We start from the raw sequence: 56203 nt of genomic DNA, 5'->3' as shown, positions 1-56203 counted from the left end.
AAAGGGTGACAGGCCCAAAGACCGGGTTGCTGGGCCGGACAGATGACCAACCCGCCGGAGCCGCATTCTGCGCAATCCACGAGCGGGTTGCCATGGTGCATGCGCTTGAAATTATGGACATACATCGGCGCAAGGGGCTTGGCGTCTGGATGATGCGGCAAGCTGCACATTGGGCTGCCGCCAACGGCGCTGACTGGATGAGCGTTTTGTGTACCCAGGCAAATGCCGGTGCAACGGGCCTCTATACTTCCCTCGGGATGAAGGTTGTGGGACACTACCATTATCGCATCTTGCCCCAACCTGGCGAACCTGAATGACCAAAGACACCCTTCCCACCGCCCTGAACCTACCAATGGCAGACCCTCTGCCGCCTGAAACACAGACCTATTTTGATCTGTGCCAAGACAAGCTGGGTATGATCCCAAATGTGCTGAAGGCCTATGCGTTCGACGTCGACAAACTCAATGCGTTCACCGCCATGTATAATGACCTGATGCTGGCGGACAGTGGGCTAAGCAAACTAGAGCGCGAGATGATTGCCGTTGTCGTCAGCGCGATCAACAAATGTTTTTACTGCCTCACGGCACATGGTGCCGCTGTGCGTGCGCTGTCCGGCGATCCAAAACTGGGCGAAATGCTTGTCATGAACTGGCGCGTTGCCGATCTTGACCACCGTCACCGCGCGATGCTGGGCTTTGTCGAGAAAGTCACCAAAACCAGTGCAGAGATTGCGGAGTTTGATCGCGAAGCCTTGCGCGATGCGGGATTTTCGGATCGGGATATCTGGGACATTGTGAATGTTACCGGCTTTTTCAACATGACCAACAGAGTGGCCAGCGCCACCGATATGCGACCGAATGATGGCTATCACGCGCAATCGCGCTGATTGGGGCACAGGGCTGCTGAGTGCTGTATGCCTGCTGATTGGCTCTGCGGTTTCTGCACTCGACCTGTCGCTTCCAATCGGCGCGCGCGAAACGGTGGCCGAAACATCGCCTCATGCCACCTATGCCCTGCCGCTTGGGCCTTGGAACGAAGCCACCGGCGTGCCAACCGCGCTGCTTGAGGGCGAAGTGATGCGTAAGGCGTGGCGCATATCGGGGGCCGGCATGACAACCGGACAGGTCATTGGCCCGCTGCGCACCCAATTGGCATCCGGGCAATATGACGTCATCTTTGACTGCACCGCACAAAGCTGTGGCGGTTTCGATTTCCGTTTCGGGATCGAGGTGCTGCCAGCGCCAGACATGTATGTGGACCTGACTGAATTTCATTTCCTGTCTGCCAAAACCTCTGATGCCACCCAGGCGTTAAGCCTCTTGGTCAGTCGCGATGGAGACAGCGTCTTTGTCCAGCTGATCGAAATCGGGCCGCCCGGTCGGTCAGGCCTGTCAGTGTCTGCAACGGCTGTTCCACCCGTCGCGGCAAACACCGGCAACATCGTGTCCCAATTGGAAACCGCCGGTCATGCGGTTCTGTCAGATCTCGACTTTGCCAGCGGGTCTGCATCTTTGGGCACTGGCCCGCTTGCGTCTCTTGATGCGATTGTGGCTTATCTAACGGCAAACCCGACGCGCGAAATTACCTTTGTAGGACATACAGATGCCACCGGGTCTTTGGCGGCAAATGTTGCACTGTCGCGGCGCCGCGCCCAGGCCGTTCAATCCTATATCGTCCAACGCGGCGTTCCGGCAGCACAGGTCGCCGCCGACGGGGTCGGGTATCTGTCGCCACGCGCCAGCAACCTGACGCCCGAAGGCCGAGAGGCAAACCGGCGCGTCGAAGCGGTGTTGATTTCTGTAGAATAACGAATTCGGCAAGGCCCGGTTGCGGCCTTGCCCGTTTTTGCGTGTCGTGGCTTACGACGGCAGCTTTGCTTTGCGCAGATAAGGCAAAACAGTTTCAATCGATCCGTATTTCGCAATTGCGTCACTATCGCTGACGGCGACCGGCACGATGACATCTTCCCCAACCGTCCAGTTGGCCGGTGTGGCCACGTTTTCCTTGGCGGCCGTCTGCAACGCATCCAAAGCGCGCAGAACCTCGGCAAAGTTGCGGCCCACATTCATCGGATAGGTCATCGACAGTTTCAACTGTTTGTCTGGCCCGATGATGAACACCACGCGCACAGTTGCGCTATCCGCCGGGGTCCGCCCATCCGGCAAACTGTATTCGGCCGGCAGCATGTCAAAAGCCTTGGCCACGGTCAGATCTTCGTCCGCGATGATCGGAAACCCGGCCTTGGACCCGGAGGTCGATTCAATATCGCCCTTCCACTTTTTGTGATCCTCCACACCATCGACAGAGATCCCCATCACCTTTGTGCCGCGCTTTTCCCATTCATCGGCAAGCTGGGCCACAGCGCCAAATTCGGTGGTGCAGACCGGTGTGAAATCTTTGGGGTGAGAGAACAGAATTGCCCAGCTGTCACCAATCCAGTCATGCAAGCTTAGTGTGCCCTGATCTGTTTCGACCGTCAGATTCGGAATTTCGTCGTTGATGCGCAGACCCATGATGTGCCGCTCCTTCTTTTGGTATTCACAGGTTTTACTTAGGTAAAGCCGACGGCACTTACACCCCCTTGCCGCTGCAATGCCGGGATGTCACACTTGCAGTGCAAACGCGACCTCGGGGGGCACAGAGATATGTTGGCAAAGCGTCAGTTTTACATCAACGGTGCCTGGGTTGACCCGGTGGATGGCCGGGATCACCACGTCATTGATCCCTCTACAGAAGACCCCTGTGCCGTTATTTCCTTGGGTGGACAGGCCGACACCGACGCGGCCGTCGATGCCGCCAAAGCCGCCTTTCCATCCTGGATGGCGACAAATCCGGCCGAACGGATTGCCGTGCTTGAAAGGCTGCTCAAAATCTACACGCAGCGGCGCGAAGACATGGCGCAGGCGATGAGCCTTGAAATGGGGGCCCCCATCGACCTGTCCCGGTCTGAACAGGTCGGTGCAGGCATATGGCATATTCAGAACTTCATCGACGAAGCGCGCAAATTCAAATTTGAACGCCCGCTTGGAGATCACGCTCCGAATGACCGTATCATTTACGAAGCTGTGGGCGTGTGCGCGCTGATCACGCCCTGGAACTGGCCGATGAACCAGATCACGCTCAAGGTCGGCGCCGCCGCGATTGCCGGATGTACGATGGTTCTCAAGCCGTCAGAAGAAAGCCCGCTGGATGCGCTCTTGTTTGCCGAAATGATGGACGAGGCAGGCTGTCCGCCGGGTGTATTCAACCTGGTGAATGGCGACGGCACCGGTGTCGGCAGCCAGCTTTCCGCACATCCGGACATCGACATGGTCAGCTTCACCGGATCGACCCGTGCCGGAAAACTGATCTCCAAAGCGGCAGCGGACACGCTCAAACGCGTGCATCTGGAACTTGGCGGCAAAGGCGCAAATCTGATCTTTGCCGATGCAGATGACGCCGCTGTGGCGCGCGGGGTGATGCACATGATGGAAAACACGGGCCAGTCCTGCAATGCCCCGTCACGCATGATTGTCGACGCGTCAATCTACGACGCCGTGGTCGATCAGGCCGCAACCATAGCGTCACAGATTGCGGTGGGGCCGGCTTCTGTCGAAGGCGACCATATCGGTCCGGTCGTCAACGCGGCGCAATGGCAAAAGATACAGGACCTGATCCAGAAAGGCATCGAGGAGGGCGCGCGGCTTGTCGTCGGCGGCCCGGGGCGGCCAGAAGGGTTGAACAAAGGCTTTTATATTCGTCCAACCGTTTTTGCCGATGTCACCAATGACATGACAATCGCCCGCGAAGAGATATTTGGACCTGTTCTGTCAATCATGCGTTTTGAGACCGAAGATGAGGCAGTCAAGATTGCCAACGACACGCCATACGGTCTGACCAATTATGTCCAAAGCGCAGATGGCGCGCGGCGGAACCGATTGGCGCGGAAATTGCGCTCTGGAATGGTGGAAATGAATGGTCAAAGCCGGTCCGCAGGCGCGCCGTTTGGGGGTATGAAACAATCGGGAAACGGGCGCGAAGGTGGCGTTTGGGGGATCGAGGATTTCCTGGAGGTCAAATCCATTTCCGGCTGGGCACCCGAATAAGCGCTCTATAAGCACGGCCTGAAAACCCCGGCTTTCCCTCTTCTTTTCAAAAATATGCACATCGGCGCGTAGGGTTGGTCAGACCGTCAAAATGGCGCTTTGACGCGGAATTTCATGCCCTTGCCCCCATCCGGATGCCGCAGTCGCAGTTCTTCTGCATGGAGCATCATGCGCGGGTATGCGTCCGCAGTGTCAGGTGCGTATAACGGATCTCCAAGGATGGGATGACCCAGTGCGCGCATGTGGACCCGCAGCTGATGACTGCGTCCGGTCTGAGGAAAAAGCTGGACCTTGCTCTCCTCATCTGTCGCCTTGAGCACACGCCAATCGGTCACCGCGGGTTTGCCTGCATCGGGATCGACCTTCTGCAAGGGCCGATTTGGCCAATCGACGATTAACGGCAGGTCGACCGTCCCGGTTTTTGGCGTCAGATGCCCGGCCACGCGCGCGACGTAGGTTTTCTTGGTCTGCCGCTTTTCGAATTGCAGCCCAAGATGGCGCTGGGCATGCGGTGTCAGCGCAAAGATCATGACGCCAGAGGTGTCGCGATCCAGCCGATGCACAAGCAGGACTTGCGGATAGGCAACAGCCAGGCGCGCAATGAGGCAATCCGCCAGATCCGGCCCTTTGCCGGGAACGGACAGCAATCCTGCTGGCTTGTTGACGGCGAGGATCTCGTGATCTTCGTGCAGGATATCCAGTGGCACATCCGGGGGAGCATAGTCGGTCATGTGCTCCGTCTACGCAGCTTGTCCGATCGAAACAAGCATCACCCCGTGCAACTATTTATTAGAGAAGGTCTGAAATCTTCTCCGAAGATTTCACGCCTTCGCCCGTTCGGCTGTCGGATCGTAGAATGGCCTGAGCGAAACCTCCGCCGTCACGCGTGTTCCGGCAATGTCGATCTCATAAGACGATGCCAAAATATCCTCTGCGGTTTCTCCGGCGCAAGGCACGTATCCCAAGCCCATCGCCGCGCCCAGATGATGCCCATAGGCCCCTGACGACAGATACCCGACAATCTCTCCATCCCGAAGGACCGGCTCATTGTGGTAAAGCAAAGGCTCCGGGTCGGTCAGCTTGAATTGCACGAGCCGGGTTAAAAGCCCGTCGTCGCGCTTGCGCAGCACCGCATCGCGCCCGATGAAACGAGGCTTGTCGCGTTTCACTGCAAAGCCCAGCCCGGCCTCCAGAACGTGGTCCTGACAGGTGATGTCATGACCAAAATGGCGGAACCCCTTTTCGATGCGGCAGGTGTCCATCATATGCATCCCGCACAGCACGAGCCCAAGATCCTGACCCGCCTCAAACAATGATTCAAACACATGCCCGGCCTGATCGGCGCTGACATAGACCTCCCAGCCAAGCTCTCCGACATAGGTCACGCGATGCACACGGGCGGTGCCCATGCCAATCTCGATCTCCCGCGCCGTGCCAAACGGATTGACCGCGTTCGAGAAGTCGTTGGGCGACACCATTTGCATCAGCTTGCGCGCATTTGGGCCCATGACGGCCAATACGCCTTCGCCAGCGGTTACATCTGTCAGCACGACGCGGAAGTCACCGACATGGCGCTGCATCCATGTCTGATCCGCCGCGCGCGTCGCCGCCGGGGTGACCACCAGATAAGCGGTGTCTGACAGGCGCGTGACAGTCACATCCGCCTCGATCCCACCGCGCGTGTTCAGAAGTTGCGTGTAGACAATCTTGCCCACAGGGACCGAGAAATCACCGCCTCCGACATAGTTCAGGAACGCCTCGGCATCCGGCCCTTCGACGCGGATTTTGCCGAAGGAGGACATATCGTACATGCCGACATTGCTGCGAATGGCGTGGTGCTCTTCGGCGACGTTGCCAAAGAAATTCTGCCGCTTCCATGAGTATTCGTATTCCGGCGTCTGCCCATTGCGTGCAAACCAGTTGGCACGTTCCCAGCCGGCGGTTTCACCCATGACAGCGCCGTGCTGCAGCAGGTGCTGGTGAAACGGCGTCCGCCGCACACCGCGCGCGGTGGTTTTCTGGCGGTAGGGGAAGTGATCCGCATAGAGCAACCCCAGCGTTTCGGTCACGCGTTCTTTCAGGAACCGTTTGTTGCCCTGAAACGGTTGCGCGCGGGCGATGTCGACGTCGCCCAAATCGAATGGCTTTTCGCCGTCTTCCATCCACTGCGCCAGCGCCATGCCCGCGCCACCTGCGGATTGGATGCCAATCGAATTGAACCCGGCAGCGACCCAGACATTGTCCATCTCGCGCGCCTGACCCAAATGATAGGCGTTGTCGGGGGTAAAGCTCTCGGGGCCGTTGAAGAACGTGTGAATACCCGCTTCGGCCAGCATCGGCATGCGGTTCACGGCCGCCTCCAGGATCGGCTCGAAATGGTCGAAATCCTCGGGCAGTTGGTCGAATTCAAAATCCTTGGGGATGCCATCAAGCGCCCAGGGTTTTGACACTGGCTCAAACGCGCCCAGCATCATTTTTCCTGCGTCTTCCTTGTAGTACGCGCATTCATCCGGCACGCGCAGCACCGGCAGGCTTTGAAGGCCCGCAATAGGTTCGGACACGATGTAGAAATGCTCGCAGGCCTGAAGGGGCACGTTCACACCCAACATCTGCCCCACCTCGCGGCCCCACATGCCCGCGCAGTTGACGACATGATCGCAGGTGATCGTGCCGGACGATCCGTCCTCGGCTTCCCAATCGACGCGGGTGATCCGCCGCCGATCGCGCGCCACGCCCGTGGCCTTGGTACGTTCCGCGATGGTCACGCCCTTTTGCCGCGCACCCTTGGCCATGGCCAGCGCGATATTGGCCGGATCGCCCTGACCGTCACTGGGTAGGAACACACCGCCGACAACATCATCTGTGTTGAGGTGCGGATACTTGGCCTTGATCTCGGCGGTGTCGATTTCCTCGACCGGAACGCCAAACGCGCGCGCCATCGAAGCGCTGCGGCGCAGTTCCTCGTGGCGTTCTGTTGTCAGCGCGACAGAAATTGACCCGGTCTTGCGAAATCCAGTGGCGACGCCGGTTTCCCCTTCGATGGTGTCGTACAGGTCAGCGGTGTATTTTGCCAGTTTCGTCATGTTCGACGACGCCCGCAATTGCCCGATCAGGCCAGCCGCGTGCCAGGTTGTGCCGGATGTCAGTTGTTTACGCTCCAGCAGAACCACATCGGTCCAGCCCAGTTTGGCAAGATGGTAGGCGACGGAACAACCGATAACACCACCGCCGATGATGACGGCGCGGGCGTGGGTGGGCAGGGTCATGAGCACTCTCCGGTTTTCGATCGCGTGGCACAGCACGGCGTTTGCATATTTGGGAAAAGAAGAAGCATGGGGTGGGGCGTTAATCTTGCATAAAGCGGCGCGCGATTTCGGCGATGTGCTCTGGCCCGGTTTCGCAACAGCCGCCGATGATCGTTGCACCTTTGTCGCGCCATTTTTCAGCATGGTCGGCATAGGCGACAGGACCAAGGTCGCGGCGCGCGGTCAGAACGTCGACCACGGGTTTGCGCTTCAGGAAATCCTTGGTGATCTGCGTGAACGCGTTGGCATAGGCCCCTGTTGGCTTGCCTGCCGTGCCAAGAATGTCGAGCGCATCCGGCATCGCCTCCGGGGCCGAGCAGTTGGCAAGCATGGCGTCGGCCGATCCGCTGACGGCAACCGCCTCCGCCAACGGTTCGCCTGATCGCAGTTTCGTGCCGTCTTCGTCATCGACGGTGAAGGCGATCCAAACCGGCTTTCCATTGCCAGATGCCCCCTCCAACGCGGCGCGCGCTTGGGCGACAGAGGCGACCGTTTCCAACAACAACAGGTCGCAGTCCGGCACCAGCAATCGCGCGACCTCGGCAAAAAGCGCAACTGCCTTGTCATGGTCCGGCTGCACATCCGCGCGGTAGGATTGCCCCAAGGGGCCAATGCTGCCAGCGATCTGCCCGCCACCATGGGCGTCGCGTGCTTCCAAGGCCATGTCGAGCGCGGTGCGGTACAGTTTTTCGAAATCCGCTTCGAACCCTGTGCCCTCCAGCCGGTCGCGGTGCAGGGCGTAGGTGTTGGTCGTGGCGATCTGCGCGCCGGCGGTAAAGTAATCCGCGTGGATGTCGCGCACCAGATTGGGGGCTGCGATCATCACCTGCGTCGCCCAAAGCGGCGTCGGGTCTGCGCCCGAGCGGCGCAGCAATTCCTGGCCCATGCCGCCATCAAGAAGCGTTATATCTGTCATGCGCGCAGCCTTTCGTTTTTGGAGTCCCAAAGAGGTTCGTCTTTCTGAACAACGGCTTTGCGCATCTCGCCGTAAATCTCGACATCCACTTCGGTGCCGGGGACGACCAGATCGCTGCGCAGCATCCCCAAAGCTATGGATGTGTTCACGCGGTAGCCCCAGCCGCCCGAGGTGGTTTCGCCCACGACCTGCCCATCGTGCCAAAGCGACGACATATAGGGCGCGTCACACTCCCCGGCATCGACCGTCAGCGTCACAAAGCGCTTTTTCACGCCCTGTTGCTTTTCACTCAGCAGCGCGGCTTTGCCGGGGAAGTCTTGCGGTTTGTCCAATTTGACAAAGCGGTCCAGCCCCCCTTCGAGCAGCGAATAATCGGTCGACAGATCGCCCTTCCACGCGCGGTAGCCTTTTTCAAGCCGCAGCGAGTTGAGCGCATACATCCCGATGGGTGTTGCCCCAGCGCCAAGCACAAAGTCATACAGCACCGGAATATCCGCGACCTTGGCATGGATTTCCCAGCCAAGCTCTCCGGCGAAGGATACGCGTGCAAGTGTGCAGGGGATGCCTGCCACCTGACCGGCATGGAAGGTCAGCCATGGCGCGTTCAGGTTGATATCGGTGCCCAACCTGTTGAAAAGCTCCCGCGATTTGGGGCCAGTGACGATGAGCGCGGAATACTCAGTCGTGTGATCGGTCAGGGTGAGACTGCCGTCGGCTGGCAGGGCATCGCGCAGGATCTCGAAATCATGCCATTGCGCAGAGGCGGCGGTGATCAGGGACAGTTCGTCGTCTGAATAGGTGAAGACCGACATTTCGGTCAGGATGCGTCCGCGGCTGTCGGCGAAATAGACCAGCCCAACCCGCCCCGGCGAGGGCAGGCGCGAGGTGGTCAGCCCGTCAAGCCACGCCTTCGCGCCCGGACCTTTGACCGAGTAGCGCGAAAACCCGGGCAGATCGAGGACACCGACGCTGTCGCGCACCGCTTCGGCCTCTTCCTTCACGCGCTGTTCCCACGGGCCTTTGCGCGCCCATGTGTGGGTGCTTTCTTCGGACGTGTCATCGCCCGGCTTGGCAAACCAGTTGGCGCGTTCCCAGCCGTTATAGACCCCCATGACTGCTCCCAGATCGCGCACTTTCCCATCGGCGGGGGACAGCTTCTTGTTTCGCCCGGCGGGCCATTCGTGGAACGGGAAGTGCATGGCATATTCGTGCCCGTAGACCTCCATCGCTTTCTGGTTGCAGTAGTCCTGATCGGTGTAATCGGTGAACCGGCGCGGATCGGTGGCCCACATGTCCCATTCGGTCTGGCCTTCGGTGACCCATTCGGCCAGCACCTTGCCTGCGCCGCCGCCTTGGGTGATGCCAAAGGTGAAGACACAGGCTTCATACGCATTGGGCACGCCGGGCATCGGGCCAATCAGCGGCAGGCCATCGGGTGCGTATGGGATGGGCCCGTTGATGACCCGGCCCACGCCAGACTGGCCAAGGATCGGTACGCGCGCCATCGCGTCTTCGATGTACCATTCGAGCCGTTCAAGATCGTCCGGGTAAAGCTGAAAGCTGAAATCCTCGGGCATCGGATCGTCTGGCATAATCCAGTGCGCCTTGCCGTTCCGTTCGTACGGTCCAAGGTTCAAACCGTACTTTTCCTGCCGCAGGTAGTAGCTGCTGTCCACATCGCGCAGAAGGGGCAGCTTACCATTTTCCTTTGACCATGCCTCCAGTTCAGCCACAGGTTCGGTCAGGAAATACTGATGGCTCATCACGGTCATCGGCACCGTGCGCCCGCCGAAGGGTTTGAACCACTCACCAACGCGCTGGGCGTAATAGCCTGCGGCGTTCACCACCTTTTCGCAGCGGATGTCGCCCTTGTCGGTGTGCACGATCCATTCATCGCCATCACGGCTGACCCCGGTTGCGGGGCAGAACCGTTCGATCCGCGCGCCCATCTGCCGCGCGCCTTTCGCCAACGCCTGTGTCAGCTGCGCCGGGTCAATGTCGCCATCGTCGGGGTCGTACAGACCGCCTGCGAGGTCGTGCGTTTCCATGAAGGGGTAACGGTCTTTCATGTCCGAAAGCGACATCATCTCAAGATCCAGCCCCTGATACCGCCCCATGGCGCGGGCGCGTTCAAACTCCATCATGCGTTCTTTGGAATGGCCCAGACGGATCGACCCGGTGACGTGGTAGTTCATCGGGTAGTCAACCTCATCGGCCAGCGTGCGATACAGTTCCAGCGAATAGCGCTGCATGTTCATCACTGCCCAGGACGTGCTGAAGGACGGACAGTTGCCTGCCGCGTGCCATGTGGACCCGGCGGTCAGTTCGTTCTTTTCCAGTAGCACGCAATCGGTCCATCCCGCCTTGGCCAGATGATACAAGGCAGAGGTGCCGACAACGCCGCCGCCAATGATGACGACGCGGGCTGTGGTGGGAAAATCAGACATGGGGGTCTCCTTCAGTTCCAGGCAAGACGGATCGCAAGCCCGCCAAAGACAATCGCAGAGAGTTTGCCCATCCAGCGAGAGGCACGCTTGATGCGGGTTGCGGCAAACCCGGCGAACGCGCCAAGCACGCAGTAGGTGGCCAGTTCACCAATGGCGAGCAGCGTGCCCAGCAGCAGGATTTGCTGCCAGACCGGCCCGATGGTGGGATCGGCAAACTGCGGCAGGAAGGCGAGCACAAACAGCCCGACCTTTGGATTCAGGATGTTGGTGACAAAACCGCGCCGGAAGGCACGCCATGTGTCGCTCCGGCCTTCGCGACGCTCTGGATCCCTGGTGTCGGTCCAGCTGTGATAGGCCAGCCACAGCAGATAGGCGGCCCCCGCATATCGCAGCGCGTCATAGGCAATCGGATAGGTGAGCAACAAAACCGCAAGACCGCCAGCGGCAAGGATAACATGGCCCATGACGCCAAGCCCGATGCCACCTGCGGCCGCCATGCCCGCACGCGCGCCGCCGCGCATCCCGCTGGCCAGCGTGAACATCATGTCCGCACCGGGGGTCAGATACAGCAGAACAGCCGCCCCCAGAAAGGTCATGTAGGTCAAAAATGGAATTGACAGGGCCAGCTCAAGCATACGCAGCCCCAGACCATACTGTGCTGTTGCCAATCCGCGTGATGTGATTGGATCTGGCACAGGATATCGGCAAAACCGACATACATCCCGTCCCGCCCGCCACGGGCATCAATACACCGGTGGCGCGATCACCCAAATCGCAACGGCTGGTGTGTCATAGGGATTGATCCATTCGTGCGGTTCTTCCTTGATGCGAAAGCTGTCCCCGGTTTCAATCGTAAAGCGTGTGCCGCTGATGATCAGGTCAAGCTTTCCTGACACCAGATACCCGACCTCTTGTGTTGGCCGGGTGATAACCTCGCCTGCGCGGCTGTGTGGCTGGAAGGTGGAATGCACCACTTCAAAATCGTCTGACAGGTCCGGCGACAAAAGCTCTTCGACAAGACCGCTTGAGCCATTGCCAATCGGGCGCCGTGCGCCCGCGCGAACGACAACACCTGCCTCGTCGGCTTTGGCCTCGACCTGACCGAACAGCAAAGACAGCGGAACATCGAGCAGTTTGGCAATACGGCGCAGATCGCTGATCGAAGGTTCTGACAGATCGCGCTCGACTTGACTGACCCATCCCACAGAGCGGTGCAACCGGTCCGCAATATCCTGCAATGTCAGCCCGCGTGCCTTGCGAAGCGCGCGAAGATCCGCACCCAGCGTCTTGTTGTGCAGGATTGTATCGTGCTGCATAGATCGACCGTGAAAAAATTCGATGATTTTTCATGGCATGAGTCGGTGAAAAATCCAAAGACTTTTTCACGCAGCGCCGGATTTTCCTGTTTGGCAAAGCTGCGTTTCAGGGCACTGCGTGGAATGTCCTGGCCAGGATGGACGCCAAACCATCCGCATCTGCTTGTGAAAACGCGGCAGGTTGATTGCTGTCGATATCGAACACCCCCAAAAGACGCCCTGACCCGTTCCAAATCGGCAACACCAGTTCCGACCGGGTCGAGGAGGCGCAGGCGATATGGCCGGGAAAGGCGTCTACATCCGGGACCAGCTGAACCTCTCCGGTCCGGGCCGCGGCTCCGCAGACACCACGCGAAAACGGGATGTGCAGGTACCCGTGCCCGCCTTGATACGGCCCGATCTTGAGCATGTCCGGTCCCGTCACCCGGTAAAACCCGGTCCAGTCAAACCGGTCATCGGCATGATGCACCTCACAGGCGACCGTTGCCATGAGCGAAACGGTATCGGTTTCGCCATTGGTCAGCGATTGGATGGTTTGAGCCAGTGTTGCGTAGTCTGTCATGTCGATCTTTGCGGGGGCCAGCCCCCACACCCCCGGGATATTTTAGGCAAAAAGAAAGTCAGACGCGTTCGATGGCAATGGCCGTGCCCTCGCCACCGCCGATACAGATGGCGGCCACCCCGCGCTTGAGGTTGCGCTTTTCAAGAGCATTGAGCAAGGTCACGATGATCCGGGCGCCCGACGCTCCGATCGGATGACCCAACGCACAGGCCCCGCCATTCACATTCACGATGTCGCGGGACAGACCCATTTCATGCATGAACGCCATCGGGACAACCGCGAAAGCCTCGTTCACTTCCCACAAATCGACATCCGACGGCGACCAGCCTATCCGGGCAAGCAGCTTTTGCGCTGCGGGCACCGGGGCAGTGGTGAAAAGCCCGGGAGCCTGGGCATGGCTGGCATGACCAACGATGCGCGCCCGCGCCGTGTCACCGGCCATGTCAGCAGAGCTGAGCACCAGGGCCGCCGCACCGTCAGAGATCGAAGACGCATTCGCAGCCGTCACTGTGCCATCCTTGCGGAACGCGGGTTTGAGCTGTGGGATTTTTTCGGGGCGCGCATTTGCTGGCTGCTCATCTTCGGACAGGACAGTCTCCCCTTTGCGGCTGATCAGCGTCACAGGGGTTATTTCCCGGTCAAACGCACCCGATGTCTGTGCCTCGATCGCATTGGACAAGGACCGCAACGCATAGTCATCCTGCGCCGCGCGGGTGAATTGAAAGGTCTCGGCACAGTCTTCGGCAAAAGTGCCCATCAGGCGGCCTTTGTCATAGGCATCCTCCAGCCCGTCCAGAAACATATGGTCGATCACCTGCCCATGCCCGATCCGTGCGCCCGCGCGCATTTTCGGCAGCAGGTAGGGCGCGTTCGTCATGCTTTCCATACCACCGGCCACGATGGTCGAGGCCCGCCCAAGCGCGATGGCATCGAACCCCATCATGGCGGCTTTCATTCCGGAGCCGCACATTTTGTTCAGAGTTGTCGCCGGAACGTCATCGCCAAGTCCCGCCGCAAAACCCGCCTGACGGGCCGGTGCCTGCCCTTGGCCCGCAGGCAGGACACAGCCCATAAGCATTTCGTCAATCGCCATGGCACCCGATTGGTCAAGTGCCGCACGGATCGCGGCACCGCCCAGGTCGGGGGCCGTCATATCGGACAGGGCCCCCTGAAACCCACCCATGGGTGTGCGCGACGCCCCTGTGATCAAAACTTCGGCCATGGTTTCACCTCGTCTGTGGATTTCTTTGGTCCTGCATACCGGATGGTAACGAATGGCGTCTAGGGTGCGACAAGATCAAACCTCTGAGGACTTATGGAACTGATTGTCGACGCCACCCCAACTGCAACGGTGATCCGTGTCATGGCGACACGGATTGATGCTCCGACCGCGCTTCAGTTCAAAGAGGACATGCGCGCGATCACGGCTGGTTTTGACGGGCGGATCATTCTTGATCTGGCGAATGTGGAATTTATCGATTCAAGCGGGCTTGGTGCGGTCGTCGCGTCGATGAAGCAATTGCGTCCGGATCAATCCCTCGAACTGGCCGCCTTGCAGCCGATCGTTGAAAAAGTATTCCGGCTGACGCGAATGGACACGATATTCGCAATTCATGCCTCAGCGGATCACGCGTGTGCTGCGGGAAACACCTGACACGGCACAAGGCTGCATCTTTGCAACGTGCCTGCCCTCGGTTCCGGATGTCACGCGAAAGATATTGGCGGATGTCGATACGGCCCTGTCGCGCAACGGGTTAGACGCGCATCGCACCAATGTTCAAATCGCATTGGCAGAAGCGCTGAACAACATCGCCGAGCATGCCTATTGTGGTCTGAATTTTGGCATGGTCGCCCTTCGGATCGTCGATCTGAAAACGCAGCTGCAGATTCACCTGACGGACTGGGGCTCTGCGATGCCGAACGCCGAACCGCCCAAGACTACGGCACCGAACCCGGACCTTCTGGCCGAAGGTGGATATGGGTGGTTTTTGATCAGGACCATCATGTCAGATGTGCGGTATACGCGCCAGCGCCACAGCAATCACCTGACCCTCGTTTTGCAACTGTGAACCGGTCGATTCGACCGCCGGATCAAACCTAAATTAAATCGAATTATCCGATACTTGTGCGCAATAACCGGGTTTCAGGGGCGTCTGTTCCCGCAATTGCGCCTAATGTCCCAGAATGGCCGCAATCGTTCCGAATTTTGGGCGTGGTTGGGCGTCATACAGTAAGGGTAGCTGCTTATAGCTTCACCTCGACGCCGCGCCATTAATAGCCCCCACCCAGTGTGCGGCGTCGAGGATACCACTCTCCCGATTTCCCATAGATATCCGATTGACGTTGCCCTGACGGCTGTCCATCCTGTTGGCTGGTCACAAGGAATTACGACATGCGAGATTTTCAACAGCCGGGCCGCTCGGCCGTGATGGCTTCCAACGGGATATGCGCCACCTCTCATCCGCTTGCCGCGGAAGCCGCCATCGGCATCCTGAAGCGCGGTGGAAACGCGATGGATGCCGCGATTGCGGGCGCGGTCATTCTGGGTCAGGCGGAACCGGCCATGACCGGCATTGGGGGTGATTGTTTTGCCTTGGTTTCGCCAGCAGGCGGCGATGATGTTATCTCTGTCAACGGATCGGGGCGCGCCCCTGCCGCCGCCAATGCCGAGCAGTTGCGCGCGGCCGGTCATCCGGTTGTGCCGGAACACGGGCCAGAAGCGATAACCATCCCCGGCGCGGTAGACGCGTTTTGCACGATGTCCGACTCCTGGGGAAAGCTGGGCATCGCAGACAGCCTCGCACCGGCGATTGCCTATCTTGAAGAGGGTGTGCCGGTTGCCGATCGGGTCGCCTGGGACTGGCAGACAAACGAACATCTGTTGCAGGGTCACGCGCGCACGCATTTCCTGCCGAATGGCGCGGTTCCGAAACGCGGAGATCTGTTCCGGTTCGAGGCACAGGCCGACGCGTTGAAGCGCATTGCAAAAGAGGGGCGCGACGGTTTTTACAAAGGGCCGGTCGCAGAAGACATGCTGGCCACCTTGGGCGCATTGGGCGGCGTCCATACCGAGGCGGATTTTGCCAATGTCGCGACCACGGTCGGAGAGCCAATCAGCGGCACCTACGGGGGCCGGGAACTTCTGGAACATGCGCCGAACGGCCAGGGTGCGACAGCGATTCTCTTGCTCAATATCCTGTCCCAGTTTGATATGGCCGATCTTGACCCGTTCGGCGCGCAGCGCACGCATATCGAAGCGGAAGCCACCAAACTCGCCTATGATGCGCGCAACAGGTTTGTGGCCGACCCGGATCATATGACCAGGCTGGATCACATGCTGTCGATGGAGACGGCCCGGAACCTGGCCGCGTTGATTGACCCCAAAAAAGCCATGGCCGGTCCGGCCGCGCTGAGTGAGGCGGTTCACAAAGATACAATTTACATCACCGTTGTGGATCGGGATCGCATGGCCGTGTCGCTGATCTATTCGATCTTCCACAGTTTCGGCTCGGGCCATGCCTCTGAAAAATATGGAATTTTGTTCCAGAATCGCGGTGCCGGTTTTACGCTCGAACCGGGGCACGCCAATGAATATGGCGGCGGCAAGCGGCCCATGCACACCATCATTCCCGCCATGCTGCGCGATGCGGGCCGCGTGTCCATGCCCTTTGGTGTGATGGGCGGGCAGTATCAGTCCTGTGGTCACGCACGGGCGGTTTCGAACATGACCGACTTTGGCATGGAGCCGCAAGCGGCCCTGGATGCCCCGCGCAGTTTTGCAGAAAACGGCAAGCTGATGGTCGAACGTGGGTACTCTGATGCGGTGCGCCGCGAATTGATGGAGATGGGCCATGACGTTGAAACACCCGAAGTCGCCATCGGCGGCGCACAGGCGATTCTGATCCATGAAAATGGCGTGCTTGAAGGGGCCTCAGATCCCCGCAAAGACGGGTGCGCGATCGGGTATTAAGCAGGCAAAGGTCGGGCAGTGCTGTCCGACCTTCCGCTGATCAATAGCTGTATTCCGAATAGATGCGCGTGATGTCGCCATTCCAGTCGCCATTGTAATGATCAAGGAATTCATCCGCCAGCGTTTGCCCGCTTTCAACGCTTTCCTTCAACGCGTTGAGAAAGTGGGTCTCGTCTGGCACCAGCCCGCCGGCACCGGGGCGGGCGCGGGCCACAAGGCCGGCTTCGGCGATATCCAAAACCTCTTTGGCCAGATCAAGCATTCGGATGCCCCCGACACTGGCCTGCAGCCCATCAACCGATGCCGCAACGCGCAACGCCTCGCGGGTGTCGGCATCCCAGTTTTTGACAAGATCCCACGCCGCATCCAGCGCGGTTTGATCATAGGTCAGTCCCACCCAAAAGGCAGGCAGCGCACATAGCCGGCGCCAGGGACCACCATCCGCCCCGCGCATTTCTATGAACTTCTTGACGCGGGCTTCGGGGAAAATGGTTGTCAGATGATCGGCCCAATCGGACAGGGTTGGGGTCTCGCCCGGCAAAGCAGGCAATTCACCTTTGAGGAAGTCGCGGAACGACTGCCCCAGCGCGTTGTGATACACGCCGTCGCGGTAGACGAAATACATCGGCACATCGAGCGCATATCGCACCCAGGCCTCAAACCCGAATCCGTCCTCGAACACAAAGGGCAACATGCCGGTGCGATCTTCGTCCAAATGCCGCCACACGCGCGACCGCCAGCTTTTGTGGCCGTTGACCTTGCCTTCAAAGAACGGCGATGTGGCAAACAAAGCCGTGGCGACCGGTTGCAACGCCAGCGCAACGCGCATCTTCTGCACCATATCGGCCTCGGACGAGAAATCGAGATTGACCTGAACCGTACAGGTCCGGCGCATCATCGTGGTGCCCGCCGTCCCGACCTTTTGCATATACGTGTCCATCAGCGCGTAGCGCCCCTTCGGCATCAAAGGCATGTCGTCATGGGTCCAGATCGGAGCCGCCCCAAGCCCGATGAACCCCACGCCGATTTCATCAGAAATTGATTTCACATCAACCAGATGCTGGTTCACCTCGTCACAGGTCTGGTGAATCGTCTCAAGCGGCGCGCCAGACAGCTCAAGCTGGCCTCCGGGTTCAAGCGAGATATTCGCACCATCTTTTTCAAGGCCGATAAGGTTGCCCGCTTCAATGATCGGGGCCCAGCCGTGCCTGTCGCGCAATCCGCCCAGAACCGCCAGAATAGAGCGCTCTCCGTCATAGGGCAGGGGCTTGAGCGTATCTTTGCAGTAGCCGAATTTTTCGTGTTCGGTGCCAATGCGCCAGTCTTTTTTGGGCTTACAGCCATCCGCAAGATATGCGGCCAGCTGATCGTGGTGTTCGATGGGCCCGCCGCCCGATTGTGGAATGGACATGGCGTGTCTCCGGTCTTGCTGCTCGACAGTTGCGGGCAGCCTTGGGCCGATTTATCCAGGGTGTCAATGCAGGCGGGCAATGCGTTGCTGAAGATCTGCCCTGCGCCAAAGCACAACAGGATGATCCCCGTCGCGCTGGGCGACCGACGCGATCCGACCGGGGCTGAGGCCGGGAAGCCCTGAAAACACGTCAAACAAAGCATCCGCACCTTCGGCGGTAAGCGGAATATGCAGGGCCGGTCCGTTGTCATGTGTGATTACCCAGGTCGCAGGATGCTGCGTTGGGTCAAAATTCAGCGACGTGATGGCATCAACATCAACCAACCCGCCGGTTAGGGGGCCGAAATATCCGATCCGCCGCTCTATCACCTGAACCACTCCCGGGCCGCCACCGCCATGGCGCGACCGGCCTTTTTGCAGACCCGCCACCCCCAACGCAGCGCCAACAAGAATGGCAAGATACCCGATCCACGACAGCAGCCCCGGAGTGACGCCAAAACTCCAATACAGACCCAGAACAAGGATCGCCGCACCAATAAGCGCCTCGCGCCACCGCATCAGATGGGCCCGTGCTGCAGGGCGCACGAAACTCATGCCCAGTCTCCAAGCGCCATCTGCCACAGGGTCAAAGCCGCAACCGCCGCCGTGTCGGCGCGTAAAATCCGGGGGCCAAGGCTGATCGGATGGGCATGATCCAGATGATGCAGACGATCCCGCTCATCCGGTGAAAAGCCGCCTTCCGGACCGATCAGAATGGCCCACGGCCCCGATTTTGAGGGCAGACGTTCCGCATCTCCGGCCAGTGTTTCGTCACAAAACGCGATATAGCGCGATGTGTCCCAGGTCTTGAGCACCTGATCCAGCTTGGTCAGCGCGGCAACCTCCGGCACAAACGTGGCACCACATTGCTCTGCCGCTTCGACCGCGTGGGCTTGCAGCCGGTCCTGTCGAATGCGGTCCGAATTCGTGAATGCCGTCTGAACGGGCAGAATGCGCCGCACCCCCATCTCGACAGCCTTTTCGACAATAAAATCGGTGCGCGCCTTTTTGATCGGGGCAAACAGCAGCCACAGGTCCGGGGGCAGGCTTTGCGGCTTGGATGGCTGCTCACAGACCAAAACTCCACCGCGCTTGCCCGCCTCGGCCACATGCGCCTGCCACTCGCCGTCGGCACCATTGAACAACGCCACATTTGATCCGACCGACACACGCATCACGCCAAACAGGTAATGCGCCTGCTCCCGCGTCAGAGGGACCGGTTGTGCCACCCCAAGCGGGTGATCTACAAAAAGTCTGATCTTTGCACTCATGGAGCAACACATATGTCCGGCCCGCAGACAACACCAGACCACACGGGTCAGGTCGCCGACGCCGTTTCGGGCAATTGGGTGGACACGCGCGCTCCGAAATGGGCACGTCCCTATCTGCGATTGTCCCGCGCGGATCGACCTATCGGAACGTGGTTGCTCTATCTTCCCTGCGTCTGGGGTACGTTGTTGGCCATGTTTCACACCGGAAACATGCGCCTTTTTGATCTTTGGATCATCGCTGGCTGCGGGATCGGGGCGATCCTGATGCGCGGTGCGGGCTGTACCTGGAATGACATCACCGACCGCGATTTTGACGGCTCGGTTGCGCGCACGGCCTCCCGGCCGATTCCGTCGGGCCAAACCACAGCGAAAAAGGCACTGGCCTGGGCCGTTTTGCAATCGCTGGTCGCCTTGCTGATCCTGATCACCTTTCCGACCCAGGCGATTCTGCTTGGGATCGTCGCACTTGTTCCGGTGGCGATTTATCCCTTTGCCAAACGAATCACATGGTGGCCGCAGGTGTTTCTGGGGCTCGCGTTCAATTGGGGGGCATTGCTGGCCTGGACGGCACATACCAGAGAACTTCAATGGCCTGCGGTCGTGTTATACGCGTCAGGACTGGTCTGGACGCTGTTTTACGACACCATCTATGCCCATCAGGATATCGAAGACGACGCGTTGATCGGTGTCAAATCAACAGCGCGGCTGTTCGGCGACGAAACGCCCAAATACCTTGCATGGTTTTTGGTGATCTGTGTTGCTTTGATGGGCTACGCCATCATTCTGGCGGCCCCACGCGGCGACATCTTTGCGCTCTTGGTGGCGCTTGTCGGGCCGTGGGCGATGGGCTGGCACATGCTGTGGCAGCTGCGGCGGCTTAAACTGGATGATGGGGATCGTTTGCTTGAACTGTTCCGATCCAACCGAAATGCCGCACTTTTGCCCGTGCTGTTTTTCGCCATTGCCGTGCTGGTATGATTGCACTCCTGCGTCCTGAGGCGTATCGCTAAACCAACCTCATCTGACGCGGAATGCCGATGCGCCTATCCTCTGTTTTCATTCTGGCAATGGCCTTTTTTTCTGCGGCTGTCCTAAGCCTGGCGGCAGCGTGGTTTTCGGCGGGTGTCGTTGAAAACAGCTCTGAACAGGCGGTGCGCACGGAACTGGATCGCGATGCCCTGACCTGGGCGGATGTCGATACCAACGGGTTGCAGGTTTTCCTGATCGGCACCGCCCCCACCGAAGCCGCGCGATTTCAGGCGTTAAGTGCGGCAGGTCGCGTTGTCGACACCGCGCGTGTGATTGATCAGATCGACATCGTTGACAGCGACCGCCTTGCTCCGCCCCGGTTTTCAATCGAAGTCTTGCGAACGGATGGCGGCATTTCCCTGATCGGCCTCATGCCCGCCGAAACCGACCGAGAGGATCTTGTCGCCCGAATCGAACGGGCCGTTCCGGACGTGCCGGTGGCTGACCTGCTGGAGGTGGCGGATTATCCGGTGCCCGACGGCTGGGACAATGCCCTTGATTATTCTGTGTCGGTGCTGCGCATTCTGGATCGGTCGAAAATCTCGATCGAGGCGGGCCGCGTGTCCATCAAAGGGGCGGTTGACAGCGAAGACACGCGACGCCGTGTCGAAGCCGATCTTGCCCGCCGCGCTGGTGATGATCTGCGGCTGGCGCTCGAAATCACCGCGCCGCGTCCGGTGATTTCGCCGTTCACCCTGCGCTTTATTCAGGATGCAGAGGGTGCCCGCTTTGACGCCTGTTCTGCCCCGACCGAGGCGGACCGGACGACCATTCTGGAAGCCGCCGCGGCGGCCGGTCTGACGGGCAAGGTAGAGTGTCGTCTGGGCCTGGGAACACCGACCAGCGCGTGGGGCGAGGCCGCCGCGATGGGAATCACCGCCATTGACCAGCTGGGGGGCGGCAGCATCACCTTTGCCGATGTCGATGTAACCGTCTTTGCCCTGGAAGGCACCGATCAAAGCCTGTTTGACCGCGTCGTCGGTGAGCTTGAGAACGATTTGCCGGGTGTTTTTGTTGTCAAAGCCACCCTGCCGAAACCGCCCGCAGAAGAGCCCGCAGGTATCCCGGAATTCACCGCAACCCGCAGCCCGGAAGGCGATGTTCAATTGCGCGGGCGCATCAACAGCGAGATTTCGCGCCAGACCGCAGACAGCTTTGCCCGCGCTGTTTTCGGCTCCAGCACGGTGCGCACAACCGCACGGGTGGATGAAACTCTGCCGCCAAGCTGGTCCAACCGGGTGTTGGCGGGTCTCGAAGCCTTGTCGCGCTTGTCCAACGGGGCGGTTCTTGTCACGCCGGACGCGCTGACCGTGTCCGGCAACACCGGCAACCAGAATGCCAGTTCCGAAATTGCCGGGCTGCTTGCGGAAAAGCTGGGCAATGCCGAAGAATACGAGATCTCGGTCACCTATCAGGAAAAGCTTGATCCGCTTCTGGGCATTCCAACCCCTGAAGAATGCGAGGCGCAGATCGTTGAAATCATCGGCGACCGCAAGATTTCCTTCGAACCCGGATCGGCGACGCTTGATGCCTCGACCCAGGACATCATGGACGAAATCGCAGAGCTGCTGAATTTGTGCGGGGATATCCCACTTGTCATCGCGGGTCATACCGACAGCCAGGGGCGCGAGGTCATGAACCTGCAACTGAGCAAGGATCGTGCCCAATCGGTGCTGGATGCCTTGCGAGAGCGGCGCGTCCTGACCGCCAGCTACCAGGTGCGCGGCTACGGCGAAGAGCGTCCGATCGCAAGCAATGACACCGAAGAAGGCCGCGAAGCCAACCGCCGGATCGAATTCAAGCTGCTTCGCCCCGAACCCACCCCGGATTCCGAGACAACGCTGGAGAGTATTGAACAATCCGCGCCAACGGGCGAAACAGCCGAAACTGACGGCGCCGAAGGAACACCCGATGAACAGAACTGAGTTTGTCATTACAACAGCGATCATTCTGTTTGTCGCGTTTTGTCTGGGCTGGTTTGCCAATTGGCTTGTGCACCGTTTCACTCGGGTCAGTCAGGCCGACATGGACCAACTTGAGCGCATGAGCCAGGAATTGCACGAAGCCGAAGAAACCCGCGATCAGGCGATCACCTATCTGCAGCAGCGAGAGGCCGAACTGACCAATCAACTGGCCCAGACCGAAGCCGAGCTGTCCGCCGCAATGGAAGGCTTGCGCGACGCGCGGCAAGAGGCCGAGGAAATGCGGGCCCATATGGAACGGATGAACGCATCCTAAATCGACGGCGGTGCGCGTATGTGTTGCCCTGTCCAAAGACTCTGACGCACAGCGTCAGTTTTGCGCTGCTGATGCTGAGCTGGAATAGACCCTTCGGGACATATCTCTGAGCGGCTAGGATCGTGCTGTGACGAGAGTACACATGGAACAGACCGCTCATGCCACATACTCAACAGCCCGGCGTCAACATCAACTTCGTTGGGCTGATCGCGGCCAATACGATCCTGGGATCTGTCATGCCCATGCTGATCATTCTGGGTGGTCTGGCAGGGGTTCTGCTTGCTCCTCACCCGGCCCTCGCCACCCTGCCGCCCTCGGTGCAAACCTTTGCAGGGCTTGTCGTGACAGGGCCGTTTTTACTTTTGATGGGCCGTTATGGGCGCAGAGTTGGCTTTCTTGTCGGAGGGCTGGCCGCGATTGCGGGCGGCCGTGCGGGAAACAGGGGCATGCCCAAAGGTTAACAGAACTTTAATAGGTCCGTTTCGGTCTCAATGTTTCGCGTGCGAAACAATAGGGCCAAAACGGACCTATCTGCGTTTGCGGGAATTTTGCTTGCGCAGACTGCGTGTGCTGCGGGCGTGAAAATCGCCCGGTCTTTTCGACACCCACTTGAAAAACGCTGCCAGTTTCGGATGTGCCCTCAGTGCCTCGGGTGTGTTATAGTCACGCGCGAGTTCGGCTTCGGTTAGGGTTGCGTGAATTTCGTTATGGCACATCTGGTGGATCAGAATCGTCGGCCCGCCTTTGCCGCCTTTCAGCTTGGGTACCAGATGATGTTGGCTTTGTTTTACACCCGCCGGGATCGGGCGCAGGCACAAAGGACAAATCGGGTCTGAATGCGACATGGGTGTTTCGGCTCTGGTTCGGGCACTTGTGCAAGCGGGTGGCTCAAGGCATCAAGCTGAGATGGATCAAAGAGATTTCAAGGGAATCGCCATGGAGTGGGATCTCCTTGCACGCCATCGCATAATTCAGCACGCGGCGGCCACCGCGCGGTCGGTCCACGAGATTGCGCGGCGCGGCTTTGCCGACAGCGGCGTTGATGTCGACATGCGCAACGCTCCGGACGCGGCATGACAGATGCGCTGGTCATCGGTGGCGGACCTGCCGGGTTGATGGCGGCGGATGCTCTATTGACGGCGGGTCGGGCGGTGACACTGGTCGATGCGAAACCGTCTTTGGGTCGCAAATTCCTTATGGCGGGCAAGTCCGGTCTGAACCTGACCAAGATGCAGGCCATGGAACCGTTTCTTGAGGCGTACGGCACGGCTCCACCCGTGCTGACGGACAGCCTGACCGCGTTTGGACCAAAGCATGTGCAGGCATGGGCAGAGGGGCTGGGACAAAGCACGTTCACAGGGTCAACGGGGCGGCTTTTCCCAACGGCCATGAAGGCATCGCCCTTGTTGCGCGCATGGTTGGCCCGTCTGGATGGCATGGGGCTGTATCGGCAGACGCGGTGGCGCTGGACCGGGTGGGACAGGAACACATTCGTGTTTGATACCCCGGATGGACAGCGCGTTCTGACGCCGCGCGTGACGGCCCTTGCATTGGGCGGGGCGAGTTGGGCGCGACTGGGGTCGGACGGAGAATGGGCAAAGCTGTTTGCGCAACAGGGTATTGCGCTATCGGCATTTGCGCCCTCGAATTCCGGGGTGCGTGTGACTTGGTCTTCCCACATGACCCGGCATTTCGGCGCACCTTTGAAGAACATTGCCTTACATGCGGGCCCAAAGATGTCTCGGGGAGAGATCGTGATTTCCGAGCGCGGGCTAGAGGGTGGGGGTGTGTATTCGCTCACGCCTGCGCTGCGGGAGGGGGCAGATCTGCATCTGGATCTGCTACCCGATCTGACGCCGGATGCGATTGCTGCGAAACTGTCCAAGACACAAGGCAAACAGAGTTTAAGCAATCACTTGCGACGCAGGTTGAAACTGTCATCTGCGGCACAGGCCGTCATGCGGGAATTTGTTCCAAACGTTCCGACCGACACCGTTTCGCTGGCCGCCGTATTAAAAGCCATTCCGATCCGGCACGCGGGTTTGCGGCCGATGGACGAGGCGATTTCAACCGCCGGCGGGGTGGCCTTTGCCGCGCTTGACGATAGGCTGATGCTGCGGGATCGACCGGGCGTGTTTTGTGCCGGTGAAATGCTGGATTGGGATGCGCCGACGGGCGGTTATCTTTTGACCGCCTGTTTCGCCACCGGGCTTTGGGCCGGACGGCACGCGGCGGAGTTTAACCGTCCGTGACGTGACGTCGGGGCGTGACAGGTCAACTTGGCACGTGGCACCAACGCGCAAAGGGAGGCCGTCATGACCAGCTATCCACATATGCTTGCCCCGTTGGACCTTGGGTTCACGACGCTGAAAAACCGCGTGCTCATGGGGTCGATGCACACGAACCTTGAAGAAACCGGCGACTGGAACCGCGCGGCGGAATTCTATGCCGCGCGGGCGCGGGGTGGGGTGGCTTTGATGGTCACGGGCGGCATGGCCCCGAATCGCGAAGGCGGGGTGTTTCCGGGGGCGTCGGGTTTGTTTTCGGATCAGGACATTGCAAACCACCGGTTGGTGACAGATCGTGTTCATGAGGCTGACGGCAAGATCGCGATGCAGATTTTGCATGCGGGGCGCTATGCTTATGGCAAGGAATGTGTGGCCCCGTCTGCCATCAAATCGCCGATCTCTCCTTTTGTGCCGACAGAGTTGGACGAGGATGGTATCGAAAAGCAGATCGCCGACATCGTGACCGCCGCGAAACGGGCAAAAGAGGCGGGGTATGACGGGGTCGAGGTGATGGGATCGGAAGGGTACTTCATCAACCAGTTTCTTGTCACCCACACCAACAAACGTACGGATCGGTGGGGTGGGTCGTACGAAAACCGGATGCGTCTGCCGATCGAAGTGGTCCGCCGGGTGCGCGCGGCGGTGGGGCCGGAGTTCATTGTGATCTACCGGTTGTCGATGATTGACCTTGTGCCAAACGGATCGACCCACGACGAGGTGGTCCAACTTGCCCAAGAGATCGAAAAGGCCGGGGCCACGCTGATCAATACCGGCATCGGTTGGCACGAGGCGCGGATTCCGACGATTGCCACCAGCGTGCCGCGCGCGGCCTTTGCCTGGGTGACGAAAAAGCTGATGGGCAAGGTGGGGATACCGGTGATCACATCAAACCGGATCAACACGCCCGAGGTGGCCGAAGAGGTGCTGGCCGAGGGCTGTGCCGATATGGTGTCGATGGCGCGGCCATTCCTGGCTGATCCGGATTTCGTTGCGAAAGCGATGGCGGGTGAGGCGGCCCAGATCGCGCCCTGTATTGCGTGCAATCAGGCTTGTCTGGACCATACGTTTCAGATGAAAATCTCGTCTTGCCTTGTGAATCCGAGGGCTTGTTTCGAGACCGAGTTGAAAGTCGAACAAACTGCCAATCCCCAGCGCGTTGCAGTTGTCGGGGCCGGACCTGCGGGGCTGTCCACGGCGATCACGGCGGCAGAGCGGGGGCACGATGTGACGCTGTTCGACAAGGCCCACGAAATTGGGGGACAGCTGAATATGGCAAAACAGGTTCCGGGCAAGGAAGAGTTCTGGGGGCTGGTTGATTGGTATCGCACCATGCTGTCCAAAACCGGTGTTACGGTTGTTCTGGGTCAAGAGGTTGGTGCCGATGATCTGGACGGATTTGATCATGTGGTGATTGCCACAGGTGTCATTCCGCGTGATCCGGGCATTCCCGGCCAGGACGGGGACAACGTGTTGAGTTATGTCGATGTGCTGCGTGGCAATGCCCCGGTCGGGCAAAATGTCGCCGTCGTCGGCGCAGGGGGGATCGGATTTGACGTTTCGGAATACCTTGTCCACGAAGGAGACAGCCCGACCGAGAATCTGCCGGAGTGGATGACCGAATGGGGCATCACGGACCCGGCCAAGGAACGCTCTGGGTTGTCGCCGGACGGACCACAGCCCACACCGCCTGCGCGCGCGGTCACCTTATTGCAGCGCAAGGCCGAGAAGCCCGGCAAGCGGCTGGGCAAAACCACGGGCTGGATTCATCGGATGAGTCTTATGATGAAAGACGTGCAGATGAAGGCAGGCGTGAATTATGAACGCATTGACGCTGACGGCTTGCATATTTCCTATGGCGCATCGCGGGAGCGGCCTGAAATGATTGCCTGTGATACGGTTGTGTTATGTGCCGGGCAGTTGCCGGAGCGGTCATTGGCGGATGCGTTGGAGGCAAAAGGCGTTGCGTGCCATGTGATCGGCGGAGCGGATGTGGCGGCAGAGCTGGATGCCAAGCGCGCGATTGATCAGGGCACACGATTGGCGGCAACGCTGTAAGGAACGTCTTGGCCTGATGATGCGTTGAGGGATCAGACAACGGGGCGTGAGGCCCCGTTTGGAGATTCATCAAATCAGGAGGTCACCCATGCCTGCAATCAATGACGCGAAAATTCTACTTATTTCGACCCACGGGTTTGAGCAATCAGAGCTTGAATTCCCCCGCGACCAACTGCGCGCCAAAGGTGCCGATCTGCATGTGGCAACGCTTGACGGCAAGGCCATCAAGGGTTGGGAAGGCAGCGACTGGGGCCGTGAAGCCGAAGCGGATGCCAAGATTTCCGAGGTGAGGGCTGATGATTACGACGCGCTGGTCATTCCCGGCGGTCAGATCAACCCGGACCTGTTGCGCGTCGATGACGACGTATTAACGCTGGTCCGCGCTTTCCACGATCAGGGCAAAACGATTGCCGCGGTGTGTCACGCCCCCTGGGTTTTGATCGAGGCCGGGATTTTGAAGGGCCGCGATGCCACTTCTTATCATTCGATCAAAACCGATGTGAAAAACGCCGGTGCCAATTGGAAGAATGAAGAGGTTGTTGTCGATCAGGCGATTGTAACAAGTCGTCAGCCAGACGACCTGAAGGCGTTTGTCAGCAAGATCGTTGAAGAGATCGAAGAGGGCAAACATCTGCGAAAAGCAGCGTAAGCCTTTGGCAAAACTCAGATAAGCCGGGCCTTGCGCCCGGCTTTTGTTTATTCAGTGACGGTAATGGTGATGCGCTCACTGACCACGGGCGGATTGTGCGGGATGTGGAAGTGATCCCCAAGTACCAGCTGAACGGTGTATTCGCCGGGTTCAAGATCAAGCGACACCTCGGTTTGACCGCCGCCAAAGTGGATGTGATTGTCATCGCTGGGAATCCCGTTCGCGGCAATCTCGGCATCGTTCTCGGCCTCACCGAAGGCGGGGCGATTGAGGTAGATATGGTGGTGCCCGGTCTGTTCCTTTTCAACACCGGCGGGGGCAACGCCCATGCCTTGCAGACCGAATTTGATCTGGACGGGTGATTGAACCGTGGCCCCGTCTTCCAGATTGATGATATAGAGCGCCGCGTCCTCCGGTGCCGGTGTGTCGCTGGCCCATGCTGCACCAATGGTGGACAACGCCAAGGCCGCCCCAAAGACAAAATGCTTCATTTCTTCCTCCCATATTCGGACGCCGCCGACCTGTGTCGGATAGGCTTCCTTAGGGTAAGGTAGCCTAAAAAAAGCGCGTGCCAAGGCATGTTGGCCTTTGGGCGGGCTGTTTCCCGAAGGACGACATTGCCGAATAAAACCCAGATATTGTCTGCAGTGCGCCCAAGTCACGCCTGATTTGACGGCCATACCCTATCTCGACAAACACGAGGAATACGTATGGACCGTCTTACCGAAATGGAGGCCTTTGCCACGGTTGTGGATCAAGGTGGCTTCACCGATGCGGCCAAAAAGATGGGCATTTCCAAATCGGCAGTGTCCAAGCATGTGTCCAGCCTTGAGGCGCGATTGGGAGCACGGCTTTTGAACCGGACAACACGGCGGGTCAGCCCGACTGAAATTGGCTTGGCGTATTATGATCGCGCCCGGCGCGTGTTGAACGATGCGGGCGAGGCGGACGCCTTGGTCACATCAATGCAATCCGCCCCGTCTGGCCTGCTGCGGATTTCCGTGGCGACGGATTTTGGCGTGAATCACCTGTCTCCGGTTCTGGGGGATTTCTTAACGGATTTTCCGGACATTACCGTCAATATGGTGCTGAACAACCGCTATGTGGAACTGATCTCGGAAGGGTTTGACATGGCGGTGCGCATTGGCGAGCTGGAGGACAGCACGCTGCGCGCCCGCAAACTGACGGAGACGACCAAGCGCATGATCGCCTCGCCCGGCTATTTTGAGGAATATGGCCGTCCGCGCCGGATTGACGACCTGAACGAGCACAAGCTTTTGCATTACTCCAACCAATCCAGTGGCAATGTCTGGAAAGTGACGGCACCATCGGGTGAGAAGCGTCAGGTGCGCACGGCGGGATGGTTGTCTGTGAATGACGGTCAATCGCTGTTGAACGCCTGTGTTGCGGGACTTGGCATCGCGTATTTGCCGTCCTTCCTGTACGCCGATGCGATGGAGCAAGGGCTGGTTGAGGATGCTATTCCGGACCTGCCGGTCGACACGCAGGGCATTTATGCGGTGTATCCTCCGGGTCGGTTTACGCAGCCGAAAGTGCGCGCTTTCATTGATTTTCTGGTACATCAGTTCGGCGATAAGGGCCCCAAGGACTGGTAGTTTCATCTTCCCTTGTCTGTACACAGACACACCTTGCGCCCCGGTCTGCTGTTCCGGGGCGCTTTTTTGTGGGCACCGGGTTGCGGCGCGGCGCGGTCAGGGGCAGTGTCTGGCGGTGATTGAACCGGAGCGTTGCCATGCCGTTTACCCTTGCCACCTGGAACATCAATTCCGTTCGTCTGCGAGAAGGGTTGGTTGCCAGATTGCTGGCCGAAGAAGGGCCGGATGTGCTGTGTCTTCAGGAATGCAAAAGCCCGGTTGATAAAATTCCGGTGGAGCAGTTTCAGGCCCTGGGCTATGGCCACATGATTGCCCGGGGGCAGAAAGGGTATAATGGCGTGGCCATTCTTTCCAAGCTGCCGATCGAAGATATCGGGGATCAGGACTTTGCCTCTTTGGGCCATGCGCGCCATGTTGCGGGGCGGTTGGAAAACGGGGTTACGGTTCACAATTTTTACGTGCCTGCGGGCGGCGATGTGCCGGACCGCGCGGTGAACGAGAAATTTGGTCAGAAGCTTGATTACCTGACAGATATGCGAGATTGGTTTAAGGCTGAACAACCGGAAAAAGCGATCCTTGTCGGCGATCTGAACATTGCGCCGCGTGAGGATGATGTGTGGTCGCATAAGCAGCTATTGAAAGTTGTCAGCCACACGCCGATTGAAGTCGATCATCTGGCCGAAACCCAGGACGCGGGGGGCTGGGTGGATATCACCCGGCAGGATATTCCCGATGGTTTGCTGTATTCGTGGTGGTCTTACCGAGCCAAGGATTGGGACGCGGCCGACAAGGGGCGGCGTCTGGACCATGTCTGGGCGACGGCGGATATTTCCAATGCGGCACATTCAAGCCGTGTGTTGCGCGACGCGCGCGGTTGGGAAAAGCCCAGCGACCATGCGCCGGTTTTTGCGACGTTTGACTTGTAAGCGGGGCTGACTCGGCAGAATTTCTGCATCCGCAGCGTGTTTCGTTTTGTCCCGTTGCGGACCCCCGGTGCGGGGTTGTTATCCTGACACATAACGCTTGGCCAAAATCAGGTGTGTTGGGAGGACGCGAATGACAGAGTCTGAACTGCTTGATGCGCTGCGAAAAACAGTGGGCGCGCGTCACGTCCTGACCGGGGACAAGCAGACAGAACGCTTTCGAAAAGGGTTCAGATCGGGGGAGGGTGATGCGCTTGCGGTTGTGCAGCCCGCGACGGTTTTGGAACAATGGCGGGTGCTGCAAGCCTGCGTGGCGGCGGACAAGATTGTTATCATGCAGGCCGCCAACACCGGGTTGACCGAAGGGTCGACACCCAAGGGCACTTATGATCGTGATGTCGTTCTGATCAACACGCGCCGGATGGATGCGATTCACACGATCAAGGGCGGCGCACAGGTTGTCAGCTTGCCGGGTGCCACCTTGTTCGCGCTTGAAAAGCTGCTTAAACCGCTTGGCCGGCAACCGCATTCGGTGATCGGATCGTCCTGTATCGGCGCGTCAATCATTGGCGGGGTGTGCAACAATTCGGGTGGATCGCTGATTGAACGCGGCCCCAGCTATACCGAGCTGTCGCTTTTTGCGCGGGTTACGGAGGATGGGGATCTGGAGTTGGTGAATCATCTGGGTATCGCGCTGGGCGACACGCCAGAAGAGATCCTGAGCAATGTGCAGAACGGCAAATTTTCCGATGCCGATCTGGAGGCCACTAACAAGCGCGCGTCGGATACGGAATATCACCGGCGTGTGCGCGATGTGGATGCCGACAGCCCGGCGCGGTTCAATGCGGACAAACGCCGACTTTACGAAGCTGCGGGATGTGCCGGGAAACTGGCGGTGTTTGCGGTGCGTCTGGACACCTATCCGATCAATCGGGATGAACAGACCTTTTACATCGGGACCAACGATCCCGACGCGTTGACGGATTTGCGGCGACATATTTTAACCAATTTTGACAGCCTGCCTGTGTCGGGCGAATACATGCAGCGCGAGATTTTCGATATCTCGGAGACGTATGGCAAAGACACTGTGCTGATGATCGATTGGCTGGGCACCGACAAGCTGCCCATGTTTTTTGCCTTGAAAGGGGCTGTTGACGCCCGGTTGAACAAGTTTGCGTTGACCCGCGGGTTCACCGACAAATTCATGCAGGTGTTTGCCCGTTTGATGCCCAGAGCACTGCCACAGCGCCTGATGGATTATCGGGATTTGTATGAACATCATTTGATTCTGAAAATGCGGGATGGCGGTGTTTCCGAGGCGCGCGCGTTTCTGAGCACATTTTTTGAAGGCCGGGACGGCGGTTTTTTTGAATGTACGCCGCGCGAGGGCAAGCTGGCTGGGCTGAACCGCTTTGCTGCTGCGGGGGCCGCGATTCGCTACCAGAACATCCACCGGTCCGATGTCGAGGATATCCTTGCCTTGGATATTGCGTTGAAGCGGAATGAGCGCGCGTGGCTGGAAGATTTGCCGCCGTCGATTGCCGACAAGCTGGTTCACAAGCTGTATTACGGGCATTTCTTCTGTCACGTCCTGCATCAGGATTACATCGTGAAAAAGGGTGTCGATGTGGCGGCGCTTAAGGCCGAGATGCTGGAATTGTTGGACCAGCGCGGTGCGGAATACCCGGCAGAGCATAATGTGGGGCATATCTACAGGGCCAAACCAGATCTTGCGGACTTCTACCAAAGCATTGACCCGACGAACGCCTTCAATCCCGGTATTGGCAAGACGTCGAGGCGCAAGCATTACGCATGATGTTTCGTTTAGCGCTAAACCATTTGCCATGCACACGGCGCATGGAGGATATGTCCTGGCGATACTGCCGTGGCGGAAAGCAACATGTTAGACGGCGCTAAATTTGGGGGAACCTTTCTTTTTGAGAACTGGTTCACCTGTAAACTATTGGCCGGATTGGCCGACCTAAGGGAAGAGGGACCATGAAAGACAGCCCGAACGACATTGATCCAGTCGAATCGCAAGAGTGGCAGGATGCAATCGAAGATGTAATTCTTCGCGACGGCGCGGATCGCGCGCACTATCTTTTGGACAAAGCCGTGCAACAGGCGCGCGCCAACGGTGCCAAGCTGCCGTTTTCGGCGACCACGCCGTACCAGAACACGATTGCGTCTGATGACGAGGTCGACATCCCCGGCGACACCGAAATGGAGTGGCGCATCCGGACCATCAACCGCTGGAACGCGATGGCAACGGTGGTCAAGCGGAACAAGGTCAGCAGCGAATATGGCGGGCATATCGCGTCGTTTGCATCGTCTGCTGCGCTTTATGATATTGGTCTGAACCACTTCTGGCGCGCGAAATCCGCGATCCATGGTGGTGATCTGGTGTTTTTTCAGGGCCATGTGATCCCCGGCATTTATGCACGGTCGTTCATGGAAGGGCGGATCAGCGTTGAACAGCTTGAGAATTTCCGGTCCGAAGTCGCGGGCGGTGGTCTGTCGTCTTATCCGCACCCGTGGCTGATGCCGGATTATTGGCAGTTTCCAACGGTTTCGATGGGTCTGGGACCGCTGATGGCGATCTACCAGGCGCGGTTCATGAAATATATGCACAACCGGGGTCTTATTGATGCCGCCGATCGCAAGGTCTGGTGTTTCCTGGGTGACGGCGAAATGGACGAACCCGAAAGCCGGGGTGCCATTGATCTGGCCCACCGCGAGGGGCTGGATAACCTGATTTTTGTGGTGAACTGTAACCTGCAGCGCCTTGATGGCCCTGTGCGGGGTAACGGCAAGATCGTTCAAGAGCTTGAGGGCGATTTCCGCGGTGCCGGTTGGGATGTGATCAAGCTGTTGTGGGGCAAAGGCTGGGACGAGCTTTTGGAGAAAGACACATCCGGCAAACTGCGTCAGTTGATGGATGAAACCGTCGATGGCGATTACCAGACGTTCAAATCCAAAGATGGTGCCTATATCCGCAAGCATTTCTTTGGCAAGTATCCTGAAACGGCTGCTTTGGTCGAGGACTGGACCGACGATCAGATCTGGGCACTGCGGCGTGGCGGGCATGATCCGAAGAAGGTGTATAATGCCTTTCTGCGGGCCACCCAGGCCAAGGGCACACCCACATGTCTGTTGATCAAGACGGTCAAGGGCTACGGCATGGGCACGGCTGGTGAGGGTCAGAACACGACCCACCAGCAAAAGAAAATGCAGTTTGACCAGCTTAAGGCGATGCGGGATCGGTTCCAGATTCCTGTCACCGATGAAGAGCTGGAAAAAGATGTTCCGTTCGTCAGCCTGAACAACGCGCAAAAGGCCTATATGGCGGATCGGCGTAAGGAATTGGGCGGCGAATTTCCAAAGCGGGATTGGCGCGACACACCAAAGCTGGATATTCCAGCATTGGACAAGTTCAAAGGTCAGTTGGAGAGCACGGGCGACCGTGAAATCTCGACCACGATGGCATTTGTTCGCATCCTGACGACCTTGCTGCGGGACAAGCAGATCGGCAAGAACGTGGTGCCGATTGTGCCGGATGAAAGCCGCACCTTCGGGATGGAGGGTCTGTTCCGGTCGGTGGGGATCTATAATCCGCTGGGGCAGCATTATACGCCCGAAGACCGCGACCAGATGATGTATTACAAGGAAAGCGAAAGCGGTCAGGTGCTTCAGGAAGGCATCAACGAAGCGGGGGCCATGGCCGATTGGATCGCGGCCGCCACGTCTTATTCGAACCATGGCGTGCCGATGATCCCGTTCTTCATTTACTATTCGATGTTCGGCTTCCAGCGGATCGGGGATCTGGCCTGGGCCGCAGGCGATAGCCGCGCGCGCGGGTTCATGCTGGGCGGCACCGCCGGGCGCACCACGCTGAACGGCGAAGGATTGCAGCACGAGGACGGGCACAGCCACATCCTTGCCAGCACCATCCCGAACTGTATCAGCTACGATCCGACCTTCAGCTACGAGGTCGCGGTGATCGTGCAACACGGGCTTCAGCGCATGTTCGTCGACCAGGAGGACGTGTATTTCTACCTGACCCTGATGAACGAGAACTATCAGCACCCCGAAATGCCCATGGGCGCGGAAGAGGGCATCATCAAGGGTCTTTACCGGATGTCCAAAACCGCCAAGCCGGGCAAGAAGCATGTCAACCTGATGGGCTCTGGCACGATCTTGGTGCAGGCGATCAAGGCGGCGGAAATGCTCAAGGAAGACTTCGGCGTGACGTCAGATATCTGGTCGGCGACATCGCTGAATGAACTGGCCCGCGACGGTCAGGATTGCGTGCGCCACAATCGCCTGAATCCGCTGGACGATCCCAAAGTGCCCTATGTGACACAGCAGCTTGAGCAGGCCAAAGGCCCGATCATTGCCGCGACCGATTATATGAAGAACTACGCCGAGCAAATCCGGGCGTTTGTTCCGGGGCGGTTCACGGTTCTGGGCACCGACGGCTATGGTCGGTCGGACAGCCGTTTGAATTTGCGTCGCTTCTTTGAAGTCGATGCAAATCACATTGCAGGTGCGGCGATGGTGGACCTCTACCATGAAGGTGCGGTTACTAAAAAAGACCTCGAAGCAGCCCTTAAGAAATACGACATCGACGGCAGCAAGCCGAACCCGCGTCTGGTTTGATCGGGAGGAGATGCGCGTCTGTCCAGCAAAAGTGGGAACCGGTTTTGCGTCCACTTTTGTTGCGAGGGCAGGCGGCACTGGAAGGAATAGAATATGACTACCGAAGTAAAAGTTCCCGACATTGGCGATTTTGACAATGTCCCTGTCGTCACCGTTTTGGTGAGCGTCGGCGATACCATTGCCGAAGAAGACCCGATTGTAGAATTGGAATCAGACAAGGCGACGATGGAGGTGCCAAGCTCGGCCGCCGGTGTGGTGAAAGAGATCAAGGTCAGCGAAGGCGACAAGGTTAGCGAAGGGTCAGTGATTCTTGTGCTAGAGGGGGATGGCGCAGCAGAGGCACCTGCCGAAGCGCCAAAAGCCGAAGCGCCTGCGGCGTCCTCGGCCCCGGCGGCCCCAACTGCCCCCGCGACACAGGCGGCACCGGCTCCGGCCAAAACGGATGCTGGTTTTGGCAAGGTCCATGCCTCGCCGTCTGTGCGGGCTTATGCGCGACGCGTCGAAGTGGATTTGACCACCGTGAACGGGTCGGGTCGTAAAGGCCGTATCTTGCGCGAAGATGTCGAAAAGGCTTTGAAATCTCAGGTCGCACCGGCTGCGTCTGGCACATCTGCGCAGGGCGGTATGGGTATTCCGCCGATCCCAGCTGTGGATTTTTCAAAGTTCGGCCCCGTGGAAGAGGTTGAAATGTCCCGGATCAAAAAGCTGTCTGGTCCGGCGCTGCACCGCTCGTGGCTCAACATCCCGCATGTCACGCATAATGACGAGGCGGACATCACTGACCTTGATACATACCGCAAGGAGATGGACACGATGGCCAAGGAAGAGGGCTATCGCGTCACGCTCTTGTCCTTTGTGATCAAGGCGTCGGTGTCTGCGCTCAAGCAGCATTGGGAGTTCAATTCGTCCATCCACCCGGATGGCGATAAGCTGATCAAGAAGGATTATTACAACATCGGCTTTGCGGCGGACACGCCCAATGGGCTGATGGTGCCTGTGATCAAGGATGCGGATCGCAAGGGTCTGGTCGACATCTCGAAAGAGTTGATGACCCTGTCGAAAGCGGCGCGCGAAGGCGAGTTGAAATCCAAGGACATGCAGGGCGCAACCTTTACGATCTCGTCCTTGGGCGGCATTGGCGGGACCAGCTTTACCCCCATCGTAAACGCGCCAGAGGTGGCTATCCTTGGGCTGACACGGTCGAAGATGCAGCCTGTGTGGAACGGCGAGGACTTCGTGCCGCGCCTGATGCAGCCTCTGAGCCTGTCCTATGATCACCGTGCCGTCGATGGTGCCTTGGCCGCGCGGTTTACCGTGACGCTCAAGGGGCTGCTTGGCGATATGCGCAAGTTGATGTGGTAAGGGGGCGATCTGATGGACATTAAAGTACCCGATATTGGGGATTTCAAAGACGTTCCCGTGGTCTCGGTTCTGGTCAGCGTGGGCGACACGGTGGCCGAAGAAGACCCGTTGATCGAGATCGAGTCCGACAAGGCGACGATGGAAGTGCCATCGCCTGCGGCGGGCGTGATCAAAGAGATCAAGGTCGGTGAAGGCGATAAGGTTTCCGAGGGATCGGTTATCATGGTGATGGAGGGTGCGGATGCCGGGGATGCCCCGGCCGAGGCCCCGAAAGAGGCGGCTCCGGTCGCACCAAGCGCGGTTGCGGCGACCGGCAATGCGTCTGGCACCGGTGACATTCATGCCGAAGTTGTTGTTCTGGGCTCTGGCCCCGGCGGCTACACGGCGGCGTTCCGTGCGGCGGATTTGGGCAAGAAGACCGTTTTGATCGAGAAGTATCCTGATCTGGGTGGCGTCTGCCTGAATGTCGGCTGCATCCCGTCCAAGGCGCTTTTGCATGTGGCAAAGGTGATCACGGAGGCCGAAGAGATGGGCAGTCACGGCATCAGTTTTGGCAAGCCCAAGATTGATCTGGATGACTTGCGTGCCTTCAAGGACAAGGTGGTCGGCCAGTTGACCGGCGGTCTGGGTGGTCTTGCGAAAGGCCGCAAGGTGACAACGGTTCAGGGCTATGGCCGCTTTACCGGGCCGAACATGATCGAGGTGCAGACCGACGATGGCATCAAAACTGTCAGCTTTGATCAATGCATCATTGCCGCTGGGTCCGAGCCTGTGCAACTGCCGTTTATCCCGCATGATGATGAGCGGGTGATCGATTCAACCGGCGCGCTGGAGTTGCGCGACATTCCCAAGAAGATGCTGATCCTTGGCGGTGGTATCATCGGGCTTGAGATGGCGTGCGTTTATGACGCTTTGGGATCAAAGATCTCCGTGGTCGAATTCATGGATCAGCTGATGCCGGGGGCGGACAAGGACATTGTCAAACCGCTGCACAAGCGCATCGAAGGTCGGTACGAGAACATCTGGCTCAAGACCAAGGTCACGAATGTTGAGGCGCAGAAAAAGGGTCTCAAGGTCACGTTCGAAGATGCCAAGGGCGAGACGTTTGACGAGACCTTCGACAAGGTTTTGGTGGCTGTGGGTCGCAAGCCGAATGGCAAGCTGATCGACGCCGAAAAGGCGGGTGTTGCCGTAGATGAACGCGGGTTTATTGCCGTGGACAACCAGCAGCGCACCGGCGTGCCGCATATCTTTGCTATCGGTGACGTGGTGGGCCAGCCCATGCTGGCGCACAAGGCCGTGCATGAAGGCAAGGTCGCGGCAGAAGTGGCTGCCGGTCACAAGCGGTTTTTTGATGCGCAACTGATCCCGTCTGTCGCCTATACCGACCCCGAAGTGGCGTGGTGCGGGGTGACCGAAACGCAGGCCAAGGCTGATGGTATCAAATACGAGAAGGGTGTGTTCCCATGGGCCGCCTCTGGCCGGTCTTTGGCGAATGGGCGAAACGAGGGGATTACAAAATTGCTGTTTGATCCCGAAGATGACCGGGTGATCGGGGCCTGTATCGTTGGCACCAATGCCGGAGATCTGATTTCGGAAGTGGCACTTGCCATCGAGATGGGTGCGGATGCGGTGGACCTTGGCCACACGATTCACCCGCACCCGACCCTGTCGGAAACGGTGAACTTTGCGGCCGAGATGTTTGAAGGCACAATCACCGATCTGATGCCGCCCAAGAAGAAAAAGGCGTCTTGAGAACATCATGTCCCTTTGGGACGCATGACATATGGGTGATGGGGGCTCTGCCCCCGTCGCCAGAGGCGACTCCCCCGAGGTATTTGGAGCCCAAAGAAGCGGGGGGACTGGATTATTTCAGAAAAACGCGCAGGATGGCAAAGACCACCGCTGTGACAGCCATGGCGGCAAAGATGAAGGTCAATGGCAGGAACAGGCTTTCCTGAACGACGCCCTCTTCGTTTAGGCGACCGCCATATAATACAGCTTCAAGCGTGCCGCAGAGAATTGCGAGCACGGTGAAGCCAAGGGCCATTTTCAGGATTGGTTTGGGTGTCATAACCTGAAGAGTTCGTGCCGGCGCGCGGCGCGGGAGCTGTTATATCCCAAGGAAGGGTTGGGCGATTCGCGGAACAAGCCCTTTGAATTTCAAAGGAGCGTCTGTCACCGCAAGGCAGATGCAGTCTTCGGAGATGTCGGCCACCGGGGTGTGATGCAGATGTTCGTCCGCTATCTCGATATCGCCGCGGCCGAAGTAGCCGTCTTCGTCCTGAAATGCGCCTTTCAGAACAAGGGTCAGCTCCAGGCCTTTGTGACTGTGATCAGGGATTGCCGTACCCGCCGGGATGTAGAGCAAACGCGCGCTGGCGTCAGAAGACGTTTTCAGGACAGCCTGTTTGACCCCCATCCCGACGGGGCGCCATTTCACGTTTTCCAATCCCCCGGCGACGTAATCGCAGAGCGGGGCCGGTAAGATGCCGTCGCTTTTGCTGGACGAGGCCTTGTCTGTTACCTTGCTGTCTTGAGCATGTATCATATTCAGAACGGAGTTCAGGCTGTCCGACGACAGCGGCGCGCTATCGCAGGTGTCAAGAACGGCGCCGCCGACCGCGTCGTAGCTGTCAAGCGCTGCGCGACAGGCGTCACATAAAGAGATATGCGTGGCGACGATGAGATTTACCGCCTCTGGCAGGTTGCCTGCGGAGTAGGCCATCAAAAGGTCATCGGTCAAATGGTGTTTTACAGTCATAGCTATCATCACTTCAGTGAGTGGCGCAGTCGCTCAAGCGCCAGTCGGATGCGGGATTTGATTGTGCCCAACGGTAGTCCGGTTTGCTCAGCGATTTCGCTGTGCGTTAAATCGCCGAAATAGGCCTTCTCAATCAGCTCCCTTTGTTTCTCGGGCAGATCGCGCAGCGCACGACCCAGTTGTTCGCTCTCTTGTTGGAGCCCGAGGACATCTGCTTGGTCGGGCTCTGCTTCGGGGCCCCATGTCAGGTCTTCGGGTTCCGGACGCCGTTGCTTGCGCAGCACGTCGATCTTCTTGTTTCGGGCGATGGTGAAAATCCATGTCGATGGACTTGCCCGTGACGCATCATACAAATGCGCCTTATTCCAAACGGTCACGAGCACCTCTTGGGCGCACTCTTCTGCGAGTGCGGCATCCATGCCCGTTTTCATCAGAAATGCTTTCACGCGGGGCGCAAAGTGTTCAAACACCTTTATGAACGCCTTTTCATCGCGGTTGTCGCGGATGCGCAGCAGGTCATCTACCCACGGCGTGCCGCTTGTCTGCATTCCGTCAATCAAAATCTTGCTTCCGTCCGCCGTTGCCTTCTTGAAATCACTCATTTGCACGTCAATGACAACGGGCGTCGGGTCGCAGTCTGAGAGTGGCGTTGCGGTCGAAATCATATGGGTGTTACGCCGATGCGTCTGGCTTGGATCAAAGAATGTTTCTTTTTTCTTTTCTCATCCAATCGGCAAGTAATCGCGTAAACCAAACTAGACACACTACAGAGCGAGACGACTATGCCATTTGAAGCCCGCGCCAGCGCATCCAAGAAAATTGCCGTTATTGGCGCAGGGATATCGGGGATGGGGGCGGCGCATATGTTGTCCGAAGATCACCATGTCACCTTGTTTGAAGCCGAGCCGCGTTTGGGCGGACATGCGCGCACGATCATGGCGGGGAAAGCCGGGGATCAGCCGGTGGATACCGGATTTATCGTCTTCAACTATGCCAACTACCCGCATCTTGCGAATTTGTTCAAATCCCTGGATGTGCCGGTTACGAAAAGCAATATGAGCTTTGCGGCCAGTTTTGATGGCGGAAAGTTCGAATATGCCCTGGCGACCCTGGGGTCTTTGTTTGCGCAGAAGCGCAACATCGTGAACCCCAGGTTTCTGCGGATGCTGCGCGATATTGCGAAATTCAACAAACACGCCCTGGATGCGACGCGCGACAGGACGCTGAGCCTTGGCGCGTTTCTGGATGAATTGGGCACAGGTGACTGGTTCCGGGACTATTACCTGCTGCCCTTTACCGGGGCGATCTGGTCGACGCCGACCGACAAGATCATGGATTTCCCGGCCCATGCGCTTGTCACGTTTATGGAGAACCACGCGCTTTTGTCCGTGACCGGTCAGCATCAGTGGTACACAGTTCAGGGTGGGTCCATCGAATATGTGCGCCGCCTGGAGGCCTCTTTGAAGGATCGCGGCGCAACGCTGCGTCTGGGGGCCCCGATTGATGGCGTGCGCCGCGATGTGATGGGTGCTGAGGTCAAGGCACAGGGCGGCGAATGGGAGCGCTTTGACGAGGTGGTCTTTGCGACCCATTCAGATGACAGCCTGCGCCTTTTGTCTGATGCGACACCGATGGAAAAACGCGCGCTGGGGGCGATCAAATATCAGCCAAACCGCGTTGTTTTGCATGCTGATCCAACACTGATGCCAAAGCGGCGGGTGTGTTGGTCCTCGTGGAATTATACCGAAAGTGCGCGGAAAGAGCTGAACACGATTGATCTGACCTATTGGATGAACAGCCTTCAGCCGATTCCGGAAAGCGATCCGCATTTTGTCACGCTGAACACGACGCGGCCGATCCGGGACGAGCTGATTTATGATGAATGCACCTTGCGTCACCCGGTTTATGACCTTGCTGCACTGGATGCGCAGCAGATGATGCGCGACATGAATGGCACGCATCGGACGTGGTTCTGCGGGGCCTGGATGAAAAACGGATTTCACGAAGACGGCCTGTCCAGTGCTGTGGATGTTGTGGATGCGATCCGCGCGCGCAGTGTTGCAGGCGTGGCAGCAGAATAATGAGTGCCGTGGATCATATCATCGGCCACACCTATCACGGGCGTAAGGGCGACACCGACAACGCATTTCGGTATTCGATTGATTACGTCATGCTGGACGCGGAGGCGGAGCCCGAAACGCCGTGGCTCTTTTCGCGCAACAAGCGCAATGTGACCAGCTTGCATGATACCGATCATGGTGGTGCGCCAAAACAGGGGGCTGGCGCAAAATGGGCGCGCGATGTGCTGGAGGCGCATCAGGTGCGGGCCAAAGGGCGGCTGTTGCTGCTCGCCCAGCCACGGGTTCTGGGGCATGTTTTCAACCCGGTGTCTTTTTGGTTGGCGCATGATGAAGCTGACCAACTGGTGGCTGTGATCGCCGAAGTGTCCAATACGTTCGGGGATCGCCATTCCTATTTGTGCCGCAAATCCGACGGGTCGCCGATTGGCGCGCAGGACCGGTTGCAGGCAACCAAGATCTTTTACGTGTCTCCGTTCCAGCCGGTGGAGGGCGGGTACGAGTTTCGTTTCGACATCCGGGACGACAAGATCGGCATCTGGATCGATTACACACAAAGCGATGGCGGGTTGATTGCCACCCTGACAGGACCGCGCAAGCCGATCAGCACCCTGTCGATCCTGCGGTCGATGTTGCGGCGTCCGCTGGGATCGCGCCGCGTGCTTGCCTTGATTCATTGGCAGGCCCTTAAATTGTGGTGGAAGGGGTCGCGGTATCGGACGCGGACGGAACCGCCTTCGGAAGAAGTGAGCCAGTAATGGACGCGCACGGGCAAAAGCTTGGCGGATACGCCATCTTTGCGGCTGTGCTTGCGGCGGCTGGATTGCCGATCTACATCCACGCACCGAAATTTTATGTGGATGAATACGGGGTCAGCCTTGCCGCGTTGGGAACGGTGTTGTTCGGCTTGCGCCTGTTGGATGTGGTGCAGGACCCGTTGCTTGGGAAACTGGCCGTGGCGGTTCGGCGCTATCAGGGTTTGGCGGTTGCCGTTACCCTTGCAGTTATGGGTCTTGCCATGATCGGGCTTTTTGCGGTGTCGCCGCCGACCAATCCGATCCTGTGGTTTGCGGTCATGCTGACGCTGGTGTTTTCGGCGTTCAGCTTTCTGACGATAAACTTTTACGCTCGCGGTGTGCAAAAGGCCGAACGCCTTGGGGGCGACATGGGCTATCTCCGATTGGCGCGCTGGCGCGAGACCGGTGCGCTTTTGGGCGTCTGTGTGGCGTCTGTGATGCCGTCGATTTTCCTTGCGCTGGCCTGGCCTGAATTCGTCTCTTACGCGCTGGTGTTTGCCTTGGCCTGTCTTGTGGCAGGTGTGGCGATGCATGCGGAGTGGCGGGGCAGCACCATTGAGGCGTCGGTCGGGTTTGGTGCGATCCTGAAGGACCGGATTTCGCGGCGTTTGCTGTTGATTGCGCTGGTGAACGCGGCTCCTGTCGCCGTGAGTTCGACATTGTTTCTGTTCTTTGTGGAAAGTCGCCTGAATGCGCCCGGATGGGAGGGGCCACTTTTGCTGCTTTTCTTTGTTGCGGCGGCGGCGGCGGCACCGCTTTGGGGGGCATTGGCGGAGCGGATCGGGGCCAAGACCACATTGCTGGCCGCAATGGTTCTGGCCTTTGCCGCATTCAGCTTTGCGATGCTGCTGGGCGCGGGTGACACGGTGTTTTTTGCCATCATTTGCATTGCATCGGGCGCTGCTGTGGGGGCCGATCTGACGCTTTTGCCGGCCATCTTTGCCAAACGCATGGAGACGGTGGCCCCCAACGCGGCAGAGGGATTTGCGCTTTGGGGATTTGTCTCGAAGTTCACATTGGCCTTTGCGGCCATCGCTTTGCTTCCGATTCTGGACTCCAGCGGTTTTGTGTCGGGATCGGACAATTCTGAAACCGCATTGCGAACACTGACACTACTCTACGCAGGGGTGCCCTGCGCGTTGAAACTGGTGGCGATCGGCCTTTTGGTCGCCACTCCTATAGGGAAGGAATGACGTCATGGAGACTGTCTTTCTGGTACTTCTTGGAGCGAGCCTGATGGTGATCTTGGGGTATCTCAAGAACCGGTACTTCGGCTTTAACAGTCAATCTCCGAGCGACTATGCCGATGCGCCGGGCGAACAGTTTGATCTGCGCACGCATTTAAACGGGCCCATCGTCTGTGAAGGTGTGATTTACGGACCAACAGGGCGGATCACATCGCGTTTTGTGGGGGATTTCATGGCGGAATGGAATGGCAATAAGGGTGTCATGAAAGAGCGCTTTACTTATGACACCGGGGACGAGGTTCTTCGGGAATGGACACTGACATTGGGCAATGACGGCCGTATCCGGGCCACTGCCTCTGACGTTGTGGGGGAAGGCCAGGGCATTCAAAGCGGCCCGACTGTGCAACTGAAATACAAGTTTCAGCTACCGGATGATCAGGGTGGACATGTTTTGGATACAACGGACTGGATGTATCTCGCGCCGAATGGAACTATCGTAAACCGCAGCCAGTTCCGTAAATACGGAATCAAGGTGGCGGAATTGGTGGCCACAATGCGCAGAAAGGAAGCAGCGTGAGTGATTGGGCGGGTAAGAAATATTGGTTGGTTGGGGCAAGCGAGGGGCTTGGCCAGGCGTTGGCGCACAAAATGAGTGCCGCAGGCGTGCATCTGATCCTGTCCGCCCGAAGCGAAGACAAACTACAACAGCTTGCTGACGATCTGCCCGGCCGCGCAGAGGTTGTGCCGGTGGATGTGTCCGACGCGGAGTCGGTCAAAGCCGCGGCAGAGGCCATTGGAGACATTGACGGTGTCGTGCAGATCGCCGGCGTCTATTGGCCGTTTGGCGCAAAAGACTGGGACGCAGATCAGGCGACGGCCATGGCGGACGTAAATTTCACTGGTGCAATGCGTTTGATGGGGGCGGTTGTGCCCAAATTTGTCGAACGCGATGCCGGGCATATTGTTCTGACCGGATCGCTGTCTGGGTTTCGCGGGCTGCCGGGGGCTGCGGCCTATACGGCCTCGAAAGCTGGCGTCATGACCTTGGCTGAATCGCTTTATGCCGACCTTTGGCGCAGCAATGTAAGGGTGCAGCTGGTCAATCCCGGTTTTGTGAAAACCCGGTTGACCGACAAGAACAATTTCAACATGCCGTTCATCATGCAGCCGGAAGACGCCGCGCGCGAGTTTTTCGAGCATATGAACACGGATGCCTTCAAGCGCAGCTTTCCAACCGTCTTTTCCTGGGTGTTTCGCGGCAGCCAGTTCTTACCGGACTGGCTCTACTATCGCCTTTTTGCGTAAGATCAAAGCCGGGCGGCTTGGTTCGCTTCATCTTGGAATAAATCGATTGGGAGAGTCGTGATGGAAAAGATCAGTGCCACCAAAGTTGCCGCCGTTATCGTGATGTCACGCGAGCTTGATCGCGCAGAGGGTGAGATGCGCGCGTTTATTGATCGCATGGACGAGGAAGAACAGGCCGCTTTGGTTGCGATCATGTGGATCGGGCGCGGCGCGTTCGAGGTTGAGGAATGGGATGACGCCTATTCCACTGCTATGAGCGAGGCGACCACACCAACGGCGGATTACCTGATCGGCACGCCGCATTTGCCGGATCATCTGGAATCCGGTTTGGATGCGTTGGGCATTTCTGCGGTGGACGAAGAAAACCAGTTGATGTGACCACATGGCGGTTTTCGGGACGGATTATCGCAACGCGCGCCCCTTGAGAATGGCATCCGGACCGAACCTGTTCCGGATCATATCCGTCGCTCGTTCCGCTTGAATGCGCTGCGCGGCCTGCGGGTCTAGCAAGTCACCCGAGACATCCGCTCCGTCTGCGGTGCTCAGATCGCTGAGCCCGGCACCGAGCAGGCGGTAAGGGCCTTTGTCGCCCACCTGATCAAACAGCGCCCGTGCTGTGCGGTAAATGCGGTCGGCGATTTGGGTGGGGTCCGTCAATGACGTGCGTTTCGTCACCAGCGAAAAATTCGACCGCTTGAGTTTGAGGGTTACAACACGCCCGGCCAGTTCCTTGGCCTTGGCCCGATCCGCCACTTTTTCGCACATGCGCCACAAGTGACCGTCCAGCAGATCGGGATCATTTGTGTCCTCGTGAAACGTGGTTTCGTTGGAGATTGATTTCATCGGCGCATGGGCCGACACGCGCCGCTTGTCCTGTCCGCGCGCTAGATGCCAAAGGCGGTCACCCATGCTGCCGAAGCGCGCGATCAGATCTTGTTTTTCCCAGCGGTGCAGATCATCAAACGTGCGAATCCCCGCCTTTTCCAAGGCGTCCTGGGTTGCCAGACCGACGCCCCAGATCATGCGCACGGATTTGGGGCGCAGAAAGGCCTCGGTTTCGGCCTGACCGATCACCGAAAAACCGCGGGGTTTGTCGAGGTCGGATGCGATCTTGGCCAGGAATTTGTTATGGCTGAGGCCGATGGACCCGGTCAGCCCCAGCTCGTCGCGCATCCGTTTGACCAATCGGGCGAGCATCACCGCAGGCGGATGTCCGTGCAGCCGCGCCGTACCGGTAAGATCCAGAAACGCTTCGTCCAGAGATAGCGGTTCGATCGAGGGCGTGAGTTCTTCCATCAGGGCGCGAATGGCGTTTGACGCCTCGGCATAAGCGGCCATACGCGGTTTGATGATCACGGCGTCCGGGCACAATTTGAGAGCCTGAAACATCGGCATTGCAGATCGCACACCCTTGATACGCGCAACATAGCAGGCGGTTGACACCACGCCGCGCCGACCACCGCCGATGATCACCGGTTTATCTGCAAGAGACGGATCATCGCGTTTTTCAACAGACGCATAGAACGCATCGCAATCCATATGTGCGATGCTGAGATCATAGAGTTCCTGATGCGCAACAATGCGAGGAGACCGGCACGCCGGGCATCTGAGTGTTGTGTCAAATTCCGTCAGGCAATCGCGACATATGGCGGGCATTTGCTTGCCTCTTTGTAAACACTTTCCAATTATAGACGATCACACCACACTCTACAGGTGGCATTTGGCGCGGGCAGATTAAGGACGAACGCAGGTGGATATCGGAACAGTTTTGGCGCAGGTCGCAGGCGGCGACATCGTTACCCTTCTCTTGGCCGGCTTTATCATTCTATGCCTGTTTCTGGCCATACGTATCGTCCCGCAAAGTCAGAAATTTGTGGTCGAACGTTTTGGCCGGCTGAGGGTTGTTCTGGGGCCGGGTATCAATTTTATCGTGCCGTTTCTGGACCGTGTGGCGCATAAAATCTCGATTCTTGAACGTCAGTTGCCGAATGCGACGCAGGACGCGATCACCAAGGACAACGTGCTGGTCCAGATCGACACAAGCGTGTTCTACCGTATTCTTGAACCCGAAAAGACCGTTTATCGTATTCGGGATGTGGATGCTGCAATCGCCACAACTGTTGCCGGGATCGTGCGCGCGAATATCGGCAAGATGGATCTTGACGAGGTGCAGTCGAATCGGGCGCAGTTGATCGGTCAGATCAAGGAAAGTGTCGAGGACGCCGTTGATGATTGGGGAATCGAGGTCACGCGGGCCGAGATTTTGGATGTGAACCTGGATCAAGCCACGCGCGATGCGATGCTGCAGCAGCTGAATGCAGAACGGGCGCGCCGCGCGCAGGTGACCGAGGCCGAGGGTCAAAAGCGGGCCGTTGAACTGCAGGCCGATGCGGAACTCTATGCCGCACAAAAAGATGCCGAAGCGCGGCGCGTTCTGGCGGATGCCGAAGCCTATGCAACCAGTGTTGTTGCGGGCGCGATCAAGGATAACGGATTGGAAGCAGCGCAGTATCAGGTCGCGTTGAAACAGGTCGAGGCCCTAGCAAAGATTGGTCAGGGGCAGGGGTCTCAGACAATTGTTGTGCCAGCCGACGCAGCCGATGCGTTTGGCAAGGCGTTTGGGATGTTGAAAGGGCGTGGCTGATGGAGCTGTGGACCGCTTGGTGGATCTGGGCTGTGGCGGCAATCGGGCTGGCCGTGCTTGAGATCTTTGTTCCGGCATATCTGTTTCTGGGATTTGCAGGGGGTGCCGCGATTGTCGCGGTTCTGTTTGGGTTTGGCGGTCCGATGTCGATGTGGATGGCCGCCTCATTGCCGGTGACGCTACTTGTGTTTGCGGTTCTGTCGCTTCTTGCGTGGGTGGGTTTGCGCAAGGTGCTGGGCGTTCAGCGCGGCCAAGTGAAGACCTTTGATAAGGATATCAACGACTAGGCGCATCCAGCGAGGTGGATGGACGCGACCTGTCTTGGGTTTTGTGGATCGGTGATCCTTGGCTTAGGCCGCTTTCATTTCGGCGACGATGGCGTCTGCAGCGGCGCGCGGGTTGTCGGCCTGCCAGACCGGGCGGCCCACAACGACATGATCGACGCCATTGGCTACCGCGTTTGCCGGGGTTGCGACGCGTTTCTGATCCCCGAGCTCTGCACCGGCCGGGCGCACCCCGGGTGTGACGATCAGGCGACCGTCAGCTTCTGGCAGGCTGCGGATCATCGCGGCTTCATTGGGTGATGCGATCACGCCATCCGCACCAGCCACAAACGCCCGCCCTGCGCGATCCGTGACCAGATCAGCGATGCTGCCCGCTTTGATCAGACTGTCGTCCAGATCCTGCCGGTCCAGGGATGTCAGAATTGTCACGGCGAGGATCTTCATATCTGACCCGGACGCCCCTTCTTTTGCGGCTTTTACGACATGCGGGTCGCCATGTACCGTCAGAAAGTCCAACTCAAACTGCGCCAGTCCGCGCACGGCGGCTTCGACTGTGGCACCGATATCAAACAGCTTCATATCCAGGAAAATGCGTTTTCCGTGATCCTGCTTGAGCTCGTTTGCCAGGGCAAGGCCGCCGCCGGTCAACATGCCCAGGCCGATCTTGTAAAACGACACCGAGTCGCCCAGTTTTCTGGCAAGTTCCAGCCCTGCCACAGCGTTGGGAACATCGAGGGCAACGATCAGACGGTCATCAGACATTCGGTTTCCTTTGGATTTTGGCTGTCTTATGGGTTTGCAGCGGACGCATCAAGCGTGTTGACCCTTGCGAAACGCAAGAGTGATCCCCACATCCCCGATGAGGCCCAAACCCCGGGGACGCTGCAAACGCGGGTTCCTTTTTCTGATGGGCGCTTACAAGAAGGAGAATACCCATGAACTTAGAAAAGTTCACGGAGCGGTCGCGTGGTTTTATTCAAGCTGCTCAAACAATTGCGATGCGGGAAAGCCATCAGAGGTTGGCCCCGGAACATATACTCAAAGCCCTGATGGACGATGAACAAGGGCTTGCGTCCAACCTGATTTCGGCGGCTGGTGGTACGCCGAAACGCGTTGTGGACGCTTTGGATGTCAAAATCGCTAAAATTCCGAAGGTTTCGGGCGATGCCGGGCAGGTCTATCTGGATTCTGCAACGGGCAAGGTGCTGGACGAAGCCGAGAAATTGGCAACCAAAGCGGGTGACAGCTTTGTGCCGGTCGAGCGCATTTTGATGGCGCTTTCGATGGTCAAAAGCCCGGCCAAAGAGGCATTGGAAGCCGGTGCCGTCAACGCCCAAGCGCTGAATGCTGCGATCAATGATATTCGCAAAGGGCGGACCGCCGACAGTGCAAACGCAGAGGATCAGTATGAGGCGCTGAAGAAATTTACGCTTGATCTGACCGAGCGCGCGCGGGAAGGCAAAATTGACCCGATCATTGGGCGCGACGACGAAATTCGCCGCGCTATGCAGGTGCTGAGTCGCCGGACGAAGAACAACCCGGTTCTGATTGGTGAGCCCGGTGTTGGTAAGACGGCGATTGCCGAAGGTCTTGCGCTGCGGATCGTGAACGGTGACGTACCGGAATCGTTGCGCAACAAACGGCTTTTGTCGTTGGACATGGGCGCGTTGATTGCGGGTGCAAAGTATCGTGGTGAATTTGAAGAACGGCTGAAAGGGATTTTGTCAGAAGTGACGACCGCAGCCGGTGAGATCATTCTGTTCATCGACGAGATGCACACGCTTGTGGGTGCAGGCAAGGCGGACGGCGCGATGGATGCGTCCAACCTTCTTAAACCTGCGCTGGCGCGTGGTGAGCTGCATTGTGTGGGGGCAACCACACTGGATGAGTACCGCAAGCACGTTGAAAAAGACGCCGCTTTGGCACGACGGTTCCAGCCCGTGGTGGTCCAGGAACCGACGGTTGAGGACACGATTTCGATCCTGCGCGGGATCAAGGAGAAGTATGAACTGCACCACGGTGTGCGGATTTCGGACAGTGCCTTGGTTGCGGCGGCGACGCTGTCTCATCGCTATATCACCGACCGGTTCTTGCCGGATAAGGCGATTGACCTGATGGATGAAGCCGCATCGCGCCTGCGGATGGAAGTGGACTCCAAGCCCGAAGAGCTTGACGCTTTGGACCGGGAGATCCTGCAAAAGCAGATCGAGGCAGAGGCGTTGCGTCTGGAGGATGATCAAGCGTCGAAAGACCGCCTTGAGAAGTTGGAAAAGGATCTTGCCGATCTGCAGGAACAATCTTCCGAGATGACTGCGAAATGGCAGGCAGAGCGGGACAAGCTTGCGTCGGCGCGGGATGTCAAAGAGCAGCTTGACAAGGCGCGGGCCGAGTTGGAGATCGCGAAACGTGAAGGCAATTTGGCCAAAGCCGGAGAGCTGTCTTACGGCGTGATCCCGCAGCTGGAAAAACAATTGTCAGAGGCGGAAAGCACGGATGACGATGTTATGGTCGAAGAGGCCGTACGCCCCGAGCAGATTGCCGGCGTGGTCGAGCGGTGGACCGGTATTCCGACATCGAAGATGCTGGAAGGCGAGCGCGAGAAACTGCTGCGCATGGAAGATGGACTGCACAAGCGGGTCATTGGACAAGAGCAAGCGGTGCGCGCTGTTGCCAATGCCGTGCGCCGGGCGCGGGCGGGTCTGAATGACGAGAACCGTCCTTTGGGATCGTTCCTGTTTCTTGGGCCAACCGGGGTTGGCAAAACCGAGCTGACGAAAGCGGTTGCAGAGTTTTTGTTCGACGATGACAACGCGATGGTGCGGGTTGATATGTCCGAGTTCATGGAAAAGCACGCGGTTGCGCGGCTTATCGGTGCGCCTCCGGGATATGTTGGCTATGATGAAGGCGGTGTTCTGACCGAAGCGGTTCGGCGACGTCCATATCAGGTGGTGCTGTTTGACGAGGTCGAAAAGGCGCACCCGGATGTGTTCAACGTGCTGCTTCAGGTGCTGGATGACGGTGTTTTGACGGATGGCCAAGGCCGCACGGTTGATTTCAAGCAGACGCTTATCATTCTGACGTCGAACCTTGGATCGCAGGCGTTGTCACAGTTGCCCGATGGGGCAGACCCTGTGCAGGCGAAGCGGGATGTCATGGATGCGGTTCGGGCGCATTTCCGTCCGGAGTTCCTGAACCGTCTTGATGAGACCGTGATCTTTGATCGTCTGAAACGCGAAGACATGGCGGGCATTGTCGATATCCAGATGGCGCGGCTGCTCAAGCGGCTTGCGGCGCGTAAAATTGATCTGGAACTGGACGAGAGCGCGCGCAAATGGCTTGCAGAGGAAGGCTACGATCCCGTTTTTGGCGCACGGCCCCTGAAGCGGGTGATCCAACGGGCGTTGCAAGATCCACTGGCGGAAATGCTGCTGGCGGGTGATGTGGCGGACGGAGATTTGGTGCCTGTCACCGCAGGAGCCGAAGGTCTGATCATCGGGGATCGTGTGGCGGCATCCAATCGGCCGCGCCCGGATGATGCGGTCGTACACTAACCCCAAAATGGGGTGAGCCGAAAAGGCAAAGGCGAGGTTCGCTTCGCCTTTGTACAAAAACAGTCCGGTTTGGGACAAAAGAAGGGGCCGCATCGTGCGACCCCTTTGTTATGTGTCCTGCGCGGTTTAACCTTCGGGCAGGATCACTGTGTCGATGACGTGGATCACGCCGTTTGATGTTTCGATATCAGGGGTGACGACCGTCGCCTCTTCGACCTTCACACCGTCATCGAGATCAATCATGACGTTTGAGCCTTGAACGGTTGTGGCTTCCATGTCGTCGGTCAGGTCTGTCGACATGACTTTGCCCGGGACGACATGATAGGTCAGGATCGACACCAGCTGATCCTTGTTTTCGGGCAGAAGCAAGTTTTCTACAGTGCCTTCCGGCAATGCGGCGAATGCTTCGTCGGTTGGGGCAAAGACCGTGAACGGGCCTTCGCTTTTCAGAGTGTCGACCAGATCAGCGGCTTGAACGGCTGCCACGAGGGTTGTGAAAGAACCAGCTTCGACTGCTGTGTCGACGATGTCTTTTGTCGACTCGGCAAATGCAGTGGTTGCGAACAAGGCGCTGGCTGCAGTCAAGGCGAGTGTTGTCTTGCGGAACATTGGGTCGTTCTCCTGTAACAAGTTGCAATGCCGTGTTGGCATGTACCCCTTTAACGCAGACAAGACGTGTTTAGATCACCGGGGTTTTCCGCCGGTCCTGCTTGACGAAAAACGGATGCCCGCTAAGCCGAGCCTGTTTCCGCATTCAACTGAAATTGTTGTTATTTCATGTTATTGAGACGTCAGTCATCCAGCCCGATTGCGGCCCTGGAAAGCTCGTCGAGAAGCGATTCGACCTTTTTCATGGCCCCGTCCGGAAAGGTGCGAAACCCGATGGTTGTAACGTCCGGGGATTCGGGGCGAACCATGACAAAGATGTCATATGGGCAATATGCGATGTTCATCGGGTCATCTTCCATGACTTCCCGCGAAACCTTGGCAGAGCAAAAGCTGTAAATATCCGCGTTGAGGTACAGCGTGACGTCAGACCCGACATCGCCTTTGGTCCGTTCGAGCATGTTACCCGTGTAGCTGATGCTGTCGATCACAAGGCCCGCATCCACTATTGCGCTTTCCAGCCCGAAGGTCACATCTTCGAATGATTGGTCGGTGTCATACGTGATCATGTCTGCCGATACCGCGGTGGAGGCCGCGAAAGTCAGGGCAAGTGTCGAGAGCAGGCATTTCATGGCGTGTCCTTTTATGGCAATTCTGGCGGTGCCGAGATGTGTTTGTTCAGAGTAGCCCGAATGCACACATAAATGCAATGATTTGAATGTGAGGTCCCCATGGGCGTTACCATGTATGCGTTGAACTTTATGGCCGTTTTGTTTGCCGCAGTGATCGGGTTGGCCGTGTTGGTGGCGGCGGTCTTTTTCGTGATCGACCGCGCCCAGACCGAAGACGCGATCCGGCGCAACTATCCGGTTCTTGGGCGGTTTCGGAACCTGTTTTCCTCTTTGGGAGAATTCTTCCGACAGTACTTTTTCGCGATGGATCGCGAAGAGCTGCCGTTCAACCGGGCGCAACGGGAATGGGTCAAGCGCGCGTCGCACCAGCATGGGAATACGGTGGCCTTTGGATCAACACGCAACCTAAACATCGTGGGGACATCATTGTTTGTGAACGCGCCGTTTCCCCCGATTGATAATCAGTTTGCAAGCTCGGAACCAAAAGTCATTGGCGCGGGTGCGCGGGTGCCGTTCACGGCGACCTCTTTTTTCAACCTGTCCGGGATGAGCTATGGGGCCATTTCGAAACCTGCCGTGCTGGCGCTTAGCAAAGGAGCCAAGCGTGCGGGCATCTGGATGAACACCGGCGAAGGGGCGTTGTCGCCGTACCATTTGGAAGGCGGTTGCGACATCGTTTTTCAAATCGGGACGGCGAAATATGGCGTTCGGGATGAGGCCGGATCGCTGGACGAAGACAAGCTTCGCGATATCGCTGCACATGAGACGGTGCGCATGTTTGAAATTAAGCTGAGCCAGGGGGCAAAGCCGGGCAAGGGGGGTATTTTGCCGGGAGCCAAGATCACACCCGAAATCGCACGGATTCGGGGGATCGCGCCGGGCAAGGACAGCATTTCTCCGAACCGTCACGAAGAGGTGGATGATTGGGACGATCTGCTGGACATGATTGATCGGGTACGAGAGGTGACCGGCAAGCCCACAGGCATCAAACTTGTGGTCGGGTCCGAAGACGGGATCGCGGGGCTTTTTGAGGCCATCACCCAACGTGGTCCGGAGTCTGCGCCTGATTTCATTACTATTGATGGCGGCGAAGGCGGCACCGGTGCCGCACCGATGCCGCTGATTGATCTGGTCGGAATGAGCATTCGTGAAGCCTTGCCGCTGGTCGCGAACATGCGCAACGCTCATGGTCTGCGCGACCGCATCCCGTTGGTGGCCAGTGGCAAGCTGGTCAATCCCGGCGATGTCGCATGGGCCCTGGCCACTGGAGCGGATTTCGTCACCTCGGCACGGGGGTTCATGTTTGCGCTGGGCTGTATTCAGGCGCTGAAATGCAACAGAAACACCTGCCCAACCGGGATTACCACCCATAATCCCCGGTTTCAGGCGGGATTGGTGGTTGAAGACAAAGAACTGCGCGTGGCCGCCTATGCCTCTGAAATCATCAAAGAGGTCGAGACAATTGCCCATTCCGTCGGCGTGGCCGAACCGCGGTTGATGCGACGCAAACATGTGCGTGTTGTGCAGCCGGATGGACGGACAATGCTGATGTCCGACCTATGGCCGCAGCATGTTGCAGAGGGTGCGCACGCCGCTAGAAACTGAAAATGTCACCGATGTTTTCAATGATGGCGACAAGGATCATTGCGCCGACAATGAGCAGGGCCAACCACCAGACAAAATGCATGGCGATGGCAGCGGCCCCCATACTGGTGCCGTATTGCATGTAGCGTCGGTTTTCTTTGTTGATCGCCGATATGATTGACAGAAACACGGCGATCACGCCCAATGCCGGTGCGACGAAACCAAGAATGGCTGTAGAATACGTTGCGCGCGACACGGGCTCTGGTTGTGGCTCTGCCATGCCGAGGAAAGCGCGCCAGGCCGAGCGCTTTATGTCGCCAGCGATGGTCCCGATCTGGTCGCCCACCGATGGCGCGGGATTAAGCATCGGCGCGGCCATTTGGTACATCACAAAGAAAAGCGCCAATCCACCCGTCATCACAGCCCAAAAGCCCCATGAGCGAAGCGGCGATGGCTGGGGGTCGGGTGAAAGTTGAATATGGTTTTCCATAGTAATCCAAATGACACAGCAATTCGGCCCCAGTTTGTCGAAACTCGTCAGAAAGAAAGGCGTGAAACCGTATATGAAATGCCCGTGCCTCTTTGATGTGGCGCAACGCAAAGGTTTCAAACGCTGCACATCACCGTGAAAATCCGTGGTTTGGACCGGAGTGCCCCTACCTTTATATGCAAAGCTGACCAAGGACAGAGGACTGTATGGCATATCGTTGGAAAAACACGCTGAACGCCGAAGACGTCACCCCGTATTCGGCCTATCTGAACCGTCGCCAGGTGATGTCCGGATTGGCGGCGGGGGCAATCGCTGGGGCTCTGCCGGCGGGCGTTCGGGCGCAGGACGGGCTTGACCCGAACACCTGGGAAGAAATCACCTCCTACAATAATTATTACGAGTTCGGCACAGGCAAAGACGATCCGGCCCGCTATGCGCATCGTTTGACCATTGATCCCTGGACCGTGCAGATTGACGGGCTGGTCGACAAGCCCGGTGATTACAGCTTTGCGGATATCATGTCCCAGATGACGGTCGAGGAACGGATCTACCGCTTTCGCTGCGTCGAGGCGTGGTCGATGGTGATTCCGTGGAATGGATTCGAGCTTGCCGATCTGCTGGATTGGGTCGGGGTTCAACCCTTGGCCAAGTATGTGGCCTTTCAGACGGCACTGCGCCCCGATGAAATGCCGGGCCTCTCGCGCCCTGTTCTGGACTGGCCGTATGTAGAGGGGTTGCGTCTGGACGAAGCGATGCATCCGCTGACGATGATGGCCACCGGCATCTATGGTCGCGACATCCCGAAACAGAACGGCGCGCCGATGCGTCTGGTTGTGCCATGGAAGTACGGGTTCAAATCCATCAAGTCAGTCGTCCGCATCACCCTGACTGATCAGGAGCCTCCGGCAAGCTGGAATGTCGCCAACCCGCGTGAATACGGCTTTTATAGTAATGTGAACCCAAACGTGGATCATCCACGGTGGTCTCAAGCCACGGAACGCAGGATTGGCGGCGGCCTGTTTGCAAAGCGTCAGCCGACCCTGATGTTCAACGGATATGAAGACGAGGTTGCACATCTCTACGAGGGCATGGACCTGAGCGAGTTTATCTAGGCAATGGTTGATGCATTGAACTCTGCCCTGCGCCGTATACCGGCGTGGGTGCTGTATACCCTATCGCCGATACCCGTGGTGTGGATTTACTATATGGGTGTGACGGGGCAATTGGGCGTTGATCCCGCCAAGGTGATAGAACACGAGCTGGGGCTGTGGAGCCTCTGGCTGATCATTGCGGGTTTGGCGGTGACACCGCTGCGCCGGTTTGTCGGACTTAACCTGCTAAAGTTCCGGCGGGCGATTGGTGTTATCACCTTCTTCTATCTGCTCGCACATTTGCTGACATGGCTTGTGCTTGACGTGCAGTTTCAGAACGTCTGGGCGGATATCGTCAAAAGATGGTACATCACCGTCGGCATGGCGGCCTTTGTTCTGATGATTCCGCTCGCACTGACCTCAAACAACTGGAGTCTGCGCAAGCTGGGCGCTGCGACATGGCGCAAGCTTCACAAGCTGGTCTATCCGATTGCCGTACTCGGCGTGTTGCACTTCCTGCTGTTGGTGAAAGGCTTTCAATGGGAGCCAATTTTCTACGCCATTCTGGTGTTTGGATTACTTGCGCTGCGCGTCCGGCGGCGACCGGTTCGTTTGCGGACCGCAGAAACGAATGGGTAAGCCGATAACAGCGGTTTGTGCCGCCATCCCTAGGGGGCACAAAGCCGGATTCCCCAAGATATAGTGAGTCTATTGAAAAGCTGCTGGGAGCGCGCTTGCGGCGACAGAAAATTGCGCCAAACACCTGTTTTCATGCGGAAAATAAAAAAATGGAAAAAAGTGAAAAAACGCAAATTTTCCTCTTGCGCCCCCTGGTGGGTATCCGTAGAACACCCCTCACCGGCGGCGCTGAGGCGCACAACGGGACGCAGGGCGGGACGGACGGACGAGGGTTCGGATGGAACGTGAGGCGGATAACTTAGGGGTTTGTCAGGCGGGCGCGCCGGAAGATTAGGGCGCACTGGTCTGGTATTTGTCTCTGGGTTGCTCTTTGACATTGATAATATCTGAAGAGATATGCGGGCGGTTTG

Annotated in this window: 55 protein-coding genes (1 of these 55 cut by a window edge); 33 read left to right on the top strand and 22 right to left on the bottom strand. The window is 58.2% G+C overall.

The annotated features are described in order from the left end of the window. The 3 genes in view from ACG74X_RS18960 to ACG74X_RS18950 are tightly spaced (each overlapping or abutting the next) and all read left to right on the top strand, a layout consistent with a single transcriptional unit that may run on beyond the window. Positions 1-317, top strand: the 3' end of a protein-coding gene (locus ACG74X_RS18960; RefSeq protein ID WP_411236853.1) for a GNAT family N-acetyltransferase. It extends 421 nt beyond the left edge of the window; the window shows 317 of its 738 coding nt (coding positions 422-738); its start codon lies beyond the left edge, outside the window; the stop codon is at positions 315-317. Next, complete coding sequence (locus ACG74X_RS18955; RefSeq protein WP_411236851.1) at positions 314-886, top strand: peroxidase-related enzyme; 573 nt, start codon at positions 314-316, stop codon at positions 884-886. The genes ACG74X_RS18960 and ACG74X_RS18955 overlap by 4 nt, the downstream gene beginning before the upstream one ends. Further along, entirely contained in the window at positions 861-1808 is a 948-nt protein-coding gene (locus ACG74X_RS18950) for an OmpA family protein (RefSeq protein WP_411236849.1), read from the top strand. Before ACG74X_RS18955 ends, ACG74X_RS18950 begins: the two co-directional genes overlap by 26 nt. Positions 1809-1859: 51 nt before the next feature. Here the strand turns inward: ACG74X_RS18950 and ACG74X_RS18945 are convergent, their stop codons facing one another. Beyond that, positions 1860-2513, bottom strand: a complete 654-nt coding sequence (locus ACG74X_RS18945; protein ID WP_411236847.1) for a peroxiredoxin — start codon at positions 2511-2513, stop codon at positions 1860-1862. 132 nt (positions 2514-2645) lie between these two features. On the opposite strand from ACG74X_RS18945, the gene ACG74X_RS18940 reads away from it, so the two are divergent. Beyond that, a complete protein-coding gene (locus ACG74X_RS18940; protein WP_411236845.1) occupies positions 2646-4085 on the top strand; it encodes an aldehyde dehydrogenase family protein in 1440 nt (479 codons plus the stop codon). Positions 4086-4171: 86 nt separating this feature from the next. On the opposite strand, the gene ACG74X_RS18935 is transcribed toward ACG74X_RS18940, so the two are convergent. The 8 genes from ACG74X_RS18935 to ACG74X_RS18900 form a co-directional block, all read right to left on the bottom strand. After that, positions 4172-4816 carry an RluA family pseudouridine synthase gene (locus ACG74X_RS18935; RefSeq protein ID WP_411236843.1) on the bottom strand — a complete coding sequence of 215 codons (645 nt, stop codon included), beginning with the start codon at positions 4814-4816 and terminating at the stop codon, positions 4172-4174. Between the two features lie 90 nt (positions 4817-4906). Continuing rightward, entirely contained in the window at positions 4907-7351 is a 2445-nt protein-coding gene (locus ACG74X_RS18930) for a GcvT family protein (protein WP_411236841.1), read from the bottom strand. 79 nt (positions 7352-7430) lie between these two features. Next, on the bottom strand, positions 7431-8306 hold the full coding sequence (locus ACG74X_RS18925) for a homocysteine S-methyltransferase family protein (protein ID WP_411236839.1): 876 nt from the start codon (positions 8304-8306) through the stop codon (positions 7431-7433). Further along, positions 8303-10753, bottom strand: coding sequence for a GcvT family protein (locus tag ACG74X_RS18920; protein ID WP_411236837.1), 2451 nt, complete (start codon positions 10751-10753; stop codon positions 8303-8305). The genes ACG74X_RS18925 and ACG74X_RS18920 overlap by 4 nt, the downstream gene beginning before the upstream one ends. A gap of 11 nt (positions 10754-10764) precedes the next feature. Then, positions 10765-11448 (bottom strand): LysE family translocator, encoded by a 684-nt coding sequence (locus tag ACG74X_RS18915; protein ID WP_411236835.1) that lies wholly within the window; start codon positions 11446-11448, stop codon positions 10765-10767. A 48-nt stretch (positions 11449-11496) separates the two neighbouring features. Continuing rightward, positions 11497-12069: a helix-turn-helix domain-containing protein gene (locus ACG74X_RS18910; RefSeq protein WP_411236833.1), complete on the bottom strand. Its 573-nt coding sequence runs from the start codon at positions 12067-12069 to the stop codon at positions 11497-11499. A 106-nt stretch (positions 12070-12175) separates the two neighbouring features. Then, positions 12176-12631 carry a GAF domain-containing protein gene (locus ACG74X_RS18905; RefSeq protein ID WP_411236831.1) on the bottom strand — a complete coding sequence of 152 codons (456 nt, stop codon included), beginning with the start codon at positions 12629-12631 and terminating at the stop codon, positions 12176-12178. 58 nt (positions 12632-12689) lie between these two features. Further along, entirely contained in the window at positions 12690-13853 is a 1164-nt protein-coding gene (locus ACG74X_RS18900) for a thiolase family protein (RefSeq protein ID WP_411236829.1), read from the bottom strand. A 93-nt stretch (positions 13854-13946) separates the two neighbouring features. Here ACG74X_RS18900 and ACG74X_RS18895 point away from each other — a divergent pair, with 93 nt between their 5' ends. The 3 genes from ACG74X_RS18895 to ACG74X_RS18885 all read left to right on the top strand — a co-directional run bounded on the left by ACG74X_RS18895 (position 13947) and on the right by ACG74X_RS18885 (position 16601). Beyond that, positions 13947-14285 (top strand): STAS domain-containing protein, encoded by a 339-nt coding sequence (locus ACG74X_RS18895; protein WP_411236827.1) that lies wholly within the window; start codon positions 13947-13949, stop codon positions 14283-14285. Continuing rightward, a complete protein-coding gene (locus ACG74X_RS18890) occupies positions 14245-14700 on the top strand; it encodes an ATP-binding protein (RefSeq protein WP_411236825.1) in 456 nt (151 codons plus the stop codon). Before ACG74X_RS18895 ends, ACG74X_RS18890 begins: the two co-directional genes overlap by 41 nt. A 323-nt stretch (positions 14701-15023) precedes the next feature. Further along, on the top strand, positions 15024-16601 hold the full coding sequence (locus ACG74X_RS18885; protein WP_411236823.1) for a gamma-glutamyltransferase family protein: 1578 nt from the start codon (positions 15024-15026) through the stop codon (positions 16599-16601). Between the two features lie 40 nt (positions 16602-16641). Here the strand turns inward: ACG74X_RS18885 and ACG74X_RS18880 are convergent, their stop codons facing one another. From ACG74X_RS18880 to ACG74X_RS18870, 3 genes are all read right to left on the bottom strand, one after another. After that, positions 16642-18012, bottom strand: coding sequence for a glutamate--cysteine ligase (locus tag ACG74X_RS18880; protein WP_411236821.1), 1371 nt, complete (start codon positions 18010-18012; stop codon positions 16642-16644). Between the two features lie 63 nt (positions 18013-18075). Continuing rightward, positions 18076-18606, bottom strand: coding sequence for a hypothetical protein (locus ACG74X_RS18875; protein WP_411236819.1), 531 nt, complete (start codon positions 18604-18606; stop codon positions 18076-18078). After that, a complete protein-coding gene (locus tag ACG74X_RS18870) occupies positions 18603-19322 on the bottom strand; it encodes a 16S rRNA (uracil(1498)-N(3))-methyltransferase (RefSeq protein WP_411236817.1) in 720 nt (239 codons plus the stop codon). Before ACG74X_RS18870 ends, ACG74X_RS18875 begins: the two co-directional genes overlap by 4 nt. Before the next feature lie 12 nt (positions 19323-19334). Here ACG74X_RS18870 and ubiA point away from each other — a divergent pair, with 12 nt between their 5' ends. From ubiA to ACG74X_RS18850, 4 genes are all read left to right on the top strand, one after another. Next, a complete protein-coding gene (ubiA, locus tag ACG74X_RS18865) occupies positions 19335-20300 on the top strand; it encodes a 4-hydroxybenzoate octaprenyltransferase (RefSeq protein WP_411236815.1) in 966 nt (321 codons plus the stop codon). 89 nt (positions 20301-20389) lie between these two features. Then, positions 20390-22276 (top strand): OmpA family protein, encoded by a 1887-nt coding sequence (locus ACG74X_RS18860; RefSeq protein WP_411236813.1) that lies wholly within the window; start codon positions 20390-20392, stop codon positions 22274-22276. Continuing rightward, positions 22263-22589, top strand: coding sequence for a hypothetical protein (locus tag ACG74X_RS18855; protein ID WP_411236811.1), 327 nt, complete (start codon positions 22263-22265; stop codon positions 22587-22589). The genes ACG74X_RS18860 and ACG74X_RS18855 overlap by 14 nt, the downstream gene beginning before the upstream one ends. Before the next feature lie 158 nt (positions 22590-22747). Continuing rightward, positions 22748-23050 carry a hypothetical protein gene (locus ACG74X_RS18850; protein ID WP_411236809.1) on the top strand — a complete coding sequence of 101 codons (303 nt, stop codon included), beginning with the start codon at positions 22748-22750 and terminating at the stop codon, positions 23048-23050. Between the two features lie 66 nt (positions 23051-23116). Here ACG74X_RS18850 and ACG74X_RS18845 read toward each other — a convergent pair whose 3' ends face one another. Continuing rightward, positions 23117-23434: an HNH endonuclease gene (locus ACG74X_RS18845; protein WP_411236807.1), complete on the bottom strand. Its 318-nt coding sequence runs from the start codon at positions 23432-23434 to the stop codon at positions 23117-23119. 91 nt (positions 23435-23525) lie between these two features. Here ACG74X_RS18845 and ACG74X_RS18840 point away from each other — a divergent pair, with 91 nt between their 5' ends. The 4 genes from ACG74X_RS18840 to ACG74X_RS18825 all read left to right on the top strand — a co-directional run bounded on the left by ACG74X_RS18840 (position 23526) and on the right by ACG74X_RS18825 (position 27581). Next, positions 23526-23666, top strand: coding sequence for a hypothetical protein (locus ACG74X_RS18840; protein ID WP_411236805.1), 141 nt, complete (start codon positions 23526-23528; stop codon positions 23664-23666). Further along, complete coding sequence (locus ACG74X_RS18835; RefSeq protein WP_411236803.1) at positions 23663-24841, top strand: TIGR03862 family flavoprotein; 1179 nt, start codon at positions 23663-23665, stop codon at positions 24839-24841. The genes ACG74X_RS18840 and ACG74X_RS18835 overlap by 4 nt, the downstream gene beginning before the upstream one ends. A 63-nt stretch (positions 24842-24904) precedes the next feature. Then, positions 24905-26932 carry an FAD-dependent oxidoreductase gene (locus ACG74X_RS18830; protein WP_411236801.1) on the top strand — a complete coding sequence of 676 codons (2028 nt, stop codon included), beginning with the start codon at positions 24905-24907 and terminating at the stop codon, positions 26930-26932. Between the two features lie 88 nt (positions 26933-27020). After that, positions 27021-27581, top strand: coding sequence for a type 1 glutamine amidotransferase domain-containing protein (locus ACG74X_RS18825; protein ID WP_411236799.1), 561 nt, complete (start codon positions 27021-27023; stop codon positions 27579-27581). 47 nt (positions 27582-27628) lie between these two features. On the opposite strand, the gene ACG74X_RS18820 is transcribed toward ACG74X_RS18825, so the two are convergent. Then, complete coding sequence (locus ACG74X_RS18820; protein WP_411236797.1) at positions 27629-28072, bottom strand: DUF4399 domain-containing protein; 444 nt, start codon at positions 28070-28072, stop codon at positions 27629-27631. 219 nt (positions 28073-28291) lie between these two features. Between ACG74X_RS18820 and ACG74X_RS18815 the strand changes: the two genes are divergently transcribed. The 6 genes from ACG74X_RS18815 to lpdA all read left to right on the top strand — a co-directional run bounded on the left by ACG74X_RS18815 (position 28292) and on the right by lpdA (position 37896). After that, the gene (locus ACG74X_RS18815) at positions 28292-29197 is read left to right on the top strand and encodes a LysR family transcriptional regulator (RefSeq protein ID WP_411236795.1); all 906 of its coding nucleotides are present in this window, start codon (positions 28292-28294) and stop codon (positions 29195-29197) included. Between the two features lie 137 nt (positions 29198-29334). After that, positions 29335-30123, top strand: a complete 789-nt coding sequence (locus ACG74X_RS18810; RefSeq protein ID WP_411236793.1) for an exodeoxyribonuclease III — start codon at positions 29335-29337, stop codon at positions 30121-30123. 130 nt (positions 30124-30253) lie between these two features. Further along, positions 30254-31936 carry a D-lactate dehydrogenase gene (gene dld, locus ACG74X_RS18805; protein ID WP_411236791.1) on the top strand — a complete coding sequence of 561 codons (1683 nt, stop codon included), beginning with the start codon at positions 30254-30256 and terminating at the stop codon, positions 31934-31936. A 182-nt stretch (positions 31937-32118) separates the two neighbouring features. After that, positions 32119-34779, top strand: coding sequence for a pyruvate dehydrogenase (acetyl-transferring), homodimeric type (aceE, locus tag ACG74X_RS18800; RefSeq protein ID WP_411236789.1), 2661 nt, complete (start codon positions 32119-32121; stop codon positions 34777-34779). Positions 34780-34872: 93 nt separating this feature from the next. Continuing rightward, complete coding sequence (gene aceF / locus ACG74X_RS18795; protein ID WP_411236787.1) at positions 34873-36141, top strand: dihydrolipoyllysine-residue acetyltransferase; 1269 nt, start codon at positions 34873-34875, stop codon at positions 36139-36141. Between the two features lie 12 nt (positions 36142-36153). Beyond that, positions 36154-37896, top strand: coding sequence for a dihydrolipoyl dehydrogenase (lpdA, locus tag ACG74X_RS18790; RefSeq protein WP_411236786.1), 1743 nt, complete (start codon positions 36154-36156; stop codon positions 37894-37896). A 112-nt stretch (positions 37897-38008) separates the two neighbouring features. On the opposite strand, the gene ACG74X_RS18785 is transcribed toward lpdA, so the two are convergent. Genes ACG74X_RS18785 through ACG74X_RS18775 form a run of 3 tightly spaced genes read right to left on the bottom strand, consistent with a single transcriptional unit; the run spans position 38009 to position 39453 of the window. Continuing rightward, positions 38009-38215: a hypothetical protein gene (locus ACG74X_RS18785; RefSeq protein WP_411236784.1), complete on the bottom strand. Its 207-nt coding sequence runs from the start codon at positions 38213-38215 to the stop codon at positions 38009-38011. Between the two features lie 39 nt (positions 38216-38254). Continuing rightward, the gene (locus ACG74X_RS18780) at positions 38255-38905 is read right to left on the bottom strand and encodes a ChrR family anti-sigma-E factor (protein WP_411236782.1); all 651 of its coding nucleotides are present in this window, start codon (positions 38903-38905) and stop codon (positions 38255-38257) included. 8 nt (positions 38906-38913) lie between these two features. Further along, a complete protein-coding gene (locus ACG74X_RS18775; protein ID WP_411236907.1) occupies positions 38914-39453 on the bottom strand; it encodes a sigma-70 family RNA polymerase sigma factor in 540 nt (179 codons plus the stop codon). A gap of 234 nt (positions 39454-39687) precedes the next feature. Between ACG74X_RS18775 and ACG74X_RS18770 the strand changes: the two genes are divergently transcribed. Genes ACG74X_RS18770 through ACG74X_RS18745 form a run of 6 tightly spaced genes read left to right on the top strand, consistent with a single transcriptional unit; the run spans position 39688 to position 44650 of the window. Further along, on the top strand, positions 39688-40986 hold the full coding sequence (locus tag ACG74X_RS18770) for an NAD(P)/FAD-dependent oxidoreductase (RefSeq protein WP_411236781.1): 1299 nt from the start codon (positions 39688-39690) through the stop codon (positions 40984-40986). Further along, the gene (locus ACG74X_RS18765; protein WP_411236905.1) at positions 40983-41741 is read left to right on the top strand and encodes a DUF1365 domain-containing protein; all 759 of its coding nucleotides are present in this window, start codon (positions 40983-40985) and stop codon (positions 41739-41741) included. Before ACG74X_RS18770 ends, ACG74X_RS18765 begins: the two co-directional genes overlap by 4 nt. Next, on the top strand, positions 41741-42973 hold the full coding sequence (locus tag ACG74X_RS18760) for an MFS transporter (RefSeq protein ID WP_411236778.1): 1233 nt from the start codon (positions 41741-41743) through the stop codon (positions 42971-42973). The genes ACG74X_RS18765 and ACG74X_RS18760 overlap by 1 nt, the downstream gene beginning before the upstream one ends. Before the next feature lie 4 nt (positions 42974-42977). Beyond that, positions 42978-43544, top strand: a complete 567-nt coding sequence (locus ACG74X_RS18755; RefSeq protein ID WP_411236777.1) for a DUF3833 family protein — start codon at positions 42978-42980, stop codon at positions 43542-43544. After that, on the top strand, positions 43541-44272 hold the full coding sequence (locus ACG74X_RS18750) for an SDR family NAD(P)-dependent oxidoreductase (protein WP_411236775.1): 732 nt from the start codon (positions 43541-43543) through the stop codon (positions 44270-44272). Before ACG74X_RS18755 ends, ACG74X_RS18750 begins: the two co-directional genes overlap by 4 nt. Positions 44273-44332: 60 nt before the next feature. Further along, complete coding sequence (locus tag ACG74X_RS18745) at positions 44333-44650, top strand: DUF3775 domain-containing protein (protein WP_411236773.1); 318 nt, start codon at positions 44333-44335, stop codon at positions 44648-44650. Between the two features lie 24 nt (positions 44651-44674). Here ACG74X_RS18745 and ACG74X_RS18740 read toward each other — a convergent pair whose 3' ends face one another. Then, positions 44675-45928 (bottom strand): DNA polymerase IV, encoded by a 1254-nt coding sequence (locus ACG74X_RS18740; protein ID WP_411236771.1) that lies wholly within the window; start codon positions 45926-45928, stop codon positions 44675-44677. A 100-nt stretch (positions 45929-46028) separates the two neighbouring features. Here ACG74X_RS18740 and ACG74X_RS18735 point away from each other — a divergent pair, with 100 nt between their 5' ends. Both ACG74X_RS18735 and ACG74X_RS18730 read left to right on the top strand, forming a co-directional pair. After that, complete coding sequence (locus ACG74X_RS18735) at positions 46029-46916, top strand: SPFH domain-containing protein (protein WP_411236903.1); 888 nt, start codon at positions 46029-46031, stop codon at positions 46914-46916. Then, positions 46916-47203 (top strand): NfeD family protein, encoded by a 288-nt coding sequence (locus ACG74X_RS18730; RefSeq protein ID WP_411236769.1) that lies wholly within the window; start codon positions 46916-46918, stop codon positions 47201-47203. Before ACG74X_RS18735 ends, ACG74X_RS18730 begins: the two co-directional genes overlap by 1 nt. Before the next feature lie 63 nt (positions 47204-47266). Here the strand turns inward: ACG74X_RS18730 and pyrF are convergent, their stop codons facing one another. Next, positions 47267-47962: an orotidine-5'-phosphate decarboxylase gene (pyrF, locus tag ACG74X_RS18725; RefSeq protein WP_411236767.1), complete on the bottom strand. Its 696-nt coding sequence runs from the start codon at positions 47960-47962 to the stop codon at positions 47267-47269. Between the two features lie 173 nt (positions 47963-48135). Between pyrF and clpB the strand changes: the two genes are divergently transcribed. Then, positions 48136-50751, top strand: a complete 2616-nt coding sequence (gene clpB, locus ACG74X_RS18720) for an ATP-dependent chaperone ClpB (RefSeq protein ID WP_411236765.1) — start codon at positions 48136-48138, stop codon at positions 50749-50751. Positions 50752-50877: 126 nt separating this feature from the next. Here the strand turns inward: clpB and ACG74X_RS18715 are convergent, their stop codons facing one another. Both ACG74X_RS18715 and ACG74X_RS18710 read right to left on the bottom strand, forming a co-directional pair. Then, positions 50878-51360, bottom strand: a complete 483-nt coding sequence (locus tag ACG74X_RS18715; protein WP_411236764.1) for a fasciclin domain-containing protein — start codon at positions 51358-51360, stop codon at positions 50878-50880. Positions 51361-51542: 182 nt separating this feature from the next. Beyond that, positions 51543-51989, bottom strand: coding sequence for a DUF302 domain-containing protein (locus ACG74X_RS18710; RefSeq protein WP_411236763.1), 447 nt, complete (start codon positions 51987-51989; stop codon positions 51543-51545). A 99-nt stretch (positions 51990-52088) separates the two neighbouring features. On the opposite strand from ACG74X_RS18710, the gene ACG74X_RS18705 reads away from it, so the two are divergent. Next, the gene (locus ACG74X_RS18705) at positions 52089-53594 is read left to right on the top strand and encodes an FMN-binding glutamate synthase family protein (RefSeq protein ID WP_411236761.1); all 1506 of its coding nucleotides are present in this window, start codon (positions 52089-52091) and stop codon (positions 53592-53594) included. On the opposite strand, the gene ACG74X_RS18700 is transcribed toward ACG74X_RS18705, so the two are convergent. Continuing rightward, the gene (locus ACG74X_RS18700; RefSeq protein WP_411236759.1) at positions 53584-54063 is read right to left on the bottom strand and encodes a hypothetical protein; all 480 of its coding nucleotides are present in this window, start codon (positions 54061-54063) and stop codon (positions 53584-53586) included. The genes ACG74X_RS18705 and ACG74X_RS18700 overlap by 11 nt on opposite strands. 206 nt (positions 54064-54269) lie before the next feature. On the opposite strand from ACG74X_RS18700, the gene msrP reads away from it, so the two are divergent. Both msrP and msrQ read left to right on the top strand, forming a co-directional pair. Next, positions 54270-55175 (top strand): protein-methionine-sulfoxide reductase catalytic subunit MsrP, encoded by a 906-nt coding sequence (gene msrP / locus ACG74X_RS18695; protein ID WP_411236757.1) that lies wholly within the window; start codon positions 54270-54272, stop codon positions 55173-55175. Positions 55176-55178: 3 nt separating this feature from the next. After that, the gene (msrQ, locus tag ACG74X_RS18690) at positions 55179-55793 is read left to right on the top strand and encodes a protein-methionine-sulfoxide reductase heme-binding subunit MsrQ (RefSeq protein ID WP_411236755.1); all 615 of its coding nucleotides are present in this window, start codon (positions 55179-55181) and stop codon (positions 55791-55793) included. The last annotated feature ends 410 nt before the right edge of the window (positions 55794-56203 follow it).

Source organism: Marivita sp. S0852, assembly GCF_046591575.1.
GTDB lineage: Bacteria > Pseudomonadota > Alphaproteobacteria > Rhodobacterales > Rhodobacteraceae > Marivita.
This window is presented reverse-complemented; position numbering and strand designations above follow the sequence as displayed.

Bases quoted from the DNA above. Each gene is read 5' to 3' on its own strand.
- aceF (WP_411236787.1), top strand. From the start codon at position 34,873: ATGACTACCGAAGTAAAAGTTCCCGACATTGGCGATTTTGACAATGTC.
- pyrF (WP_411236767.1), bottom strand. From the start codon at position 47,962: ATGTCTGATGACCGTCTGATCGTTGCCCTCGATGTTCCCAACGCTGTG.
- ACG74X_RS18925 (WP_411236839.1), bottom strand. From the start codon at position 8,306: ATGACAGATATAACGCTTCTTGATGGCGGCATGGGCCAGGAATTGCTG.
- ACG74X_RS18935 (WP_411236843.1), bottom strand. From the start codon at position 4,816: ATGACCGACTATGCTCCCCCGGATGTGCCACTGGATATCCTGCACGAA.
- ACG74X_RS18830 (WP_411236801.1), top strand. From the start codon at position 24,905: ATGACCAGCTATCCACATATGCTTGCCCCGTTGGACCTTGGGTTCACG.
- ACG74X_RS18745 (WP_411236773.1), top strand. From the start codon at position 44,333: ATGGAAAAGATCAGTGCCACCAAAGTTGCCGCCGTTATCGTGATGTCA.
- ACG74X_RS18950 (WP_411236849.1), top strand. From the start codon at position 861: ATGGCTATCACGCGCAATCGCGCTGATTGGGGCACAGGGCTGCTGAGT.
- ACG74X_RS18840 (WP_411236805.1), top strand. From the start codon at position 23,526: ATGGAGTGGGATCTCCTTGCACGCCATCGCATAATTCAGCACGCGGCG.
- ACG74X_RS18760 (WP_411236778.1), top strand. From the start codon at position 41,741: ATGGACGCGCACGGGCAAAAGCTTGGCGGATACGCCATCTTTGCGGCT.
- ACG74X_RS18785 (WP_411236784.1), bottom strand. From the start codon at position 38,215: ATGACACCCAAACCAATCCTGAAAATGGCCCTTGGCTTCACCGTGCTC.
- ACG74X_RS18815 (WP_411236795.1), top strand. From the start codon at position 28,292: ATGGACCGTCTTACCGAAATGGAGGCCTTTGCCACGGTTGTGGATCAA.
- ACG74X_RS18895 (WP_411236827.1), top strand. From the start codon at position 13,947: ATGGAACTGATTGTCGACGCCACCCCAACTGCAACGGTGATCCGTGTC.
- ACG74X_RS18775 (WP_411236907.1), bottom strand. From the start codon at position 39,453: ATGCAGACAAGCGGCACGCCGTGGGTAGATGACCTGCTGCGCATCCGC.
- ACG74X_RS18705 (WP_411236761.1), top strand. From the start codon at position 52,089: ATGGGCGTTACCATGTATGCGTTGAACTTTATGGCCGTTTTGTTTGCC.
- ACG74X_RS18875 (WP_411236819.1), bottom strand. From the start codon at position 18,606: ATGAGTTTCGTGCGCCCTGCAGCACGGGCCCATCTGATGCGGTGGCGC.
- ACG74X_RS18945 (WP_411236847.1), bottom strand. From the start codon at position 2,513: ATGGGTCTGCGCATCAACGACGAAATTCCGAATCTGACGGTCGAAACA.
- ACG74X_RS18780 (WP_411236782.1), bottom strand. From the start codon at position 38,905: ATGACTGTAAAACACCATTTGACCGATGACCTTTTGATGGCCTACTCC.
- ACG74X_RS18740 (WP_411236771.1), bottom strand. From the start codon at position 45,928: ATGCCCGCCATATGTCGCGATTGCCTGACGGAATTTGACACAACACTC.
- ACG74X_RS18845 (WP_411236807.1), bottom strand. From the start codon at position 23,434: ATGTCGCATTCAGACCCGATTTGTCCTTTGTGCCTGCGCCCGATCCCG.
- msrQ (WP_411236755.1), top strand. From the start codon at position 55,179: ATGGTTGATGCATTGAACTCTGCCCTGCGCCGTATACCGGCGTGGGTG.
- ACG74X_RS18835 (WP_411236803.1), top strand. From the start codon at position 23,663: ATGACAGATGCGCTGGTCATCGGTGGCGGACCTGCCGGGTTGATGGCG.
- ACG74X_RS18820 (WP_411236797.1), bottom strand. From the start codon at position 28,072: ATGAAGCATTTTGTCTTTGGGGCGGCCTTGGCGTTGTCCACCATTGGT.
- ACG74X_RS18860 (WP_411236813.1), top strand. From the start codon at position 20,390: ATGGCCTTTTTTTCTGCGGCTGTCCTAAGCCTGGCGGCAGCGTGGTTT.
- ACG74X_RS18885 (WP_411236823.1), top strand. From the start codon at position 15,024: ATGCGAGATTTTCAACAGCCGGGCCGCTCGGCCGTGATGGCTTCCAAC.
- ACG74X_RS18755 (WP_411236777.1), top strand. From the start codon at position 42,978: ATGGAGACTGTCTTTCTGGTACTTCTTGGAGCGAGCCTGATGGTGATC.
- ACG74X_RS18730 (WP_411236769.1), top strand. From the start codon at position 46,916: ATGGAGCTGTGGACCGCTTGGTGGATCTGGGCTGTGGCGGCAATCGGG.
- ACG74X_RS18810 (WP_411236793.1), top strand. From the start codon at position 29,335: ATGCCGTTTACCCTTGCCACCTGGAACATCAATTCCGTTCGTCTGCGA.
- msrP (WP_411236757.1), top strand. From the start codon at position 54,270: ATGGCATATCGTTGGAAAAACACGCTGAACGCCGAAGACGTCACCCCG.
- lpdA (WP_411236786.1), top strand. From the start codon at position 36,154: ATGGACATTAAAGTACCCGATATTGGGGATTTCAAAGACGTTCCCGTG.
- clpB (WP_411236765.1), top strand. From the start codon at position 48,136: ATGAACTTAGAAAAGTTCACGGAGCGGTCGCGTGGTTTTATTCAAGCT.
- ACG74X_RS18825 (WP_411236799.1), top strand. From the start codon at position 27,021: ATGCCTGCAATCAATGACGCGAAAATTCTACTTATTTCGACCCACGGG.
- ACG74X_RS18940 (WP_411236845.1), top strand. From the start codon at position 2,646: ATGTTGGCAAAGCGTCAGTTTTACATCAACGGTGCCTGGGTTGACCCG.
- ACG74X_RS18855 (WP_411236811.1), top strand. From the start codon at position 22,263: ATGAACAGAACTGAGTTTGTCATTACAACAGCGATCATTCTGTTTGTC.
- ACG74X_RS18700 (WP_411236759.1), bottom strand. From the start codon at position 54,063: ATGGAAAACCATATTCAACTTTCACCCGACCCCCAGCCATCGCCGCTT.
- aceE (WP_411236789.1), top strand. From the start codon at position 32,119: ATGAAAGACAGCCCGAACGACATTGATCCAGTCGAATCGCAAGAGTGG.
- ACG74X_RS18770 (WP_411236781.1), top strand. From the start codon at position 39,688: ATGCCATTTGAAGCCCGCGCCAGCGCATCCAAGAAAATTGCCGTTATT.
- ACG74X_RS18900 (WP_411236829.1), bottom strand. From the start codon at position 13,853: ATGGCCGAAGTTTTGATCACAGGGGCGTCGCGCACACCCATGGGTGGG.
- ACG74X_RS18930 (WP_411236841.1), bottom strand. From the start codon at position 7,351: ATGACCCTGCCCACCCACGCCCGCGCCGTCATCATCGGCGGTGGTGTT.
- ACG74X_RS18850 (WP_411236809.1), top strand. From the start codon at position 22,748: ATGCCACATACTCAACAGCCCGGCGTCAACATCAACTTCGTTGGGCTG.
- ACG74X_RS18910 (WP_411236833.1), bottom strand. From the start codon at position 12,069: ATGCAGCACGATACAATCCTGCACAACAAGACGCTGGGTGCGGATCTT.
- ACG74X_RS18920 (WP_411236837.1), bottom strand. From the start codon at position 10,753: ATGTCTGATTTTCCCACCACAGCCCGCGTCGTCATCATTGGCGGCGGC.
- ACG74X_RS18870 (WP_411236817.1), bottom strand. From the start codon at position 19,322: ATGAGTGCAAAGATCAGACTTTTTGTAGATCACCCGCTTGGGGTGGCA.
- ACG74X_RS18715 (WP_411236764.1), bottom strand. From the start codon at position 51,360: ATGTTCCGCAAGACAACACTCGCCTTGACTGCAGCCAGCGCCTTGTTC.
- ACG74X_RS18955 (WP_411236851.1), top strand. From the start codon at position 314: ATGACCAAAGACACCCTTCCCACCGCCCTGAACCTACCAATGGCAGAC.
- ubiA (WP_411236815.1), top strand. From the start codon at position 19,335: ATGTCCGGCCCGCAGACAACACCAGACCACACGGGTCAGGTCGCCGAC.
- ACG74X_RS18710 (WP_411236763.1), bottom strand. From the start codon at position 51,989: ATGAAATGCCTGCTCTCGACACTTGCCCTGACTTTCGCGGCCTCCACC.
- dld (WP_411236791.1), top strand. From the start codon at position 30,254: ATGACAGAGTCTGAACTGCTTGATGCGCTGCGAAAAACAGTGGGCGCG.
- ACG74X_RS18890 (WP_411236825.1), top strand. From the start codon at position 14,245: ATGCCTCAGCGGATCACGCGTGTGCTGCGGGAAACACCTGACACGGCA.
- ACG74X_RS18905 (WP_411236831.1), bottom strand. From the start codon at position 12,631: ATGACAGACTACGCAACACTGGCTCAAACCATCCAATCGCTGACCAAT.
- ACG74X_RS18880 (WP_411236821.1), bottom strand. From the start codon at position 18,012: ATGTCCATTCCACAATCGGGCGGCGGGCCCATCGAACACCACGATCAG.